General features: G+C 67.4%; 52 protein-coding genes (1 of these 52 running past the window's edge). 40 read left to right on the top strand and 12 right to left on the bottom strand.

Translation table 11 applies throughout. The features are described 5' to 3' along the window. From ACTIL2_RS00260 to ACTIL2_RS00140, 25 genes are all read left to right on the top strand, one after another. On the top strand, positions 1-609 hold the 3' portion of the coding sequence (locus tag ACTIL2_RS00260; protein ID WP_442335434.1) for an L-threonylcarbamoyladenylate synthase. It extends 84 nt beyond the left edge of the window; the window shows 609 of its 693 coding nt (coding positions 85-693); the start codon falls outside the window, past its left edge; its stop codon occupies positions 607-609. Beyond that, the gene (locus ACTIL2_RS00255; protein ID WP_442335433.1) at positions 606-1,784 is read left to right on the top strand and encodes an MraY family glycosyltransferase; all 1,179 of its coding nucleotides are present in this window, start codon (positions 606-608) and stop codon (positions 1,782-1,784) included. The genes ACTIL2_RS00260 and ACTIL2_RS00255 overlap by 4 nt, the downstream gene beginning before the upstream one ends. Before the next feature lie 34 nt (positions 1,785-1,818). Further along, positions 1,819-2,292, top strand: coding sequence for a hypothetical protein (locus tag ACTIL2_RS00250; RefSeq protein ID WP_442335432.1), 474 nt, complete (start codon positions 1,819-1,821; stop codon positions 2,290-2,292). A gap of 320 nt (positions 2,293-2,612) precedes the next feature. Then, the gene (gene atpB / locus ACTIL2_RS00245) at positions 2,613-3,413 is read left to right on the top strand and encodes a F0F1 ATP synthase subunit A (RefSeq protein ID WP_442335431.1); all 801 of its coding nucleotides are present in this window, start codon (positions 2,613-2,615) and stop codon (positions 3,411-3,413) included. A gap of 67 nt (positions 3,414-3,480) precedes the next feature. Continuing rightward, positions 3,481-3,723: an ATP synthase F0 subunit C gene (locus tag ACTIL2_RS00240; RefSeq protein WP_442335430.1), complete on the top strand. Its 243-nt coding sequence runs from the start codon at positions 3,481-3,483 to the stop codon at positions 3,721-3,723. 85 nt (positions 3,724-3,808) lie between these two features. Beyond that, positions 3,809-4,366, top strand: coding sequence for a F0F1 ATP synthase subunit B (locus tag ACTIL2_RS00235; RefSeq protein WP_442335429.1), 558 nt, complete (start codon positions 3,809-3,811; stop codon positions 4,364-4,366). A 5-nt stretch (positions 4,367-4,371) separates the two neighbouring features. Continuing rightward, entirely contained in the window at positions 4,372-5,190 is an 819-nt protein-coding gene (locus ACTIL2_RS00230) for a F0F1 ATP synthase subunit delta (protein WP_442335428.1), read from the top strand. A gap of 76 nt (positions 5,191-5,266) precedes the next feature. Next, on the top strand, positions 5,267-6,901 hold the full coding sequence (gene atpA, locus ACTIL2_RS00225) for a F0F1 ATP synthase subunit alpha (protein ID WP_442335485.1): 1,635 nt from the start codon (positions 5,267-5,269) through the stop codon (positions 6,899-6,901). 62 nt (positions 6,902-6,963) lie between these two features. Beyond that, positions 6,964-7,944 carry a F0F1 ATP synthase subunit gamma gene (locus tag ACTIL2_RS00220; RefSeq protein WP_442335427.1) on the top strand — a complete coding sequence of 327 codons (981 nt, stop codon included), beginning with the start codon at positions 6,964-6,966 and terminating at the stop codon, positions 7,942-7,944. Between the two features lie 2 nt (positions 7,945-7,946). After that, on the top strand, positions 7,947-9,395 hold the full coding sequence (atpD, locus tag ACTIL2_RS00215) for a F0F1 ATP synthase subunit beta (protein WP_442335426.1): 1,449 nt from the start codon (positions 7,947-7,949) through the stop codon (positions 9,393-9,395). A 12-nt stretch (positions 9,396-9,407) separates the two neighbouring features. Next, positions 9,408-9,782, top strand: a complete 375-nt coding sequence (locus ACTIL2_RS00210) for a F0F1 ATP synthase subunit epsilon (protein ID WP_442335425.1) — start codon at positions 9,408-9,410, stop codon at positions 9,780-9,782. Between the two features lie 179 nt (positions 9,783-9,961). After that, on the top strand, positions 9,962-10,462 hold the full coding sequence (locus ACTIL2_RS00205) for a DUF2550 domain-containing protein (RefSeq protein WP_442335424.1): 501 nt from the start codon (positions 9,962-9,964) through the stop codon (positions 10,460-10,462). Positions 10,463-10,509: 47 nt separating this feature from the next. Then, entirely contained in the window at positions 10,510-11,202 is a 693-nt protein-coding gene (gene nucS / locus ACTIL2_RS00200) for an endonuclease NucS (protein ID WP_442335423.1), read from the top strand. Between the two features lie 10 nt (positions 11,203-11,212). Beyond that, the gene (locus tag ACTIL2_RS00195; protein ID WP_442335422.1) at positions 11,213-11,533 is read left to right on the top strand and encodes a hypothetical protein; all 321 of its coding nucleotides are present in this window, start codon (positions 11,213-11,215) and stop codon (positions 11,531-11,533) included. Positions 11,534-11,544: 11 nt separating this feature from the next. After that, on the top strand, positions 11,545-12,552 hold the full coding sequence (locus ACTIL2_RS00190; protein ID WP_442335421.1) for a tetratricopeptide repeat protein: 1,008 nt from the start codon (positions 11,545-11,547) through the stop codon (positions 12,550-12,552). 150 nt (positions 12,553-12,702) lie between these two features. Then, positions 12,703-13,566, top strand: coding sequence for an ABC transporter ATP-binding protein (locus tag ACTIL2_RS00185; protein ID WP_442335420.1), 864 nt, complete (start codon positions 12,703-12,705; stop codon positions 13,564-13,566). Positions 13,567-13,599: 33 nt separating this feature from the next. Further along, a complete protein-coding gene (locus tag ACTIL2_RS00180; RefSeq protein WP_442335419.1) occupies positions 13,600-14,532 on the top strand; it encodes an NUDIX hydrolase in 933 nt (310 codons plus the stop codon). A 16-nt stretch (positions 14,533-14,548) separates the two neighbouring features. Continuing rightward, positions 14,549-15,766: a THUMP-like domain-containing protein gene (locus ACTIL2_RS00175; protein ID WP_442335418.1), complete on the top strand. Its 1,218-nt coding sequence runs from the start codon at positions 14,549-14,551 to the stop codon at positions 15,764-15,766. A 159-nt stretch (positions 15,767-15,925) separates the two neighbouring features. Next, entirely contained in the window at positions 15,926-16,714 is a 789-nt protein-coding gene (locus ACTIL2_RS00170; RefSeq protein WP_442335417.1) for an electron transfer flavoprotein subunit beta/FixA family protein, read from the top strand. A gap of 47 nt (positions 16,715-16,761) precedes the next feature. Beyond that, the gene (locus ACTIL2_RS00165; RefSeq protein WP_442335416.1) at positions 16,762-17,715 is read left to right on the top strand and encodes an electron transfer flavoprotein subunit alpha/FixB family protein; all 954 of its coding nucleotides are present in this window, start codon (positions 16,762-16,764) and stop codon (positions 17,713-17,715) included. Between the two features lie 347 nt (positions 17,716-18,062). After that, complete coding sequence (locus tag ACTIL2_RS00160; protein WP_442335415.1) at positions 18,063-19,670, top strand: cation:proton antiporter; 1,608 nt, start codon at positions 18,063-18,065, stop codon at positions 19,668-19,670. A gap of 56 nt (positions 19,671-19,726) precedes the next feature. Next, the gene (locus tag ACTIL2_RS00155; protein WP_442335484.1) at positions 19,727-20,839 is read left to right on the top strand and encodes a cysteine desulfurase family protein; all 1,113 of its coding nucleotides are present in this window, start codon (positions 19,727-19,729) and stop codon (positions 20,837-20,839) included. 22 nt (positions 20,840-20,861) lie between these two features. Further along, complete coding sequence (locus tag ACTIL2_RS00150) at positions 20,862-21,761, top strand: ATP-grasp domain-containing protein (RefSeq protein WP_442335414.1); 900 nt, start codon at positions 20,862-20,864, stop codon at positions 21,759-21,761. 48 nt (positions 21,762-21,809) lie between these two features. After that, complete coding sequence (gene mnmA / locus ACTIL2_RS00145) at positions 21,810-22,964, top strand: tRNA 2-thiouridine(34) synthase MnmA (protein WP_442335413.1); 1,155 nt, start codon at positions 21,810-21,812, stop codon at positions 22,962-22,964. After that, complete coding sequence (locus tag ACTIL2_RS00140) at positions 22,961-23,896, top strand: hypothetical protein (RefSeq protein WP_442335412.1); 936 nt, start codon at positions 22,961-22,963, stop codon at positions 23,894-23,896. Before mnmA ends, ACTIL2_RS00140 begins: the two co-directional genes overlap by 4 nt. Before the next feature lie 544 nt (positions 23,897-24,440). Here the strand turns inward: ACTIL2_RS00140 and ACTIL2_RS00135 are convergent. The 3 genes from ACTIL2_RS00135 to ligA form a co-directional block, all read right to left on the bottom strand. Further along, entirely contained in the window at positions 24,441-24,779 is a 339-nt protein-coding gene (locus ACTIL2_RS00135; protein ID WP_442335411.1) for an antibiotic biosynthesis monooxygenase family protein, read from the bottom strand. Positions 24,780-24,825: 46 nt separating this feature from the next. Beyond that, positions 24,826-26,379, bottom strand: a complete 1,554-nt coding sequence (locus ACTIL2_RS00130; RefSeq protein WP_442335410.1) for an ABC-F family ATP-binding cassette domain-containing protein — start codon at positions 26,377-26,379, stop codon at positions 24,826-24,828. Between the two features lie 218 nt (positions 26,380-26,597). Then, positions 26,598-28,655: an NAD-dependent DNA ligase LigA gene (gene ligA / locus ACTIL2_RS00125; protein ID WP_442335409.1), complete on the bottom strand. Its 2,058-nt coding sequence runs from the start codon at positions 28,653-28,655 to the stop codon at positions 26,598-26,600. Between the two features lie 343 nt (positions 28,656-28,998). Between ligA and ACTIL2_RS00120 the strand changes: the two genes are divergently transcribed. The 3 genes from ACTIL2_RS00120 to ilvA all read left to right on the top strand — a co-directional run bounded on the left by ACTIL2_RS00120 (position 28,999) and on the right by ilvA (position 31,516). Then, on the top strand, positions 28,999-29,121 hold the full coding sequence (locus ACTIL2_RS00120) for a hypothetical protein (protein ID WP_442335408.1): 123 nt from the start codon (positions 28,999-29,001) through the stop codon (positions 29,119-29,121). Between the two features lie 132 nt (positions 29,122-29,253). Continuing rightward, entirely contained in the window at positions 29,254-29,940 is a 687-nt protein-coding gene (locus tag ACTIL2_RS00115) for a 3'-5' exonuclease (protein ID WP_442335407.1), read from the top strand. A 22-nt stretch (positions 29,941-29,962) separates the two neighbouring features. Then, positions 29,963-31,516 (top strand): threonine ammonia-lyase, biosynthetic, encoded by a 1,554-nt coding sequence (gene ilvA / locus ACTIL2_RS00110; protein ID WP_442335406.1) that lies wholly within the window; start codon positions 29,963-29,965, stop codon positions 31,514-31,516. A gap of 224 nt (positions 31,517-31,740) precedes the next feature. Here ilvA and ACTIL2_RS00105 read toward each other — a convergent pair whose 3' ends face one another. Further along, positions 31,741-32,400, bottom strand: a complete 660-nt coding sequence (locus tag ACTIL2_RS00105) for an amino acid-binding ACT domain protein (RefSeq protein WP_442335483.1) — start codon at positions 32,398-32,400, stop codon at positions 31,741-31,743. A 180-nt stretch (positions 32,401-32,580) separates the two neighbouring features. Here ACTIL2_RS00105 and gatC point away from each other — a divergent pair, with 180 nt between their 5' ends. Together gatC and gatA are read left to right on the top strand one after the other, a co-directional pair. Further along, a complete protein-coding gene (gatC, locus tag ACTIL2_RS00100; RefSeq protein ID WP_442335405.1) occupies positions 32,581-32,886 on the top strand; it encodes an Asp-tRNA(Asn)/Glu-tRNA(Gln) amidotransferase subunit GatC in 306 nt (101 codons plus the stop codon). 19 nt (positions 32,887-32,905) lie between these two features. Further along, positions 32,906-34,414 carry an Asp-tRNA(Asn)/Glu-tRNA(Gln) amidotransferase subunit GatA gene (gene gatA, locus ACTIL2_RS00095; RefSeq protein WP_442335404.1) on the top strand — a complete coding sequence of 503 codons (1,509 nt, stop codon included), beginning with the start codon at positions 32,906-32,908 and terminating at the stop codon, positions 34,412-34,414. A gap of 26 nt (positions 34,415-34,440) precedes the next feature. Here the strand turns inward: gatA and ACTIL2_RS00090 are convergent, their stop codons facing one another. From ACTIL2_RS00090 to ACTIL2_RS00080, 3 genes are read right to left on the bottom strand one after another with little or no spacing between them, the layout of a single operon-like run. Next, positions 34,441-35,100 (bottom strand): TetR/AcrR family transcriptional regulator, encoded by a 660-nt coding sequence (locus ACTIL2_RS00090; RefSeq protein WP_442335403.1) that lies wholly within the window; start codon positions 35,098-35,100, stop codon positions 34,441-34,443. Positions 35,101-35,144: 44 nt separating this feature from the next. Beyond that, on the bottom strand, positions 35,145-36,899 hold the full coding sequence (locus tag ACTIL2_RS00085) for an ABC transporter ATP-binding protein (protein ID WP_442335402.1): 1,755 nt from the start codon (positions 36,897-36,899) through the stop codon (positions 35,145-35,147). Positions 36,900-36,903: 4 nt separating this feature from the next. Further along, the gene (locus ACTIL2_RS00080) at positions 36,904-38,682 is read right to left on the bottom strand and encodes an ABC transporter ATP-binding protein (RefSeq protein ID WP_442335401.1); all 1,779 of its coding nucleotides are present in this window, start codon (positions 38,680-38,682) and stop codon (positions 36,904-36,906) included. A 127-nt stretch (positions 38,683-38,809) separates the two neighbouring features. Between ACTIL2_RS00080 and ACTIL2_RS00075 the strand changes: the two genes are divergently transcribed. From ACTIL2_RS00075 to ACTIL2_RS00065, 3 genes are all read left to right on the top strand, one after another. Beyond that, complete coding sequence (locus ACTIL2_RS00075) at positions 38,810-39,481, top strand: NUDIX domain-containing protein (RefSeq protein WP_442335400.1); 672 nt, start codon at positions 38,810-38,812, stop codon at positions 39,479-39,481. Positions 39,482-39,561: 80 nt separating this feature from the next. Continuing rightward, on the top strand, positions 39,562-40,959 hold the full coding sequence (locus ACTIL2_RS00070; RefSeq protein ID WP_442335482.1) for a DHA2 family efflux MFS transporter permease subunit: 1,398 nt from the start codon (positions 39,562-39,564) through the stop codon (positions 40,957-40,959). 10 nt (positions 40,960-40,969) lie between these two features. Then, on the top strand, positions 40,970-41,998 hold the full coding sequence (locus tag ACTIL2_RS00065) for an ATP-dependent 6-phosphofructokinase (protein WP_442335399.1): 1,029 nt from the start codon (positions 40,970-40,972) through the stop codon (positions 41,996-41,998). A gap of 10 nt (positions 41,999-42,008) precedes the next feature. On the opposite strand, the gene ACTIL2_RS00060 is transcribed toward ACTIL2_RS00065, so the two are convergent. Next, positions 42,009-42,458 (bottom strand): SRPBCC family protein, encoded by a 450-nt coding sequence (locus ACTIL2_RS00060; protein ID WP_442335398.1) that lies wholly within the window; start codon positions 42,456-42,458, stop codon positions 42,009-42,011. Continuing rightward, entirely contained in the window at positions 42,400-42,804 is a 405-nt protein-coding gene (locus ACTIL2_RS00055; RefSeq protein WP_442335397.1) for an ArsR/SmtB family transcription factor, read from the bottom strand. The genes ACTIL2_RS00060 and ACTIL2_RS00055 overlap by 59 nt, the downstream gene beginning before the upstream one ends. A gap of 201 nt (positions 42,805-43,005) precedes the next feature. Here ACTIL2_RS00055 and ACTIL2_RS00050 point away from each other — a divergent pair, with 201 nt between their 5' ends. The 4 genes from ACTIL2_RS00050 to pntB all read left to right on the top strand — a co-directional run bounded on the left by ACTIL2_RS00050 (position 43,006) and on the right by pntB (position 48,946). Continuing rightward, positions 43,006-44,040, top strand: coding sequence for a bile acid:sodium symporter family protein (locus ACTIL2_RS00050; protein WP_442335396.1), 1,035 nt, complete (start codon positions 43,006-43,008; stop codon positions 44,038-44,040). Between the two features lie 11 nt (positions 44,041-44,051). Then, positions 44,052-45,569 (top strand): Asp-tRNA(Asn)/Glu-tRNA(Gln) amidotransferase subunit GatB, encoded by a 1,518-nt coding sequence (gatB, locus tag ACTIL2_RS00045; protein ID WP_442335395.1) that lies wholly within the window; start codon positions 44,052-44,054, stop codon positions 45,567-45,569. A 352-nt stretch (positions 45,570-45,921) separates the two neighbouring features. Next, positions 45,922-47,469, top strand: a complete 1,548-nt coding sequence (locus ACTIL2_RS00040) for a Re/Si-specific NAD(P)(+) transhydrogenase subunit alpha (protein ID WP_442335394.1) — start codon at positions 45,922-45,924, stop codon at positions 47,467-47,469. Between the two features lies 1 nt (position 47,470). Beyond that, entirely contained in the window at positions 47,471-48,946 is a 1,476-nt protein-coding gene (gene pntB / locus ACTIL2_RS00035; protein WP_442335393.1) for a Re/Si-specific NAD(P)(+) transhydrogenase subunit beta, read from the top strand. Positions 48,947-48,958: 12 nt separating this feature from the next. Here pntB and ACTIL2_RS00030 read toward each other — a convergent pair whose 3' ends face one another. Further along, positions 48,959-49,996, bottom strand: coding sequence for a glutathione S-transferase family protein (locus tag ACTIL2_RS00030; RefSeq protein ID WP_442335392.1), 1,038 nt, complete (start codon positions 49,994-49,996; stop codon positions 48,959-48,961). Positions 49,997-50,215: 219 nt separating this feature from the next. On the opposite strand from ACTIL2_RS00030, the gene ACTIL2_RS00025 reads away from it, so the two are divergent. Beyond that, on the top strand, positions 50,216-51,565 hold the full coding sequence (locus tag ACTIL2_RS00025; protein WP_442335391.1) for a DoxX family protein: 1,350 nt from the start codon (positions 50,216-50,218) through the stop codon (positions 51,563-51,565). Positions 51,566-51,580: 15 nt separating this feature from the next. On the opposite strand, the gene ACTIL2_RS00020 is transcribed toward ACTIL2_RS00025, so the two are convergent. Further along, a complete protein-coding gene (locus ACTIL2_RS00020) occupies positions 51,581-52,342 on the bottom strand; it encodes a LysE/ArgO family amino acid transporter (RefSeq protein ID WP_442335390.1) in 762 nt (253 codons plus the stop codon). Positions 52,343-52,412: 70 nt separating this feature from the next. On the opposite strand from ACTIL2_RS00020, the gene ACTIL2_RS00015 reads away from it, so the two are divergent. After that, entirely contained in the window at positions 52,413-53,273 is an 861-nt protein-coding gene (locus ACTIL2_RS00015) for an ArgP/LysG family DNA-binding transcriptional regulator (protein ID WP_442335389.1), read from the top strand. Here ACTIL2_RS00015 and ACTIL2_RS00010 read toward each other — a convergent pair. Further along, positions 53,270-55,642: an ATP-binding cassette domain-containing protein gene (locus ACTIL2_RS00010; protein ID WP_442335388.1), complete on the bottom strand. Its 2,373-nt coding sequence runs from the start codon at positions 55,640-55,642 to the stop codon at positions 53,270-53,272. The two genes, ACTIL2_RS00015 and ACTIL2_RS00010, sit on opposite strands and share 4 nt — an antisense overlap. A gap of 32 nt (positions 55,643-55,674) precedes the next feature. On the opposite strand from ACTIL2_RS00010, the gene ACTIL2_RS00005 reads away from it, so the two are divergent. Continuing rightward, positions 55,675-56,421: an SDR family oxidoreductase gene (locus ACTIL2_RS00005; RefSeq protein ID WP_442335387.1), complete on the top strand. Its 747-nt coding sequence runs from the start codon at positions 55,675-55,677 to the stop codon at positions 56,419-56,421. The last annotated feature ends 101 nt before the right edge of the window (positions 56,422-56,522 follow it).

Genomic DNA, 56,522 nt, shown 5'->3' with positions numbered 1-56,522 from the left:
CTCGTGGTGCTGCCCACCGACACGGTCTACGGGATCGGTGCGGACGCCTTCGACAACGCTGCGGTGAGTGCCCTTCTGCGTGCCAAGCACCGGGGATCGGACATGCCGGTTCCGGTGCTGATCGGATCCTGGTCGACGGTCGCCGGACTGGTGCGGGACGACAACGAGACCCTGCGTCTGCTCACCGAGGCGTTCTGGCCGGGTGGGCTGACGATCGTCACCCACCAGGCACCCAGTCTGCCGTGGAACCTGGGGGACACGCGGGGGACCGTGGCCCTGCGCATGCCCCTGCAGCCGTTGGCCATCGACCTGCTCCAGCAGACCGGCCCCATGGCCGTGTCGAGTGCGAACATCTCCGGGAACCCGGCCGCGCTCTCGGCGGCCCAGGCCGCCGAGCAGCTGGGCGACTCGGTGTCGGTGTACCTGGACTCCGGTCCTGCGGAGATCGGGACGGCGTCGACGATCGTGGACCTGTCGGGGATGCGTCCCCGGATCCTGCGCGAGGGCGCGATCCCGGCCGGACGCGTCGCGGAGGTGCTCGGTGTCTCCGCCGCGGCCCTGCTGGACGACGGGTCCGGTGCGTCGGATAGCGGGGTGGCCAGGGGATGACCGTTCTTGCGGCGACCTCGTCCGGGGTGGGAGTCCCGTTCCGTGAACTGGCGCTGGTTGTGCTCGTCGGGCTGGTCACCACGTACCTCACCACCGGTATCATCCGGATGCTGATGCTGCGGTTCGGCCGGCTCGCCGCGCCACGTGCGCGCGACGTCCACACCGTTCCCACGCCCCGGTTGGGCGGCGTGGCCATGTTCACCGGCTTCGTGGTCGCCGTCCTGCTGGCCAGTCAGCTCCCGGCGCTGAACCGCGGGTTCCCCCCGATCACGCCGGACATGATGGCCGTGCTGTCCGCGGCCTTCGTCATCGTCATTGTCGGAGTGGTCGACGACCTCTTCGACATTTCGTGGGTGCTGAAACTCGGCGGCCAGATCGCCGGTTCCGTGGTGATGAGCATGGCGGGATTGTCCTGGTACCTGATCTACGCGCCCTTCGGCGGGGGAACCACGGTAATCCTCGATCAGGTCCAGTCAACCGTCTTGACTGCGCTGTTGACCGTGGCGATTATCAACGCGATGAACTTCGTTGACGGGTTGGACGGACTGGCGGCCGGCCTGGGCGCGATCGCTGCCGGGACGCTGCTGATCTACTCGCTGACGATCCTCCACGACCAGGGCGGCACCGTGAGTGCCTACCCGCCCGCGATGATCTCCGCCGGACTGCTGGGCGTGTGCCTGGGGTTCCTCCCGCACAACTTCTCGCCCGCGCGGATCTTCATGGGGGACTCCGGATCGATGCTGATCGGCCTCCTGTTGGCCGCTGCCAGTGTGTCCGCGTCCGGACGGATCAACATGGCGCTGTACGGTCCGGTGGACATCCTGGCCCTGCTGACCCCGATGCTGGTGGTCATCGCCGCCCTGTTCATCCCGATGCTCGACCTGCTGATGGCGGTTTTCCGCCGGCTGCGGGCGGGGAAGAGCCCCTTCGCCCCCGACAAGCAGCACCTGCACCACCGGCTGCTGCGACTGGGGCACTCCCAGAAGCAGGTGGTGCTGGTGCTCTACAGCTGGGTCGGCGTGGTCGCGTTGGGTGCCGTGGGATCGACCGTGCTGCCACTGGGGATCGCGGCGATCGTCTTCGGTGTGGCGATCCTGGTGGCGGTGGCGTTCACCGCCGTCCCACTGTGGCGGAGCCGGGGGAGCGGGCAGGCAACCACACAGGTGACCGGATAGGTGTCCGCCGACCCCGACCGCTAGGCTGTAGCCCGTGACTGACCAGAGCAACGCATCCGACCCGTCCTCCCCGGCCGACCTTCCCGACGTCAACGAGTCCGCGGACGGTGACATCGCCGACCACCGCCGGCCGCTGCTGCGCGCCGCGAAATGGGGCGCGATCGCTATCGCGGTGATCACCGTGGTCTCCCTGGCACTGTGGGGCAACGCCAGGGATGTCGAGGGCATCTGGGGTGTGCTCATCGGTGCTGCGATCGGCGGGGGCTTTGTCCTCGCCACGGTCGCCGTGGTCCTGCTCACCTCGAACACAAGTCCGCAGACCACGATGATCGTGATGCTCGGATCCTGGCTGCTCAAGGTTGTCGTGGTGCTGGGGATCCTGCTTGTCCTGCAGAACATGGACTTCTTCGATCACACCGCCATGGCGGTCACCGTGCTGCTGGCACTGGTCGTGGGGCTCGTCTCCGAGACCGTCGGGCTGATCACGACACGGGTCACCAACGTCTGATCACCCGGGGTTAACCGCATTCAGTGGGGGTGCCAGCGGTCAACTCAGCGGGGGAAACCGTCCGCTTCGGGGGAGCGGGGGTCCCTGGTTCGCGCACCTGCGCGTATGACTGCTATTGTCTAGTGCGGGTAATCAGGTGAGTGGCCCGCGCACGAACGTGCGCCAAACGTGACGAGCCTGGTCTATCACCCCCGGTATCGTGCGGATGCGCGACGGAGTCCACGGTTCCGGGTAAATCCTGACATCCTCCATCGCACCGCCTGAGTTACATCATGCGGCCCTAACCACGGGAGAGAACGCTGAGCGTTACAACCTTGGCCATGAAGGGTGAGTTCCACGCGCCCGAAATGGAGCCTGAATTCTTCCCGGGGGAAGTGTATCCCGACCAGCTCTGGTTCAGTGACTTCGCGAATGGCATTTTCGCAGTTGACCGCCTGATGATCATCCGCTTGCTGATGATTCTCATCCTGGCGGCTTTTTTTCTGTATGCCTTCCGTAAGCCGCAGCTGATCCCGAGGGGTGCGCAGAACGTTGCAGAGTACGCGGTCGACTTCGTCCGCATACACGTCGCCGAGGAGATCCTGGGGAAGAAGGAGGGTCGGCGGTTCCTGCCGATCATCGGCACCATCTTCTTCGTGGTCCTCATCGGTAACCTGCCGGCGATCATTCCGGCTCTGAACATCTCGGCCAACGCCAGGATCGGCATGCCGATCATCCTGGCCGCGGTGGCGTACATCGCCATGATCTACGCCGGTGCCAAGCGCTACGGCTTCGGCAAGTTCGTGAAGTCCTCCGTGGTCATCCCGAACCTGCCGCCCGCACTGCACCTGCTGGTGGTCCCGATCGAGTTCTTCTCGACCTTCGTCCTGCGACCGGTCACGCTGACCATCCGTCTGATGGCCAATATGCTGGCCGGCCACATTGTTCTCGTGCTGCTGTTCGGTGCCACGAACTTCTTCTTCTGGCAGCTGAACGGCTGGACGCTGCTGGCGGGCGGCACGATCGTCGCCGCCATCGCGTTCACCCTGTTCGAGATGCTGATCATCTTCCTGCAGGCCTACATCTTCAGCCTGCTGACGGCGGTCTACATCGAGCAGTCGCTGCACGCTGACGAGCACTGACCCCCGACAACCACTCACTACATTCTCGCCCTGAACGCAGGGCATCACGAAAGGGAACGGAAACCAAATGAACGATCTGCTGATCCTCGCCCAGGACTCCACCACGAACTTTGAAGGACTGGGCACCGTCGGCTACGGTCTCGCCGCCATCGGCCCCGGTATCGGTATCGGTATCCTCGTCGGTAAGACCGCCGAGGCCATGGCCCGCCAGCCCGAGATGGCCGGCCAGCTCCGTACGACCATGTTCCTGGGTATCGCCTTCACCGAGGCCCTCGCCCTGATCGGCCTGGTCGCCGGCTTCCTGTTCTAGGGTGCTCACGTTCCCGTCGGCACCACGAACGGCGCCCCGGGCACACTGACGAGACCTTCACACTCAAGAGCGAAAGCTGGAGACTATGACGAACTACCTCATTCTGGCAGCCGATGAGCTGCCGCTGGAGGACAGCATCAACCCGCTGTTCCCCAAGTCGTATGACATCGTCTGGTCCCTGGTCAGCTTCATCATCATCTTCCTGGTCTTCTGGAAGTTCGTGCTTCCCAAGGTCAAGCAGGTCATGGCTGACCGCACCGACCAGATCGAGGGTGGCATCGCCCGTGCCGAAGAGGCGCAGGCGGAGGCCAAGGCCGCGCTGGAGAAGTACAACACCCAGCTGGCCGAGGCCCGCACCGAGGCTGCGCAGATCCGCGACGACGCCCGGTCACAGGGCCAGAAGATCATCGCTGACATGAAGACCCAGGCGACCGACGAGTCCAACCGCATCGTCGAGTCCGGCAACAAGCAGTTGCAGGCGCAGCGCGAAGCCGTCGTCTCCGACCTGCGCAAGGACATGGGGGAGAACTCCATCAACCTCGCGGAGCGGCTGCTGGGCTCCCAGCTGTCGGACGATGTCAAGCGTTCCGGAACGATCGACTCCTTCCTCGCTGATCTCGACAGCGTCGGATCGGGGAAGTGAGGCCCGTGCACGCAGCGAGCAGAGCAACCCTGGACCAGCTGAACGAGTCGCTGGAGGGCGTCCTGACGGGCGCCACGGACACCGCGGCACAGGCCGCGGCCACCGGCTCCGAGCTGTTCGAGATCGCTGATCTCCTGGACAGTGACCGGTCCCTGCGCACCGCGCTGGCGGACCAGGCGGTTCCGGCCGACCGTCGTGCCGACCTGGCCGACGGACTGCTGGCGGGCAAGGTTTCCGACACCACGAAGGGCCTTGCGTCCGACGTGGTGAAGGGATCCTGGTCGAACACCAGAGACCTGCGCCACGGGCTGGTCGAGCTGGGCCGTCGTGCCCTGCTGCGTGCAGCCCACGAGCAGGGCCAGCTCGAGACGGTGAGTAACGAGCTCTTCGAGCTCGCCCGTCTCATCGACCGGGAACCCGAGCTGGAAATGGCACTCGCCGACCGGCTCACCCCCGGTGAGAAGCGCCGTGATCTGCTGGCGAAGGTCCTCTACGGACACGTCAGCGCAATCACCGAGGCGCTGGCGCTGCAGGTTGTCGGGCGGCTTGTTGCCCGCCCGGTCGAGGACCTGGACGCACTGTGTGACTTCGCTGCAGGACTGGACGGCCGCAGGGTCGCCCGCGTCCGTGCCGCGGCACAGATGTCAGAGGCGCAGGAGCAGGCGCTGGGCCAGAAGTTGGAGAAGATCTACGGTTCCGCGATGTCCGTCCATTCCGAGGTTGACACCAGCCTCCTCGGTGGCGCGGTCATCCGGGTCGGCGACGAAGTGATCGACGGCAGCACAGCTGGAAAGCTGGAGCGCATGCGTCGGGCCTTCGCCTAGTCCGCACCCGGATCGAACCTCGATCGACAAGATAATTCACGTAATGCTGGAAGACGATACCGAGAGCAGGAAGAACATGGCGGAGCTTACGATCTCCTCCGATGAGATCCGTAGCGCGATTGCGAACTACACCTCAAGCACTTCCGCGGAGGCCTCCCGTGAGGAGGTCGGCGTGGTTACGATGGCAGCGGACGGCATTGCCCAGGTTTCGGGCATGCCCTCCGTGATGACCAACGAACTGCTTGAGTTCCCCGGCGGCGTCATCGGCGTCGCACAGAACCTCGACACCGACTCCGTCGGTGTGGTGGTCTTGGGCAACTACGAGTCGCTGAAGCAAGGCGACGAAGTCAAGCGGACCGGCGAAGTCCTGTCCGTTCCGGTCGGGGAGAACTTCCTCGGCCGTGTGATCAACCCCCTGGGTCAGCCCATCGACGGCCTCGGCGACATCGAGTCGTCCGAGAACCGTGCCCTGGAGCTGCAGGCCCCGTCTGTGCTGATGCGTCAGCCGGTTCACGAGCCCATGCAGACCGGCATCAAGGCCATCGACGCGATGACCCCGATCGGCCGTGGGCAGCGTCAGCTGATCATCGGCGACCGCAAGACGGGCAAGACCTCCGTCTGCATCGACACCATCCTGAACCAGCGTGAGAACTGGGAGTCCGGTGACCCGAGCAAGCAGGTGCGTTGCATCTACGTTGCCATCGGTCAGAAGGGTTCCACGATCGCTTCGCTGCGGCAGACCCTCGAGGACCAGGGCGCCCTGGACTACACGACCATCGTGGCAGCCCCGGCCTCCGACTCCGCCGGCTTCAAGTGGCTGGCGCCGTTCTCCGCCGCCGCCCTGGGTCAGCAGTGGATGTACGAGGGCAAGCACGTCCTCATCATCTTCGATGACCTGACCAAGCAGGCCGAGGCCTACCGCGCCATCTCCCTGCTGCTCCGTCGTCCGCCGGGCCGCGAGGCGTACCCCGGTGACGTCTTCTACCTGCACTCCCGTCTGCTGGAGCGTGCTGCGAAGCTGTCCGACGAGGAGGGCGCAGGTTCGATGACCGCGCTGCCGATCATCGAGACCAAGGCCAATGACGTGGGTGCCTTCATCCCGACCAACGTCATCTCCATCACCGACGGCCAGGTCTTCCTGGAGTCCGACCTGTTCAACCAGGGCGTCCGTCCGGCGATCAACGTCGGTGTCTCGGTCTCCCGTGTCGGTGGTGACGCCCAGACCAAGGGCATGAAGAAGGTCGCGGGTAACCTGCGACTGGATCTCGCCGCCTACCGTGACCTGGAGGCGTTCGCCGCCTTCGCGTCCGACCTGGACGAGTACTCCAAGGCCCAGCTCTCCCGTGGTGAGCGTCTGGTCGAGCTGCTGAAGCAGACTGAGACCCAGCCGCAGGCCGTCGAGGACCAGATGGTCTCCATCTACCTCGCGGGCGAGGGTGAATTCGACTCCGTTCCCGTCGAGGACATCCGCCGCTTCGAGGCTGAGCTGTGGGAGTACATGCACGCCAGCCACTCCGAGATCTACGACCAGATCGCTGGCGGCACCCCGCTGACCGATGAGTCGAAGCAGGCCCTGGTCGACGCGAACAACGAGTTCAAGCGCAGCTTCCAGGCCACGGACGGAACCCCGGTCATCAACGAGCCGGAGCCGCAGGCCCTGGCCGACGAGGACCTGGATCAGTCCCAGATCACCGTCTCCCGCAAGAAGTAGGCGCGGGTACCTGAAACGATGACTGCACAGACCGAGTACACAGAAGAAGGGAGGCAGCAGCGATGGCGACACTTCGCGAACTGAGGGGCCGAATCAAGTCGGTCAACTCGACGAAGAAGATCACCAAGGCTCAGGAGCTCATCGCGACCTCCAAGATCACCAAGGCGCAGGCCCAGGTGACTGCTTCGCAGCCGTACGCCGACGAGATCAACCGCGTCGTCCAGCGTCTTGCGTCCGCATCGTCGATCGAGCACCCCATGCTCGACGTGGAAGCTGAGGCCCGCCGTGCAGCGGTCCTGGTCATCACCAGTGACCGCGGCATGTGCGGCGGCTACAACCACAACGTCCTGAAGCGAACCGCGGAACTCCGCAAGAGGCTCGAGGGCGAGGGCAAGGAGGTTGTGCTCTACGTCGCAGGGTCGAAGGGCCTGACGTACTACAACTTCCGTGGCGAGGACATCGCCGGTTCATGGACGGGATTCTCCCAGGACCCGGAGTACGGTCTCACCCACCAGCTGCGCCGCCACCTGATTGACGCCTTCACCGCCGGGGATGACGGTACGGCCGAGTGGCGTGAGGGACTCACGGCCCCGGAAGGACAGGAGGTCGCCGGATTCGGTGAGCTCCACGTGGTCTACACGAGGTTCGTGTCGATGCTCAACCAGGAGCCCCAGGCGTTCCGCATGCTTCCGATCGAGACCCGTGTGGACGACGAGCCGCTGCAGACGGGGGAGGATCTCCTCTCCAATGCCGCGGAGCCCGCCTCCGCCGAGGTCGACTTCGAACCGGACCCCGACTACCTGCTGAGCGAACTGCTGCCGAAGTACGTCTCCCGGAGCATCTTCGCGCTGATGCTGGAGGCCGCAGCCAGTGAGTCCGCAGCCCGACGTGCCGCGATGTCCGCCGCGACGGACAACGCGACGGAACTGGTCAACGACCTGTCCCGCGAGGCCAACCAGCTGCGCCAGGCCAAGATCACCCAGGAAATCTCAGAGATCGTCGGTGGCGTGAACGCGCTCGCCGACAGCGGAGAAAGTGACTAACTATGACTACAGCTACTGAGGTGCAGCGCGACAGCGCCGCATCAACCGCTGCCGGTCGCGTGGTCCGAGTCATCGGACCAGTCGTTGACGTGGAGTTCCCGCGTGGCGCGCTGCCGGCACTGTACAACGCCCTCGAGGTGGAGGTGACACTGGAGGCGGTCGCGAAGACCATCGTCCTCGAGGTCGCCCAGCACCTCGGCGACAACATCGTCCGTGGAGTGTCCATGGCCCCGACCGACGGACTCGTCCGCGGCGCCGAGGTCACCGACACCGGCAACCCGATCTCCGTGCCCGTCGGAGACGTCGTCAAGGGGCACGTGTTCAACGCCCTCGGCGACTGCATCGACGAGCCCGGCCTCGGCCGTGACGGCGAGCAGTGGGGCATCCACCGCCCCGCACCGGCCTTCGACCAGCTCGAGGGTCGCACCGAGCTCATGGAGACCGGCATCAAGGTCATCGACCTGCTGACCCCGTACGTCAAGGGCGGTAAGATCGGCCTGTTCGGTGGCGCCGGTGTGGGCAAGACCGTGCTCATCCAGGAGATGATCACCCGTATCGCCCGCAACTTCTCCGGTACCTCCGTGTTCGCCGGCGTCGGCGAGCGTACCCGTGAGGGCACCGACCTCCACCTGGAGATGGAGGAGATGGGCGTGCTGCAGGACACCGCGCTCGTCTTCGGCCAGATGGATGAGCCCCCGGGAGTCCGTATGCGCGTGGCGCTGTCCGGCCTGACCATGGCGGAGTACTTCCGCGATGTCCAGAACCAGGACGTGCTGCTGTTCATCGACAACATCTTCCGTTTCACCCAGGCCGGTTCCGAGGTCTCCACGCTGCTGGGCCGCATGCCCTCCGCCGTGGGTTACCAGCCGACCCTGGCGGACGAGATGGGTGTGCTCCAGGAGCGGATCACCTCGACCAAGGGCCGTTCGATCACCTCGCTGCAGGCCGTCTACGTGCCCGCGGACGACTACACCGACCCGGCCCCGGCGACGACGTTCGCCCACCTGGATGCGACGACCGAGCTCAACCGTGCCATCGCCTCGAAGGGTATCTACCCGGCTGTGGATCCGCTGACCTCGACCTCCCGCATCCTGGAGCCCGGCATCGTCGGCGAGCACCACTACGCTGTCGCCCAGCGCGTGATCGGCGTCCTGCAGAAGAACAAGGAACTGCAGGACATCATCGCCATCCTGGGTATGGATGAGCTGTCCGAGGAGGACAAGATCACCGTCCAGCGTGCCCGCCGTATCGAGCGCTTCCTGGGCCAGAACTTCTTCGTCGCCCAGAAGTTCACCGATATCCCCGGCTCCTTCGTGCCCCTCGAGGACACGATCGACGCCTTCGAGCGCATCTGCGACGGCGAGTTCGACGCCTACCCGGAGCAGTGCTTCGACGGTCTGGGTGGACTCGACGACGTCGAGGCCGCCTACAAGAAGCTCACCGAGAAGTAAGGGGTCACGCACATGGCTGAGATTGCCGCTGAACTGGTGGCCGTGGAACGGATGCTGTGGTCTGGCAAGGCCACGTCCCTGACCGCACAGACCACCGAGGGCGAGATCGGCGTGCTCCCCGGCCACGAGCCCCTTTTCGGCCAGTTGGTCGAGAACGGTGTCGTGGTCATCCGGACCACCGAGGGTGAGACCCTCGTCGCCGCGGTGCAGGGTGGATTCCTGTCCGTGTCGACGGAGAAGATCACCATCCTGGCCGATTCCGCGCTGTGGGCCCACGAGGTCGACACCGCCGCTGCCGAGGCGCGCCTGCGGGACGCCTCGTCGGAGGAGGAGCGGGAGGACGCCGAGTCCGAGCTTCGCGCCGTGAAGCGCCTGCAGGAGAGCTGACAGCCGGCCACCCTGCGCCCGTGAGAGCACCGGGGCGGTCCCTTCCACAAAGGGACCGCCCCGGTGCTTTCGTCGGTCCCGTGGTGCCCGGCACCTTTTTGGTGCTGTCGTGCGGCCCCGGTAACATCGTCGGAAAGCTGTATTCCTCAAGCTGTAGTGCGCAAGGTTCCCCGGTGGGTGTGACGGCCACCGGGGCCGACGACGAACGAGAAGGGGCGTGGCTGGTGCTCTGGACCATCCTGGTGACCGTGGCCGTGATTGTCCTCGCCTGTGGGGCTGTGATCGCGGGAGGGCGTTTCCTCACCCTCAGGAGCCGGGGACTCCCCGTGGTGATCAGGAGCCTGCCGAATCCGGACGGCAGGCACTGGCGCCACGGGGTTCTTGTTTACGGGTCGTCGAGGGCGCGGGTCTACAAACTGCGTTCGCTGCGTCCCGAGTCGGATGTGGAGCTGTCACGCCAGGATACGGAGATTGACGGCCGGCGCCCGATCAGCGACATGGAGGCGAAGTTCCTTGAGGCGGAGCTGCACGTACTGACCCTGGACGACCACGAACGCCGGTGGGAGGTGGCACTGGACGACGCGGGGGACACCGCCCTGGTCTCCTGGCTGGAGTCGGCCCCGTCGGCGCGTCTCATCCGGTCGGCCTCGCGGGTGACCCGGCGCCGCGGCCGGGCGTGACGGACTGACGTGATGCGGGCTCCTGCCCATCGGGTAGCCTGACTCCCATGCGTTTGGTGATCTGCCGCTGTTCCGTGGACTACGAGGGGCGTCTTGCCGCCCACCTGCCCGAGGCTGACCGTCTGGTCATGGTGAAGGCGGATGGCTCGGTGAGCATCCACGCCGACGACCGCGCCTACAAGCCGTTGAACTGGATGACGCCGCCGTGCACGCTCACGGAGGGGGACCCGTCCGAGGAGCAGGCGGAACAGGGCATCGTCGAGGTGTGGACGGTGGAGAACCCGAAGAAGGAGCGCCTCAGTATCCGTATCAGCGAGGTCCACTCCGACACCGCCCATGAGCTGGGTGAGGATCCAGGCCTGGTCAAGGACGGCGTGGAGGCGCACCTCCAGGAACTCCTCGCGGCCCAGATCGACATCCTCGGAACGGGGTTCACCCTTGTCCGTCGCGAGTACCCCACGGCCATCGGCCCGGTGGACATCCTGTCCCGCGACGCCGACGGCCAGACCGTGGCCGTGGAGATCAAGCGGCGGGGAGGCATCGACGGTGTCGAGCAGTTGTCCCGGTACGTCGACCTGCTCAACCGCGATGAACTCCTGGCCCCCGTGCACGGGGTGTTCGCCGCCCAGGAGATCAAGCCGCAGGCACGGACCCTGGCGGAGGACCGTGGATTCCGGTGCGTCACCCTGGACTACCAGGAGATGCGCGGAGTGGAGTCCGACGAGCTCCGGCTGTTCTGAGGCCCGTCGCATGCCACGCCGTAACAGGCCCCGGGGAACCGGCCACGCCGGCCAGCCGCCGCGTGATCTCCCGCGGGACGGGGCGTCCTACCTGGGGACCCGTCGGGAGGACGGACCGTCGCACCTGCCGGGAGGGGAGTCCGAGCCCTACCTGGTGAGACGGATGGGTGCGTCGGCGGCGCAGAAGTACTACCTGTGCCCGGGCTGCAACCAGAACATTCCGCCGGGGGTGCCCCACATCGTCGCATGGCCGGACACGCTCCGGGGTGCCGACGACAGGCGCCACTGGCATTCCGGGTGCTGGCAGCGGAGGCGCAGAGGGAAGCGATAGGATGGATCCCCATGAGCACTCCGAATAACCCCGGACATTCCCACGGGGCCCCATCGGCCCCCGACAGGTTCTCGGCCAGGGCTGTTGACCTCGGCGCCTTGAAGGAGGCGTCCGACCAACGGCAGCGCGCCGCCGAGCGCACCAGGGAGGAGGCCACCTCCGGTGCCCGCGTCCCGCGCAGCGCGGAGGTCACCGCCGAGAGTTTCGAGCAGGACCTGGTGGTGCGCTCCACCCAGGTCGCGGTGGTTCTGCTGCTGGGCAGTCCGCGGGCCGAGGGATGCGAGCAGATGGCCGCCGAGTTCACCCGCCTCGCCGAGGCGCAGGACGACGGCGACGAGCCGGTCCAGTGGGTGTTCCGGCAGGTCAACGTGGACACCACCCCGGAGATCGCCCAGGCGCTGCAGGTCCAGGCGGTCCCGACCGTGCTGGCGCTGGCCGCCGGGCGTCCGCTGACAAGTTTCGAGGGTGTGCAGCCCGCCGAGCAGGTTGAACAGTTCGTCGAGGCCGTTGTACGCACCGTGCAGGGACGGCTGCCGGGGCTGCCCGAGGCCGGCGGGGACACGGCCGGGGAGTCCGACCAGGACCCGTTGCAGGCCTACGACGGGGACGACGCCGACGCTGAGGCACCCGGCGACCCCCGTTTCGACGCCGCGGCGGAGCTGCTCGAGGAGGAGGACTACGGGGGTGCGGTCGCCGTGTACGACCGGATCATCAGCGAGTCCGCCGCGGACCCCGAAAACCCGGAGGCCGCGGAGGCTGCCGGTGAAGCAGCCGCGGCGAAGGTGACGGCGCTGCTGCTGCAACGCACCGCGGCCGGCACCGCCGACGAGATCGACGCCATGCTGCTGGAGGGCAGGCGTACCGAGGCCTTCGACACCCTCATCGACCGGATCCGGGTGAATGCGGGCGACGAGCGCGACGCCGCGCGCGATAGGCTGCTGGAGGTCTTCTCGATGTACGACTCCGCCGACCCGGAGGTCATCGACGCCCGGACCCGGATGGCCTCGGCACTGTTCTGAGGGCACCCGTGGGTGGCGCGTCCGCATCGCGGCATTCCGGGTTGGTCCGGGGACCTTTGAACGAGCCCTGGATACCGTGATGCCGTCGAAGGGGGTGGGAGGGTGTCAGCGCGGAGTGCCTCCGACGTCACAGGAGGCGGATAGGGCACGATGGGGGGTGTGAACAACACGATCATCTCTTCCCCGGCAACCGCTGACGCCCTCGACGAGGACCTCGTCCTGGACCTGCGGGACGTGACCCTGGTCCGTGGCGGCACAGTGCTCCTCCACCCCGTGGACTGGCAGGTCGAGGTGGATGAACGGTGGATCGTCATCGGGCCCAACGGCGCTGGCAAGACATCGCTGCTGACCATTGCAGGGGCGCGCGAGTACCCGTCCTCGGGAACCGCGCGCATCGTGGGCGAGACCCTGGGCAGGACCGACGTGCGTGAACTGCGGACGGCGGTGGGGATGTCGTCGGCCGCGGTCGCGCACCACATCCCCGGCGAGGAACTCGTCCTGGATCTGGTCATCTCCGCGGGCTACGACGTGATGGGGCGCTGGCGGGAGGTCTACGACGACGCCGATGAGCTGCGTGCGATGGAGATCCTGGAGCAGATGGGTGCGCTGCACCTCGGTGAGCAGACCTGGGGGACGCTCAGTGAGGGTGAGCGCAAGAGGGTGCTGATCGCCCGGGCGCTGATGACGGATCCGGAACTGCTGCTGTTGGACGAGCCCGGGGCGGGCCTGGATCTGGGGGGACGCGAGGACCTGGTGACCCTGCTGGGGGACTTCGCCGCCGATCCGGACGCCCCGGCGATGGTGATGGTCACCCACCATGTCGAGGAGATCCCCCCGGGATTCACCCACGGCATGATCCTGGACGAGGGCCACGTGGTGGCGCAGGGGCTACTGGAGGACGTGATGACGTCGGAGAACCTCACCCGTGCCTACCACCAGCCGATCACGCTCACCGTGGACGGTGACCGCTACTTCGCCCGCCGCACGCGCCGGGGCGGCAGCCACCGTGCGTGAGGATCGGGGCGGGGGAGCGCTATGGTGGAGAGCATGGTGGACAGTACACAGGGCACAGGTGACCAGGGTTCAGGGGACCCGGGAGGCTCGGAGCCGGTGACCCCTCGCCACGCTTCGACGGTGCTCCTCCTGAGGGACACGCTCAGTGGCCCGGAGGTTTACGTCCAGGAGCGTGCGAGCACGATGCGCTTCTGCGCGGAGATGACGGTTTTCCCCGGTGGGGGCGTCGACGCCCGTGACCTTCCGGGGGATGCGGACGGCGACGGCCACGAGTCCCCGGACATCGGCTGGCAGGGGCCGTCGACCGACTGGTGGGCCGAGAGACTGGCGACCACCCCGGAACTGGCACGGGCGCTGGTGTGTGCGGCGGTCCGGGAGACCTTCGAGGAGACCGGCACGCTGCTGGCCGGCCACGCGGGATCGGAGTCGGACACGGTGCATGACACCACGTCCTACCTGCCGTACCGCGCGGAGCTTGAGCATCACCGCCTGGCCTTCTCCGACTTCCTGAGCATGCACGACCTGGAGCTGCGCGGGGACCTGCTGCGTCCCTGGGCGAACTGGGTGACCCCGGAGTCCCAGCCCATCCGGTACGACACGGCCTTCTTCGTGGCCCAGATGCCGGAGGGCCAGGAGGCCTACGGGGACACCCGTGAGGCGACGTCGACCGGGTGGTTCCGTCCCGGCACGCTGCTGGACGGATGGCGCAACCGCAAGATCAACCTGATGCCCCCGACCTGGGCGCAGCTGAAGATGATCGACACCTTCCACAGTGTGGACGAGGTAATGGACTTCGCCGGGGCGCTGCGCGTCGATCCGGTGCGCGAGGAGCCGATCGACGTGCCCTACATGGCGGAGTACTACCTGCTGGAGACCCGCATGTACGGGTACCCGGAGCGCGTCTTCGCACCCGGGATGAAGTTCAACGTCGATCCGGAGGACCTGCCTCCGTCGCGGTTCACGTGACCCCGGGCCGGCTCGCGTGAGTTTCACCGTTGACGAGGTCGCCTGGCTGGCGGCACACCCGGAAGTCGTCGCGGAGGCCGGGGCGATGGACCTCTCGGCGTCCAGTAGCGTGCGGGACGTCACGTCGCTGCGCGGGAGCTACGGGGACCATGCCCGTGCCGTGGCGGAACTGGTCACCGCCCGGCGCTCGGCGGTCGCCGGAGGGAAGATGCCGGGGGACTGGCTGGTGTGCTCGGAGTCGGCGCAGCAGGCCACCCCGGCGGTGGTGGCGGCGGAACGGGCGTCCCATCTTGCCGGTGTGCTCGGTGACCTCTCCACCCGCACCGTCGCCGACGTGACCTGTTCGGTGGGTACCGAGCTCCCGCATCTCGCGGCACGTTCCGGGCTGGTCGTCGGCGGTGACCTGGATCCGTCCAGGCTGGCGATGGCGGGGTACAACATGGCGGTGTCCGGCACGGAGGCCGCATCTGTGCCGCTCGTCCGTGCGGACGCGGTGCGCCCGGTGTTCGCCTCCGGGGCGGTGGACGTGGTTGTCGCCGACCCCGCCCGCCGGACCGCCCGGGGACGGATCCGGGACCCGAGGGACCTGGTCCCACCATTGCCGGACCTGCTGGAGGCCTACCGCGGCCGGGTGTCCTGCGGGGTCGCGGTGAAGTGCGCGCCGGGCATCGACTACAGCGGCTGGGACGGCCAGGTCGATGTGGTCAGCGTGGACGGCGGGGTCAAGGAGGCCTGCCTGTACAGCCCCGGGCTGGCGCTGCACGAACGTCGTGCGGTGGTGCTGCGCGACGGCAGGCGGACGGAGGTGACGTCGTCGGACGGGGAATCGCACGAGGTCGCGGACGTGGGAAGGTACATCCTCGACCCCGACGGTGCCGTGGTGCGCGCCGGACTCGTGCGGCAGTACGCCGCGGCCCTGGGCTGGTGGCGGATTGACCCGCACATCGCGTACCTCAGTGGCGACCGTCTGGACGGGGACGTCGCGGAGAATCTGCTGCCCGGTCAGCGGGTCTTCGAGGTGCTCGACCGGGTTCCACTCAAGAAGCTCCGGGGTGCGCTGGCGGGACTGGACTGCGGGCGGCTGGAGATCCTGGTGCGCGGGGTGGACGTGGATCCGGACGCCCTGCGCCGGAAGCTGAAGCTGCGGGGCAGTGCGTCCCTGACGGTCGTGGTGGCACGACTCGGCGACGCCCCGGTGGCCGTGATCGGGCGGGAGGCTCCCCTGCGGGGGTAGTGATAAAAGAATATTTTTCGCGAACGCCGGAGATAAGCGCAGGTCGACGGCGTGCCCACGTGACTGGTTCTAGGAAAATAGGGGATTGTGGGCAACGTCACCGTCCTTTGCAGGTAGACTTCGGTCCGAGAAAAGCACCCCAAGCAGGAAGGCCTACGAATGTCGAACATCGTGGTTCTGGTCAAGCAGGTGCCGGACACCTACTCCGAGCGCAAGCTGACCGATGACGACTTCACCCTCGACCGCGAAAACGCGGACGCGGTCCTCGACGAGATCAATGAGAACGCCGTCGAGGCCGCACTCCAGCTGAAGGAGGCGGGCGGCGACTACAACATCGTCGTTCTCTCCGTCGGCCCGGCAAGCGCCAAGGACGCACTGCGCAAGGCGCTGTCCCTCGGAGCGGACGAGGCGATTCTCGTCACCGACGATGCCCTCGCGGGTTCCGATGCCCTGGGCACCGCCTGGACCCTGTCCAACGCGCTGAACCTCGTCGATGACATCGAGCTCATCATCGCCGGCAACGCCTCCACCGACGGCGTCGCAGGTGCCGTCCCGGGCCTGCTGAGCGAGTACCGCCAGATCCCGGCCCTGACCCACCTGCGCAGCCTCGAGGTCTCCGGTGACAAGGTCTCCGGCGAGCGCGTGACCGAGGACGGCGTGTACAGCGTCGAGGCCCCGAAGCCGGCCATCGTGTCGGTCACGGAGAAGGCCAACACCCCCCGGTTCGCCGTGTTCAAGGGCATCATGGCCGCCAAGAAGAAGAAGATCCAGGAAGTCTCCCTGGCGGACATCGGCGTCGACCCGGGCAACGTCGGCCTCGCCGCCGCGGCGACCCAGGTCACCAATGCCGCCCCGAAGCCGGAGAAGACCGCCGGTGAAATCGTCACCGACGAAGGTGACGGCGGCTCCAAGCTGGTCGAGTACCTGGTCTCCAAGAAGCTCGTCTAGTTCACCCGAAACACACTCGCACCTTTCACGAAAGGACATCCACAACCATGACCAACGTCCTGGTACTCGTCGAGCACACGCAGGGTGAACTGAAGAACGCCACCCGCGAGCTCATCACCGCCGCCCGCGTCTTCGGTGCCGTCGGCGCCGTCGTCGTCGGCGCCCCCGGCACCACCGAGAAGCTGCAGGCCAGCCTGGCCGAGGCCGGCGCCGAGAACATCTACGCCGCGGAGTCGGACGCCGCCGACGGTCTCGTCGTCACCCCGTCCGTCGACGCCGTCTCCGGCCTGGCCGCCCAGTTCCAGGTGCCGGTCCTCGTCGCCGCCGGTGCCGCGGGCAACGAGATCGCCGGCCGCGTCGGCGCCCGCGTGGCCTCCGGTGTGCTGTACGACCAGATCGAGATCAACGCCGACCGCTCCGCCAAGGGCTCCGTCTTCGGTGGCGACTTCACCGTGGACTCCACCGCCGGTGGCGCGTCGCCGGTCTACACACTGCGCGCTGGCGCCGTCGATCCGGAGCCGCAGGCGGCCGCGGGTAACGTCCACGCCGTCGAGCTCCCCGCCGCGGGCCCGACCGCCGTGAGCGTCACCTCCTTCTCCCCGGCGGAGAAGGCGGACCGTCCCGAGCTCACCGAGGCGAAGATCGTCGTCTCCGGTGGCCGTGGTGTCGCCGGCACCGAGGGATTCACCAACGTCGTCGAGCCGCTGGCCGACGTCCTCGGTGCCGCTGTCGGTGCGTCCCGCGCCGCGGTGGACGCCGACTACTACCCGGGCAAGTTCCAGGTCGGGCAGACCGGTAAGACCGTGTCCCCGAACCTGTACGTGGCCCTGGGCATCTCCGGCGCCATCCAGCACAAGGCCGGCATGCAGACCTCCAAGACCATCGTCGCCGTCAACAAGGACGAGGAGGCCGGCATCTTCGAGATCGCCGACTTCGGCGTCGTCGGCGACCTGTTCAAGGTTGCCCCGCAGGCCACCGAGGAGCTGAAGAACCGCTCCTAGTGCTTCCCGGTCCCGGTACCGGGACCCGCGGGGGTGTCAGCACCCACCGCGGATGCTGCAGGTGAATCGGTCCCCGGTCATGGTGTTCTCCGCGAGAACCATGACCGGGGACCGATCTGTGCGCACCGCCCGATGAAACTCCGGGGTTCATGGAAGGGGCCGGGGTTGGATGGGGAACGGCCACGAAACTTTCGCACCCGGTAAAGTTTCGCACCTCTCGGGATGTTCGTCATCGGAAAACCCCAGGTCACCGTTCCGCTGTCCACGCTCACAGTGCGAAAGTTCAGCAGTCCGGGGTCAGCCCCGGGTCCATCATGCCGTCCACCACCGGGGTAGGCTGTCCTGACATGACCACCCTCCTTGTCCTCGTCGGTCTGATGGCTGCGACAGTGTTGACGGTGGGGGTCGGGGACCGTATCGGCCTGCCGTGGCCGGTGCTGCTCCTGCTCGTCACCACCGCGGTCATGTTCATTCCCGGGACACCGACCGTGGAAATCGACCCCGAACTGATCCTCCCACTGTTCCTGCCGCCATTGCTGTGGGCGCTGGCCCGCCGCACATCCTGGGGGATGTTCCGCGACCAATGGCGCACCATCCTCAGCCTGTCGGTCGGCCTGGTCTTCATCACCGTCGCCGTGGTCACCGGGGTGCTGCTGTGGTTGATCCCCGGCGTGGGACTGGTCGGTGCCATGGCGCTGGCCGCAGCCGTGGCACCCCCTGACCCGGTCGCGGTGGAGGCCGTGGCCGAGCCCGCCGGTATTCCCCGCAGGATCATCGGCTCGCTGCAGTCCGAGGGCCTGTTCAACGACGCGGCGTCCCTGGTCATCTTCTCGGCCGCGATCACCGCGGCGCAGTTCCACGACGATATCCACTGGGTCGAAGCCGGAGGGACGTTCGTCTACAGCGCCATCGGAGCGGTGATCCTCGGATGGATCGTGGGCCGGATCTCCGCACTGGCACTGGGATGGCTGGACTCGCCGGTGGCCGGCAACGCGCTGACCTGGGTGCTGCCGTTCCTGGTGTACCTCGCCGCCGAGGAGATTCACGTCTCCGGGGTGATCGCCGTTGTCGTCGCCGTGGTGGAACTCACGTCACGGGTGGACGCCACCGCCGCGGACTCCCGGTTGACCGGCTCGGCGTTCTGGGAGGTCATCGAACTGCTCGTGACCGGCCTGGCTTTCGGTCTGATGGGCATGAATGTCCGCGACGCCATCTTCGATGAGGAGACCAACCACCTCGACCCCGTCTGGTGGGGCCTGGTGATCTCCGCGGTGCTGATCCTCGTCCGTCTGGTGTGGATGACAGGCCTGCTCCGGCGTAACCGTACGAGGAAGGGCCGGTACCGGGCCCCCGTCCGCTTCAGCGACGTCATCCTGCTGACCTGGTCGGGGATGCGTGGCCTGGTGACCTTCGCCCTGGTGCTGTCACTGAACCCGGTGGATTTCCCGATGCGCGCCGAGTTCACCATCGTCGCTTTCACGGTGTTGCTGTGCACCATGGTCATCCCGGGACTGACGCTGCCGACGCTGACGAACTACCTGCGCAACCACCACGATCTCCACGACCTGGACGACAAGGTCACCGAGCAGGCGCTCGACGACGCCTACCAGTCCGCTGTCGCCGTGGTGCGGCGTGGCGTGGAGGAGGGGCTCTCCCCGGACCAGGCAGCCAGGATCACCGAACGCCTCGGTGTGGTGCGTTCGGTGTCGGCCCTCGACGACAGTTCCGACGATGAGGTCGATGAGGAGCACCCGGATGCCGAGGCCCTGCGCAAGCGGCGCAGGCGCAATGCGGAGATCGCCCGACGTGTGGTGAAGGTCCGGCGGGAGTCCCTGTTCGCCGCGCAGCGCAGTCTCGCAGCCTCGCGCTACCGCAAGGGCGTTGACCCGGAGGCCGTCGCCGAGAAGATGCACGAGATCGACCGACGTCTGCTGTCACTGCCGGAGGAGAAGTGAGGATCTACGCCGACCACGCGGCAACCGCACCGCTGCGTCCTGAAGCAGTCGCGGCGATGGAGGAGACCGCACCCCTGCTGAACCCGGCGGGGCAGTACGCGTCCGGACGCGAGGCACAGCGCGTGCTGGAGGACGCGCGGGAACAGATCGCCTCGCTGCTGGGGTCCGACCGGGCGGAGGTGATCTTCACCGCGTCCGGTACCGAGGCAGACAATCTCGCGGTCCAGGGGCTGGCCTTCGGGGCGCGGAAGTCACGGGGGACGGGGGCGCGGCGTATCCATTCGGCGGTGACCGAGCACCCGGCGGTCGTGGAGACCGTGGATTGGCTGTGCGGTGGGGCCCTCGGCGACCTCTTCGAGCACGTCCCGTTGCCGGTGGACGGCAGGGGCCGTGTCGGTTCGGTGCCAACCCTGGATCCGGCGGCGGATGCGCTGGTGACGTGCATGTGGGCCAACAACGAGACCGGGAATCTGCAGCCGGTGCACGAACTCGCGTCCGCGGGGGCGGCGGCCGGCGTGCCCTTCCACGTGGATGCGGTGCAGGCCGTGGGTCATCTCCCGGTGGACTTCCACGGCCTGGGGGCGACCACGTTGGCGGCGAGCGCGCACAAGTTCGGCGGGCCGAAGTCGGTGGGGTTCCTGCTGGCGCGCCGGGACGCCGACCTCGTCAGTCCGTTGCGTGGTGGGGGACAGGAACGTGGTGTGCGCTCCGGGACGGCCAACCCGCAGGGCGCGGCCGGTGCCGCCGCTGCACTGGCTGCCGCGGTCGCCGAGATGGATACCGAGCACGCCCGGTTGGCGGGGTTCCAGGCACAGATCGTGGACGCGGTCCGCCGGATCCCGGAGGCCCAGCTGTACACCGATCCTGGCCCGGACGGCTCCGGGGCACTGCCCGGCCACGTCCACATGGCATTCCCCGGGGCGGAGGGCGACAGCCTGATCATGCTCCTGGATGTCGCCGGGGTGGATGCCTCGACCGGATCGGCGTGCTCTGCCGGGGTGAACCGCGCGAGCCACGTCCTGACCGGGATGGGTGTGGCGGTGGACGTCGCCCGGGGCGCCCTTCGCCTGACCCTGGGGAGCGCGACGACCCCACAGGACGTGGACCGGCTGTGCTCGCTGTTACCCGGCGTGGTCGACCAGGCACGTGCCGCCGGAATGGCATTCTGAGCTCCTGATAGGCTCGGTCGTCGTGAACACCATCGGCATCGTTGTGACGGACCCGGGATTCTTCACTCCGGAGGACCCCGACAATGACACCGCGCCCCTTGTCGCCGCGCTCGCCGCACGTGGGGTGGAAGCGGACCCGGTGCAGTGGAGGGACAGTTCGGTGGACTGGGGGTCCTACGACCTACTGGTCATCCGCAGCCCCTGGGACTACGTGCACCGGGTCGCGGAGTTCGCCGGATGGCTCGCGATGATCGAGGAGTCCGACACGCGGCTGCTCAACGACCCACGGCTGATCCTCTGGAACATGGACAAACAGTATCTGCGCGGACTCGCCGATGCCGGTGTCCCGGTCATCCCCACCACCTACCACGACACGCAGGAGTCCGTGGCCGAGGCACTCGCGGGGATGGGTGGGGCCCCGGTCGTCATCAAGCCGACAGTGGGTGCGGGGGCGGCGCACACCGGGCTGTTCGCCGCGTCCGACCCTGCGGCACGGAACCTGGCACGGGAGACACTCGGGGTCGGCGGCACCGTGATGCTCCAGCCGGAGGTCCCCGAACTCTCGGACGGTAGGGAGAAGGCCGTGTACCTCGTCGACGGCCACGTCACCCACGCGATCGCCAAGGGTCCGCTACTGGAACGCGGCGGCGGCTACCTCGGCGGCGTCTACCAGGGACACCCCGAAGTGGTGGGGTTCACCGCCGAGGAACAGGCGTTCGCCGAGCACGTCATCGCCCTGGTCGGGGACGTCTCCGGAACTCCCATGCCGTTGTACGGGCGGATCGACATGGTGGACTCCGCCGAGCACGGCCGCGTCCTGCTGGAGGCCGAACTCTTTGAGCCGGCCTTCCACTTCCACATCGTCCCGGAGGTCGCGGAGGTGCTGGCGGACGCGATTTTATCCCGTCTGGCCAGGGTGTAGGGTGAAGGGCTGACCACGTTGGGCCGAGAGGACAAGAAGGGAAGAACCATGCGGGTTGTCGCGGCAATGAGCGGTGGAGTGGATTCCTCCGTGGCTGCAGCGCGGGCACTGGAGGAGGGCCACGAGGTCATCGGCGTGCACCTGGCGCTCTCGCAGTCCCCGGAGGCCGTGCGCGCCGGGTCGCGTGGCTGCTGCTCGCTGGAGGACTCCGCCGATGCGCGCCGTGTCTGCGATTCGCTGGGTATCCCGTTCTACGTGTGGGACTTCTCCGACCGCTTCAAGGCGGACGTCATCGACAACTTCGTGGAGTCCTACGAAATCGGGGAGACCCCGAACCCCTGCCTGCGGTGCAACGAGAAGATCAAGTTCGAGGCCCTGCTGGACCGCTCCATCGCCCTGGGCTTCGATGCGGTGGTCACCGGGCACTACGCGCGCCTGCACGACGGCGTGATGCGCCGTGGCATCGACGACAACAAGGACCAGTCCTACGTACTGGGCGTGCTCACTGACGAGCAGCTGGAGCACTGCATGTTCCCCGTCGGAGACACCGTCAAGCCGGATATCCGCGCCGAGGCCAAGGACCTGGGCATGGGTGTGGCGTCCAAGCCGGACAGCCACGACATCTGCTTCATCCCCGACGGCAAGACCCAGGCGTTCCTGGGCACGAAGATCGGGATGCGCCCCGGCATGGTGCAGTCCGTCGAGGGCGAGGAACTCGCTGAGCACGACGGCGTGTACGGCTTCACCATCGGCCAGCGTAAGGGACTGGGCCTGGCTGGTCCCGCCTCCGACGGGCAGCCGAGGTACGTCACGGACATCAACGCGTCCACTGGCACAGTGACGGTGGGACGCCGCGAGGACCTACGCATCGGCCACATCACCGCGGACCGGCTCAAGCGTCTGGATCCGGCCGTGCACGGGACGCGGTTCGAGTGCGAGGTGCAGGTCCGTGCCCACGGCGGAGTTGTTCCCGCGACTGCCGAGCTGACCGGTGCTGCGTCCGACGGACCGGAGGCCGCCGTGGAGCTGGAGCTGCACGAGCCGCTCAGTGGTGTCGCGCGTGGTCAGGCCGCGGTGGTCTACCTGCCGGATGCCGACGGTGACATCCTGCTGGGCTCCGGGACGATTCTGGCGACCCAGCCGTGGTCGGACGCTGCGGACGTCGACCCTGTTGCCGACACCGCCGCGGAGCGCTCTGCGTGAGCGGTGGGGAACGCTTCGCCTGGTGGGAGGATGTCCGTACCAACCACACTGACCTGCGGGCGTCGCTGTCCGCGGCCACCCGACGCACCCGGGATGTCGACGAGGACGTGGGGGTCGTACCGCCGCTGAGCCTGCCGCAGGATGATCCCCTGGCGACGACGGCGGCGATGGGCGTGCTCGTCGGCGGGCCCTACCTCCGCTCCCACGCCCGCGGTTGGGAGATCGCACCGGGCAGGACACTGGACGCACGGTACTTCCTGGGACGCCAGCATGAACTGGCCGACATCGTTGCCGAGACGATGCCGAACGCGGACACCGCGCGGCTGATGCTGCATGTGACCGGTCCGTGGACCTTCGGGGCCTCGGTCGAGTACCACGGGCATCCGTTGTGCTTCGACCGTCCGGCGTTCCGCGATGTGGCGCTGGCGCTGGGGGAGGGCATCCGCGAGTTCGCTGATTCGGTGGGTGCCTCGGTGGTGCACGTCCATGAGCAGCGCCTGCCCGAGGTGCTCTCTGAACTGCAGGGTGCCACCGAGTTCGAGACGATGAGCGTGGACCGGGAGATTGCCGTCAATGTCGAGCGGCGCTTTGTGGAGCAGATCGGCCGGGACGTGGCACTGGACGCCGGCTGCATCCTGCCGGAGTTGATGCAGACCGGCGCGTCCTGCGTTGTGGTGGACGAGTTGACGGACGATGTTGCGCGGCTCATCGATGCGGGGGCTTCGGTGGCCTGGCGGGTCGACGGTTCACGGTCCAGCGAGGAGCTTGCCCGGTCCGTGATGCGCACCTGGCGTCAGTGGTCCTTCGACGTCGCCAGCCCGGAGCCGCAGATTGACCTGGTGGCTTGTGCGGACGGCGTCCTGACACCGAATGCCGCGGCCGAGTTGGCGCGGACCGTGCGCGGTGCTGCGGAGCTGCTGCACCGGAACTGACGTCTGGGAACCCGCAGTGGCGAGGACCCCTTGGGGAGGTGTAAGGGCGGGGGCCGATTCGGGCCTCTCGATTCAACGCCATCGACAGAATCGGCTCCGGTTCTTACGTGTTCACCGCTTCAGGGAAGTGAGTGCAGCATCGTTAGTGCGAATCGTGGTAGCTCCACCTGCGGCCATACAGATGATGAACGCGACCCAGGGATCCCATGTCACCACAAACGGGACCAGCAATGACCAGGTGACATCGTTAACACTGGTGGGCGGCGCAGCAATCCAGGACAGAAGCACGGCGGTGCCGGCGTATGAGAGAGCGGCAGCGGTTGCCGCCCCGGTTATCCGGGCAATATGACGCGGACGGTGCCAAGTAAACCAAGCAAGGACAGCGGTTATCACTAATGCTGCCACGAGGTAGGGTCAGATCCTGCCAGGCGGCACATGAAGTAGCCGTATTGCCACGGCCACGCTGTACACAGCCTGCACCACGCACGCTGCGCCATAGGCGAGTGAAGCCATGCTCGGTTACCTAGGCTTTGAATCCGGTCGACTACTCTGACGAACCCGGCTGCGCGGCGATGGCCTCCAGATCCACGACCTCGAACTCGAGCAGTGACGCACCGGACGCGACGGGCTTCTTGCCCTCCCCGCCGTGGGGTCCACTGTGCGCGGCCTTCGCCGGACCAGCCGCCCAGGCCTGGAAGTCCTCCTCGGTGGCCCACGTGGTGACCACGAAGTAGCGGTCGTCGCCGGAGGTGGGGCGGAGCAACTGGAAGCCCTCGAAACCGGGGGAGTCGTCGACGGTGTGGGCGCGGGCGGCGAAGCGCTTCTCCAGCTCCGGGCCGGCGCCCTCGGGGACCTCGATGGCGTTGATCTTCACGACGGACATGGTGCTCCTTGGTGATGGGGGATTGGATCGACCGCGAGCCTACCGATCATCGCTTCAGCGGGATTTCCACCGTCCCCAACCGTTCGAGAAGCACCTCATCGTGGCTGACCACGATCAGCGCCCCGCGGTAGGACGCGAGTGCATCCACCAGGGCGTCAATTGTCGCGAGATCGAGGTTGTTCGTCGGCTCGTCAAGGATCAGCAGCTGGTTGGGTGGGCTCGCCAGCAGCAGCCGCGCCAGGGCAACACGGAAGCGCTCGCCGCCGGACAGGTCACCCACCCGGCGGTTCACCGTGTCGCCGGTGAACAGGAACCGGGCGAGATCCGCTCTGACCTGCTGTGGATCGGCCTCGGGTGTGGCGTCCCGGACGTGGTCGATGATGGCCGCGTCCTCGTCAAGGTGATCACTGCGTTGGGGGAGGTAACCGACCCGGTCGGTGTGCAGCACGCCTCGGCGTCCCGTGAGGAGATCCTCCAGCAGGAGGGTCTTACCGGACCCGTTCGGGCCGGTGATCGCGATTCGCTCCGGGCCCTGCAGCACATGTGTGCGCCCAGCCAGGGGAAGCTCGGCGATGACGCGTCCGGCGGGAACATCCGGATCGGGAAGTGTGATGCGGACCTGGTCGTCGTCGCGGACCTGTGTTGCCCGCTCATTGACCTGGGCCTGGGCGGTATCGACCTTGCCGTCCAGTTCGGTCCGTAGCTTTCCGGCGCTGACCTGTGCCTCCTGCTTTCGGTTGTTCATGATCATCTTCGGACGGCGCTTGTTCGCGAAGTCCTTCCTCGCGTAACTCTGCCGTCGGGCGAGCTTGGTCTGTGCCTCCACCCGCTGGCGCTTCTCAGTGCGTAGATCCTGCTCGGCGGTACGTAGGGCCTGCTCGGCGCCCTGTTGCTCCCGCTCCAGGTGCTCGCGGTAGGAACTGTAATTGCCACCGAACACCGTGAGTGACGAGCCGTGCAGTTCGGCGGTCATGTCCATCAGGTCGAGCAGCTCAACATCATGGCTGACCACAATGAGTGTTCCCGGCCAGTCGGCGACCATACGGTACAGGCGCCCGCGGGTGGGCCGGTCGAGGTTGTTCGTCGGTTCGTCCAGCAGGACGACCTCGTGCCCGGCACTGCGCAACCCCTCCAGGGCGGCGAGGACGGTTTCGCCACCGGAGAGTGTTCCCACACTCCGTTCGAGGTCTATATCGGTCAGACCTGCACCGTCGAGATCCGCCCGGGCATGCTCGGCGACATCCCAGTCAGCACCGATGGTCTCGAAATCCTCCGGGTCGGTGGAGCCGGCCTCGATGCTGTGCAGGGCGTCGAGCTTTCCCCCGATTCCGAGGAGGTCGGCGACGGTGCCCGTCGTCTGCAATGTGAGGCGTTGCGGCAGGTATCCGACGCTGGCTGTGCCAGTGACCGAGACATGCCCTGAATCGGGCATGAGGTCACCGGCGATCAGACGCAGCAGGGTGGACTTGCCGGTACCGTTGGCCCCGGTCAGGCCGGTGCGTCCCTCCGTGAAGGACGCGGTGACACCGGTCAGGACGGGGGAGCCGTCCGGCCATGAGAAAGTGAGGTCGTCACAAACGACAGGGGAGTGGGATAACATCGTCGGCCTCCAGGGGGGTCAGCGGGGGACGCTGACGGAGGCTCTCACCGGCACCTCTTTGGGGGCGGCGGGCTCTTCTACGTCAGCAGGACGCGTGGGGGAGGTCGACGATGATCATGAAACATTCCTTGTTGAAAGTGCTTACAGTCATTCACGGTACCACCGAATTTCGGCGTACCAAGAATGGTGGTAACCCTACGTGCCGCCGTCGTCGGAATCTACCGCACCGCGTCCGGCCCCTCTGCCAGCAGTGACTCAAACCCGGCCTCGTCGAGAACGGGGACCCCGAGGTCCTCTGCCTTCGCCAGCTTCGACCCGGCATTCTCGCCGGCGACCACGAAGTCCGTCTTCTTCGACACCGAGCCCGCAGCTTTGCCACCGCGGGATTCCACGGCCTCCTTCGCCTCCGTCCGGTCGAAGTCGGCCAGGGACCCGGTGACCACGATGGTCAGCCCCTCCAGTGTCTGCTCCGGGATGTCGGAGGCCTCGATGATCTGCTCCATCCGTACCCCGGCGTCAGCCCAGGCGTCCACGATCTCCCGGTGCCAGTCGATGGCGAACCAGTCCTTGACCGACTGGGCGATGATCCCGCCCACACCGTCGATCTCCGCCATCTCCTCGACCGACGCCCCGTCGATCGCGGGGATCGACTGCAGCTTGGCTGCCAGGGCCTTCGCGGCTGTCGGACCCACGTGCCGGATCGACAGGGCGGTGATCACCCGCCACAGGTCAACCTGCTTGGCCTCCTCGAGGTTCTCCAGCAGGATCTCGCCCGGTTTGTTCAGTGTCCCGGCCTTGGTGGTGTAGGCACTGGTCGTGGTCAGGTCGTCCGGGGTCAGGGAGAACAGACGTCCCTCATCCGGCAGGACGCCGGAGGCGATGAGGTCGTGTGCCGCGCGCTCACCGAGTGCGTCGATGTCGAACGCGCCGCGTCCCGCCAGGTAGTTCAGCCGGTTCTGCAGTTGGCCGGGGCAGTAGCGCGTGTTGGGGCAGCGCCAGTCGGCATCGCCCTCCTTCGTGGGGGCCAGGGGAGTACCGCATTCCGGGCACAGGGAGGGGTAGATGTACTCGCGCTCCTCGCCGGTGCGCGCCGACTCCACCGGACCGAGGACCTCGGGGATGACCTCGCCGGCCTTGCGCAGCATCGCACGGTCCCCCAGGCGGATGCCCTTGCGGTGCGCCTCGGTCGCATTGTGCAGTGTGGCCATCGTGACCGTCGAACCGGCGACGTAGGTCGGTGTCATGACAGCGTACGGGGTCGCACGGCCGGTGCGTCCGATGCCGACGCGGATGGACTCCACCGTGGTGACCGCCTCCTCCGGTGGGTACTTGTAGGCGATCGCCCAGCGCGGAGCGCGGCTGGTGGCGCCGAGATCCTGCTGCTCGGAGACATCGTCGATCTTGACGACCAGGCCGTCCATCTCGTGGGCGGCCTCGTGGCGGTGCTCGCCCCAGTACTCCACCGCGGACAGGACGTCCTCCGGGTCGTGCACTTGCCTGGTGTAGGGGCTGACGGGCAGCCCCCAGGCTTCGATCGCGCGGTAGCCGTCGTGCTGGCTGGCGGGCTCGAAGCCCTGGCGGGCCCCGATGCCGTGGCAGATCAGGCGGAGGGGGCGTTTCGCGGTCTCTTCCGGGTTCTTCTGCCGCATTGCCCCCGCCGCGGCATTGCGCGGATTGGCGAACATTTTCTTGCCCTCGGCCTGCCGGTCCGCGTTCATCGTGGCGAAGTCGTCGACGGTGATGAAGATCTCGCCGCGGATCTCGACGAGTCCGGGCACGGGGAACTCGTCGGTGCCGGTGAGCTGGTCGGGGATGTCGTCGAGGGTACGGGCGTTGTGGGTGACGTCCTCGCCGGTGACTCCGTCACCGCGGGTGAGGGCGAGGTCGAGACGGCCGTCGACGTAGAGCAGGTTGATCGAGGCGCCGTCGATCTTCAGTTCGGTGAGGTAGGTCGGCGCCGGTGTCCGCGTGAGCCAGTCGCGCATCTCGTCGAGGCTGAAGACGTTGTCGAGGCTGAGCATCTGCTCGCGGTGGTCGACGTTGCGGAACGGCGAGTTGGTCGGCGACGGTGCGACCTCCTCCGTGGGGCTGGTGCCCTGGACGGCCTCCGGGTGGTCGGCCTCGATCTCCTGGAGCTCGCGCAGGAGGGTGTCGAAATCGGCGTCGGAGATCTCCGGCGCTTCGTAGTAGTACAGCTCGCGGTGCCGGCGGATCTCGGCGGCCAGTTCGGCCCATCGCTGTTCAGGGGTTGCGTGCTGCTCGGGTGTTTCGCTCACGCGGACCAGTGTAGCGGGGAGGATGGACACGGTCCGGACGTGTTGTGGCACTCCGTAGCCGGGAAAACTGTTCTACACGTAGGTGCGTCCCCCATCACAGGTAGCGGGGTTTCTGTGTGGTGCATCACAGCAGGTGGGGGTGGGTTTCTGTGCGGTTGATATAAGTACGACCGGCGCTGTCGGGCATGTGTCCACCGTGAACGGTGAGGTGATGATGTTGGTATAGGGGTGGATCGTGTCGACAGGGGTAGATCGGTTCGTCGGCGAAACCTAGCTTTGGACCCACGTCAACCGCACACCTCACTCGCAGACCGAATGGCTGCACCACAGAAAGGACGAGAACATGTTCAACCTTCTCAGCCGTGAAGAGATCTCCGAGATGACCTCAGGCGCCAGCTACTACCTCTTCGGTGACGACGAGGCCCTCGCCATCGACACCCCGGACCACGACGACTTCCTGGTCTAGGTCCCTGGAACCACTGCATCTCCCGCACGCCCCGTCCCCTTTCGAGGGGACGGGGCGTGCGTTCGCGGTTGTGCCCGCCGGTTCGAACACTTCCGGGCAACCGTGTCCGGACGCCCCTATAGAGTGGCAGCCATGACGACAGCCGCACACTTCGATCCCTCCCACCTGCTGAGCTTCGATCTCGAGACCACCGGGACGGATCCCCACGCCGCCCGCATCGTGACCAGCGCATTGATCACCATCAACGGGCGCAGCCGGGACGACCTTGAACTCCTGGCAGACCCGGGCATCCCCATTCCGGAGCAGGCCACCAAGGTCCACGGCATCACCACCGAGCACGCCCAGCAGAACGGGCGTCCGCATGACGAGGTACTCGCCGAGACCATCCAGCGTATCCGCGACGGCTGGGCCGCCGGGGCGACGTTGATCGTCTACAACGCCGCCTACGACCTGAGCGTGCTGCGTGCACTGGAGCCCAGCTTCACCGTCGACGGGCTGGTGGTCGACCCGCTGGTGATCGACAAGGCCAAGGACCGGTTCCGCAAGGGGGGCCGCCGGTTGGAACAGGTCTGTGAGCATTACGGGGTGACCCTGGACAACGCGCACGAGGCCACCGCGGACGCCCTGGCCGCCGCGCGCGTCGCCTGGAAGCTGTCGCGGGCCTACCCGGAACTCACCGACGTCAGTGCGGACGAGCTGATGCTGGACCAGGCGACCTGGCACTACGAAGGGCAGTCGGGTCTCAAACAGTACTTCGAGGACAAGGGTCAGGCCGACCGTGCGGCCACAGTGAACACCTCCTGGCCATTGCAGGTGTAGCCGTTGACTACGATGGACCACTATGGCTAACTCGGCGGAATCGGCGAACACGGAACTGAAGACATCTGCGGACTACCTGCGGGACATTGTCGCCGCGCCCGTCTACCGGGCTGCGAAGCACACCCCGCTGGACACCATGGTCGGGCTGTCCGAACGCACCGGCAACCGTGTGCTGGTCAAACGCGAGGACCTGCAGCCCGTGCACAGTTTCAAGCTGCGCGGCGCCTTCAACCGCATGTACCAGCTCCGCGGCTGCAACGGGGTGATCACCGCCTCGGCGGGAAACCACGCACAGGGTGTGGCGCTCTCCGGTACCGAGCTGGGGATCCGCTCGGTGATCGTCATGCCGGTGACAACCCCGACCATCAAGGTCGAGGCAGTGCGGGGCTTCGGCGGGGAAGTTGTCCTGCACGGCGAGAACTTCGACGCCGCGCAGTCCAAGGCCAAGGAACTGGCTGAGCTTGAGGGCCTGGTCTACGTCCCGCCCTTCGACAACGAGGCCGTGATCGCCGGGCAGGGGACCATCGGCCTGGAGATCTTCCAGTCCGGGCACGTCGACCGGGTCTTCGTACCTGTCGGAGGCGGGGGATTGGCCGCGGGTGTCGCCGTGCTGCTCAAGGAACTCAAACCCGAGATCCAGGTGATCGGCGTCGAACCCGAGAAATCGGCCTGCCTCACCGCCGCACTCTGGGCGGGGGAGCCGGTGGAACTCGACCACGTGAGCCTGTTCGCCGAGGGTGTGGCAGTGCGCAGGATCGGCGAGGAGACCTTCCGGCTCTGCCGCGACTACCTCGACGAGGTCATCACCGTGAGTTCCGACGAGATCAGTGCGGCGATCAAGGACCTCTTCGACGACACCCGTGCCATCGCCGAGCCCGCCGGCGCCGTGTCCCTGGCCGGGCTGAAGAAGTACGCCACGGCCAACGACATCCAGGACGAAACCCTGGTCAACGTCCTGTCCGGTGCGAACCTGAACTTCCACACCCTGCGCTACATCTCCGAACGCGCCGAGCTCGGTGAAGGGGGCGAGGCGATCTTCGCCGTCACCATCCCCGAGGAGCAGGGTGCGTTCCTGCGCTTCTGCGAGGTACTCAACGGTCGGATGGTCACCGAGTTCAACTACCGGGTGGGTGAGCGCGGCGACGACCGTCGGGCCCGTATCTTCGTCGGTGTGCAGCTCAAGGAAGGCGCGGTCGAGCGCGACGCCATCGCCGAGGCGCTGGCAGGGGCCGGGTACGACGTGGTCGATCTCTCCGATGATGAGATCGCCAAGGAGCACATCCGTTACATGATCGGCGGCATCCCGCCGTCCTTCGTCGACGAGCGGATGTTCTCCTTCGAGTTCCCCGAGCACCCCGGCGCCCTCATCCACTTCCTCGAGGTCCTCGGCACCACCTGGAACATCACGGCGTTCCACTACCGCAGCCAGGGCATGGACTACGGGCGCGTGCTCGCCGCCTTCGAGGACGCGCACTCAGCCGACTTCGAGGATCACCTCAGCGAGCTCGGCTACCCCTTCACCGAGGTCACCGATAACCCGTCCTACCAGCTCTTCCTCGCACCCGCGGGGGAGTAGCGGACCGTTCACGGTGAGCGGGGCCGCGGAGGATCAGCGGTGGACTACCGGGCACCGGGGAAGTAGGGGGTCGGTGGGCGCATTGCGTGGCTCTGTGGCCCCATCGTCCCACCGCTCCATCCGTCCATGGCAGCGACGGCATCGCGGCATCCAGGGTTGGTTCTGACCCCTCCAGACCGACCTAGGATGCCGCGATGCGGTCGCCTGACCCGCCAGAATCCGGCTCAGCTCAGGAGCGCCCCGAGGATCTGGCCCACCTCACCGAGGTGCTCGATCTCTGAGAGCAGGAAGTCAGGCCCACCCGGACGGCCGACGATCAGGATGTACGGCGTGCCGCGCAGCGGGGTCGCCGCCAGCGCTGAATCCATCACCGTCCAACTGTCCGGCACCCAGGCGTCCCGGTCCGTCAACGCGCGCGGCGAGGTGACCGGGCTCTCCGTCAGCTCACGGCCGTCGTCCTCCGGGGCGGAGTAGGACGCCGCGATCCGGCGGGTCGTCTCCGAGGACTCCAGGATCACCGCCCACTGCACCGACATCGTCTTCGGCAGCGTGTCCATCAGCTTCTGCACCGACTCGATCGGACGGCGCCGGTGCCGGGCCACCTCCGCCAGCAGACTGATCTGCCCGCGACGGTCCACCGATCCCGAGAACGGGCGGATCGAATCGACGAAGACCCCGTCCACTTCCTGGGCGGCACTGATCAGGGCATCAGCCAGGCGTCCCGCCGGAAGGTCGACGACGATGTCGTCCACCACCGAGCCGTCGGGATCATGCTCGACGACGTCCACGCTGCGGATGTCCGCGTCAATCGTGCCCATCGTGGCGGCGATGAGACCGAGGGTTCCGGGGACGTCAGGCAGGCGGACGCGCATCAGGTAGGACAAGGTTGACCTCATAGCTGTGAGGGGACGGTTACTAGCCACCCGATTGTAGCGAACAGGCGTCCCCGCACGTGCGGGGACGCGGCGGGGGCTGCCGCAACAACACCCGGCCACCCACGCACGGGGTGTGTCCTACTAGAGTGGTCCGGGTAAACAACGCGAACACGAAAAGGGGACCCACCTGTGTCCGAGATCTCCCGTGACGAGGTCGCGCACCTCGCCAGGCTCGCCCGCCTCGACCTCGCCGAGGACGAAATCGCCCACTACGCCGAGCAGATCGACGGCATCGTGGAAACCGTCGCCGCCGTCCGCGAGGTCGACACCGAGGGCGTCGACCCGCTCAGCCACCCGACCCAGAACGTCGACGGGGCCGTGTCCGTGATGCGTGAGGACGTCCCCCGGACCTCCCTCACCGCCGACCAGGCGCTGGACCAGGCACCGAAGCAGGACCAGCAGCGCTTCCAGGTTCCGCGGATCCTGGGCGAGTAGAGGCGAGACGAGAAGCGAAATGAGTGAAGTGAATACCACGACCCACACCGTCAGCCCCCGGGACGACTCCGACCTGACCACCTGGACCGCCGCGGATCTCGCGGAGAAGATCCACGCCGGCGACGTCAGCTCCGTGGACGCCACCCGCGCCCACCTGGACCGCATCGGTGCGGTCGACGGCGACGTCCACGCCTTCCTCCACATCGGTGAGGGTGAGGCCCTGGCTGCCGCGGAGGCCGCGGACAAGGACATCGCCGCAGGCACCGTGACCTCCCCGTTGGCGGGTGTGCCGCTCGCGCTCAAGGACGTCTTCGTCACCACGGACGCTCCCACGACCTGCGGTTCGAGGATGCTCGAGGGGTACATGAGCCCCTACGACGCCACGGTGACCCGACGGATCCGTGAGGCCGGGATCCCGATCCTCGGCAAGACCAACATGGACGAGTTCGCCATGGGTTCCTCCACCGAGAACTCCGCCTACGGGCCGACCCACAACCCGTGGGACCTGACCCGGACCGCGGGCGGTTCCGGTGGTGGCTCGTCGGCGGCGCTGGCCTCCGGGATGGCACCACTGGCGATCGGCACCGACACCGGCGGATCGATCCGCCAGCCCGCCGCACTGACCAACACCGTCGGTGTGAAGCCGACCTACGGCACGGTCTCCCGTTTCGGCCTGGTGGCCTGTGCATCCTCCCTGGACCAGGGTGGGCCCACCGGACGTACCGTGCTGGACACCGCACTGCTGCACGAGGTCATTGCCGGGCACGACGACCAGGACTCCACGTCCTCCACCCGTGCGGTGGCCCCGGTCGTCGAGGCTGCCAGGCAGGGCGCCAACGGTGACCTGACCGGTGTGAGGATCGGCGTGGTCAAGCAGTTGGAGAGCGTGCAGGGCCTGCAGTCCGGCGTGGCCGAGAGCTACCGGGCGTCCCTGGAGCAGCTCAGGGGCCAGGGCGCGGAGATCGTCGAGGTCGACTGCCCCAGCTTCGAGTACGCGCTGAACGCCTACTACCTGATCCTGCCGTGCGAGGTCAGCTCCAACCTGGCCCGTTTCGACGGCATGCGCTACGGCCAGCGCCGCGGCGACGACGGCACCCACTCCGCCGACCAGGTCATGTCCATGACCCGTGCCGAGGGCTTCGGCCCGGAGGTCAAGCGCCGCATCATCCTGGGCACCTATGCCCTGTCCGTCGGCTACTACGACGCCTACTACCTGCAGGCCCAGCGGGTGCGTAACCTCATTGCCCAGGATTTCGCGAAGGCCTACGAGCAGGTGGACGTTCTGGTGTCCCCGGTTACCCCGAGCACGGCCTTCGAGCTGGGGGAGAAGGCGGACGATCCGCTGGCGATGTACCTCTTCGACCTGTGCACCCTGCCGCTGAACCTGGCCGGGGTGTGCGGAATGTCCGTGCCCGGCCCGCTGTCCACGGACACCGGGCTGCCCGTCGGCCTGCAGATCATGGGTCCGGCGCACGGCGATGACCGCCTCTACCGCGTGGGCGCGGCGTACGAGGCGGGACGCCGGTAGGTCCCCGGATCCCGGGTCCGCCGACCTCAGATCTCGGGCCAGTTGCGTTCCAGTCCGTCGATGATGAAGTTCACCTTCACATCGGTGAACCCGCGGTCCGCCCAGGACTCGTCCGGCTGGAACAGGTGCTCCTCGCCCATCCGGTCGAGTACCTGGTCCAGGCCGGTGGTCCCCGAGTCATCCGTGGACTGCATGCTCTCCTTGCCCAGACCGAAGGCCATGACCGTGTCGCCGATGAAATCCAGCGCGAAGGCGGCCTGGGACCGGGACTTCCCGTGGCGTTCGAGGGCATGCGCGTACACCTCCAGTGTTCCCTCGATGTGTGAGGCCGCCGCCGGGAAGGTGAAGAGGGTCCTGGACAGTCCCGGGAACTGCTCGCACAGCCGCCAGCACTCGGACGCCCACAGGTGCAGCGCGTCCTGCCACGGTGCCTCCGGATCCGGTGTCCTGATGGTGGCCGCGGCACGTGCCAGGCACGCGTCCAGGACCGCGTCGCGGGAGGGGAACACCCGGTAGAGCGCCGCGGTCACCACACCCAGTTTCCGTGCCACCGCAGAGAGGGTGAAGTCGGAGATGCCGAGTTCCAGTGCAGCGTCGATCACATCCTCACGGGAGAAGGACGGCTTCGGTCCGGTCTTCTTCCCGGGTCCGGCCTGGCTGCCTGTTGCGCGCGGTCTGCTGGCCATGGTTCCAGGCTAGTCCCAGGGCCGCTGCCGGCATGCCGCCGCCCTCACTCGACCAGTTTCCAGCCCTGGGCGTCATGCAGGTGGCGCCAGTAGCGGGCGTAGGTGGCGTCCAGTGCCATCAGCTCCGCATGGGTCCCGGACGCCTCGACCCGTCCGGAACCGTCGAGCTGCACGATCACGTCGGCGGCGGCGATGGTGTCCAGCCGGTGCGCGATGGTGATCACCGTGGCGTGGGTGCGCAGCTCGTCGACGGCGGCGAGGATGTTCGCCTCGTTCTCCACGTCCAGGGCGCTCGTCGCCTCGTCGAGCAGCACGATCGGCGCCCGTTTCAGTAGGGCGCGGGCGATGGCCACGCGTTGGCGCTCCCCACCGGACAGGGCACGTCCGCCCTCGCCGACCGGGGCGTCCCACCCGTCGGTCAGCCGGGAGGCGATGTCGCTGACCCCGGCGAGTGTCGCCGCGTCGATGACCTCCTCATCCGTGGCGTCCTCCCGGCCCACCCGGATGTTCTCCAGCAGGGTGTCGTCGAAGAGGTACACGTCCTGGAACACCATCGAGAGCTGCGACATCAGTTGTGTGGTGGTCTGCGCTGTCACCGGAACGCCGCCGACCCGGACCACGCCGGCGTCCACGTCGTAGAACCGGCTGACCAGCCGGGCGACCGTCGTCTTCCCGGAGCCGGACGGCCCGACCAGGGCGACCATCGTTGAAGCGGGCACGTCGATACTCACGTCCTGCAGGACAGGCGATTCCGGGGAGTAGCCGAAGGTCACGTTCTGCAGCGACACGGCACCGGGATCGGTCAGGGTGGCGGGGGAGGACGGCTCCGCCAGCGGCTCGGCGGTGAGGACGCCGTCGATCCCGTCGAGCACGGGACGCCGCCCCTCGATCCCCATGGCACTCTCGGTGATCGCGGACAGTGTGCTGGTGAAACGCATGGCCAGACCAATGAAGGCCAGGGCGGGGACCGGGTCCAGGGTCCCGGAGACCGCGAGTGACCCGGTCACGCTGATCAGGATCACCACCACGCCCTGGGTCGCCGCCCCGCTGAGCAGCAGTCCACCGGTCTCGGTGCCCAGCGACCTCATCTTCGCCGAGCGGGCGTCCTCCATCGCGGAGGTCAGCGGGGTGAAGTCACGGGACCGGCCGCAGGAGCGCAGGGCGCCCTGGCACTGGGCGAACTCCACGATGCGGTCGGCGAGCCGTTCCTGCACCGGTTCGGTGCGGTTGGTCGACCGCCGCATCAGAGCGGTGGAGGCCATGGTCAGACACGCGAACACGGGGACGGCAACGGTCAGGACCAGTCCCAGCAGCGGATCCCAGAACCAGGACGCGACGATGATCACCCCGGCCGCGGCGATGCGGCTGATCAGGGGGACGATCATGTGCGCGATGATCTCCCCGGTGGTCATCAGTTCCGAGGAGACGATGCGCGAGAGCTTCCCGGACAGGGGGCGGGCGAACCAGCCGAGCGGCTGACGGGCGACCCGGTCGCCGACCAGCCGGTGGATGTTCCTCAGGAAGTCCAGGGCGATCCCGTAACCCCAGCGGTTCGAGAAGTAGTTGGCGGCGAAACTTGCCAGGGACAGCCCGGCAAGGGTCCACAGCCACCCCGCGAGGCCGAGGCCCCACACCGCGCCGTCGGTGGCCAGCGCGGTGACAGTCGGCAGCACGGCGGACAGGGCAGCGCCCTCGATCAGTCCGACGATGACGGCGATGGTGACCACACCGCGCATCGCCCCGGGCTCGGCGAGCATCCGGCGGCAGCGGGGGATGATGTCCGTCAGGGGGAGGTTCATGGCTTCAGACTCCTTCGGTGTCTGTCCGGGGGTTGCCCCAGAGCCGCGCGTAGCCGGGCTCGGCGAGCATGGCGTCGTGGTCGCCGGTGGCGGTCACCCGGCCGTTGTCCGTCAGCACGATCTGGTCGACCCCGGTGATGACCTCGGGCCGGTGGGCGATCAGCAGCACCGTCCGGTCCTTGACCAGGGTGGACAGGGCCTGCTGGATCTCGTGCTGGGATTCCGGGTCGGTCAGCGCGGTCGCCTCGTCCAGGATCAGGACGGGGGCGTCGACGAGCAGTGCCCGTGCGATCGCGATGCGTTGGGCCTGCCCGCCGGACAGGCCGGTGCCCACTCCGTGGACGGTGTCCAGCCCGTCCGGCAGGGCATCGATCTCGTCGAGGATGTGGGCGGCGCGGGCGGCGTCCCGGATGTCGTCGTCGGTGGCTCCGGGACGTCCCAGGGCGATGTTGTCGCGCAGGCTGATCCCCAGCAGCTGCGGATCCTGCAGCACGAACCCAACGTGTGAGTACAGGTCGGGGATCTCCTGGACGGCGACCCCTCCGACACTGACGGTGCCGGAGTCCGGGTCGGCGAAGCGCGCCAGCAGGGTGGCGATGGTGGATTTGCCGGATCCGGACGGTCCGACCAGGGCGGTGACTGTGCCCTGGTGCAGGGTGAAGCTGACGTCGTCGACGGCCGGGGCCCCGGAGCCTTCGTAGGTGAAGGTGACGTGGTCGAAGGTGACGTCGTGGTTCTCCGGGACGTCCTGCCCGCCCCTCCCACCTTGTGCCGCCCCCAGCACCGGCGTCGACAGCAGCGCCGACAGCCGCAGTGCCGCCTGCCCGGCGAGCTGGCGTGACCAGGTGGAGTTCATCCCCACCTCGATGGCGAAGGGGACCAGCAGGGCGATCAGTGCGGTGGCCAGGACGTCCGCTGCGGACACGTGGCCCTGGTGGGTCAGCCAGGCCCCGCCCCCGAGGTTCACGAGCAGCACCAGGGGGACCGCGAGGGTCGACTGGCCCAGGGCGGACATCCGGATCAGCGGCTTGCACCAGGCGAAGTAGAAGTCGAAGAAGGCGTCCGCTGCCGCCTGGTAGCGCCCGTGGGCGCGTCCCACCCTGCCGAAGGCCTTCACCACGGTGATGCCGGTGACGAACTCCACCATGCGGGCGGAGACATCGCCGAGCTTCCTGTCCATCTCCACGGTCTTCTCGCCCATGCCCTTGAGCATCACCAGGTTGGAGAGCAGGTACAGCGGGATTGTGGCGATGGACAGCAGTCCCAGCCGCCAGTCGATGATGAAGGCGTAGACCATCAGGGCGAGCGGCATGACGATGGCGTTGACGCCCTCGACCGGCTGGTGGGCGATGAGCTGGTGGACGGTGGTGATGTCGTCCTGCAGCGCTTTGCGCACGCGTCCGGAGTTCGTTGAGGTGAACCAGGACAGCGGGACACTCGCGAGGCGTGCGACCAGGTCACCGCGGATGGTGTGGCCGAGGCGGACGTCGGCGATGTGGGTGACGGTCAAGGCGATGAAGTAGATCACCAGCCGTGCGGTGAAGGTGGTGATGAGGATGACCAGCCAGTGGTTCACCTCGTCCGGGTCGACCGCGGTGCCGGCGTTGTGTGAGCTGATCAGGATCCCGCCGATCGTGACCAGGGCGACGTAGGGGATCACGGAGAGGACGGCGGAAACGGCGGCGAGGACGCGTCCCAGCGCCAGCAGGGAGTACGCGGGGGAGAGGAGTTGTTTCAGTGCTGCGGACCCGGCCTTCTGTTCATCCCGCTCGGTGGATGCCATGGTTCTCCCTCTGTTCGCCCGTGCTCGCAAATAGGTTTGCTATAGGTAACAATGAATGGATTTCATGGTAGATCCGTGTGCCCCGGGGCACAAGGGTGGGCCGATGAAAAGGCGTACCCTTGTCGGCATGACCCAACAGGCACTGCACGGCGACGGATGGGCGGTCGGCACCGACGGCACCCGACGGTGGGGCACCCTGGGGGCGGCAGGGCTGTTCCTCTCCACGCAGGAGAACGGCACCACCCTGCTGCTTGTCCAGCACCGTGCCGCGTGGACGAACTTCGGCGGGACGTGGGGGATTCCCGGCGGTGCCGTCGAGGTCGGCGAGGACGCGGTGTCCGCCGCCCTGCGCGAGACCGAGGAGGAGACCGGGGTGAACGCGCGGGACGTGAACGTCAGCGATTCCCTTGTCACCGCCCGGGCCGACCTGACCCATGTCCTGGTCCGTGTTCCGCTCGCCCCGGAAGAAACACCGCTGGCCGCCCCCGTGACCGAGGCGGTCGAGAAGGGGAGCTCTCTGCTGGACGCGGTCCGCCGGAACCGGGTCACCCACCCGGAGACCGGCTACCCCCTGGTCGTCACCCTGCAGGGGCAGTTGTGCTGGGAGACCCCGGACAACACGGTCAAGGAATGGACCTACACCACCGTGCTCGGGACCAGTGACTTCCCACTGGAGCTCTACCCCACCGCGGAGAGCGCGGACCTCGCCTGGTGCCCCATCGACGAGGTCGCCGAACTGCCCCTGATCCCGCCGTTCAGGGAGGCGTTGCCCGGGCTCCGTGAGCGACTCGGCGTGTAGTGGCCGGAGGGGACGCGAACCGTGGGGACGTGGCACACTGGTCCGACGTGACTGAAAAAGAGGATGGCGGCTACCCGTCGATGCCGTTGCCGCCGAAGGAAGCGTGGCCTGCGCTGATCGCGCTGTGCACCGGCTTCTTCATGATCCTGCTCGACCAGACGATCGTGGCGGTGGCCACCCCGGAATTCCAGCGTCAGCTGCACGCCGACTACAACGAGATCATCTGGGTGACCTCGGCGTACCTGCTGACGTTCGCCGTCCCGTTGCTGGTCACCGGCCGTCTCGGGGACCGTTTCGGCCCACGCAACGTGTACGTGGCCGGCATGGTCGTCTTCACGCTCTCGTCCCTGTGGTGCGGCCTGTCCTCGTCCGTCGGCGAACTGATCGCCGCCCGCGCCGTCCAGGGCCTCGGTGCGGCACTGCTGACCCCGCAGACCATGGCGGTGATCAACCGCATCTTCCCCCGTGAGCGCCGCGGGGTGGCGTTGGGGGTGTGGGGTGCCACCGCCAGCCTGTCCACCCTGTCCGGGCCGATCCTCGGTGGCCTGATCACCGGCACCGTCGGCTGGGAGTGGGTCTTCTTCATCAACGTCCCGATCGGTGTGGTCTCGATCATCGCGGTGATGATCTGGGTGCCGCGGTTCAGGCCGTCGGCGCGGCGGATCGACCCGCTGTCGATCCTGCTGTCGGTCACCGCGGTCTTCCTGCTCGTCTTCGCACTCCAGGAGGGTGAGACGATGGACTGGGCGTGGTGGATCTGGGCGTTGATGCTCCTCTCGCTGGTCCTGTTCGCCTGGTTCGTCCGCCAGCAGATCGTCGCCGAGAACCGGGGACGCGACCCGCTGATGCCGTTGAGCCTGTTCACGGTGCGCAACTTCTCGCTGGGCAACATCGGAATCGTGGGAATGGGCTTCGCCGTCGCCAGCGTCCCGCTGCCGTTCACCCTGTACTACCAGCAGGTCCACGGACTGTCGCCGCTGCAGGCGGGGTTGATGCTGGTTCCTCAGGCGGCGACGTCGCTGATCCTGTCGCCGATCGTCGGCCGGATGACGGACAGGTACAGCTCGCGGGGGCTGGGTACCTTCGGATTCACCGCGATGGGGGTGTCGACCATCGGTATGACGGTGGTGATGGCCACCGGCGTCAACCCCTTCTGGACATTCCTCCCGCTGGTCGGCCTGGGCGTGGGGAACGCCTTCGTGTGGGCGCCGAACTCGGCCTCCACAATGCGTGACCTGAACTTCCACCAGATGGGTGCGGGTTCCGGCGTCTACAACCAGACACGGCAGCTCGGGTCTGTGGTCGGAGTCGCCCTGGTCGGGGCGATCATGCAGTGGCGTCTCACCGTGGACGATCCGGGCACCGCCTTCGGCCTGGCCGTGCTGGCACCGGCGGCGATGATGATCGTGGGGGTGGTGGCGTCCCTGATGTCCACGAACAACCTCCACCGGTCGCCGGACGCCGCGGAGGGCAGCTAGGATCGTGGCCATGCGTATCGCAACCTTGACCAGTGGCGGGGACTGCCCCGGACTCAACGCCGTGATCCGTGGGGTGGTGCGGACCGCCACGGGACGCGGGGCGACAGTCATCGGCTACGAGGACGGTTGGCAGGGTCTGGTCGAGGACCGGCGGGTCCAGCTCTACGACGACGAGGACATCGACCGCATCCTGATCCGCGGTGGCACGATTCTGGGGACCGGACGCCTGAAGACCGAGAAGTTCCGGCAGTCGATCGACCGCATCAAGGAGAACCTCGCGGACGCCGGGATCGACGTCCTGATCCCCATCGGTGGCGAGGGCACGCTGAAGGGTGCCCAGTGGCTGCACGACAACGGCATCCCCGTGGTCGGGGTGCCGAAGACCATCGACAACGACGTCAACGCCACGGACTACACGTTCGGCTTCGACACCGCCGTGGCCGTGGCGACGGACGCGATCGACCGGCTGCACACCACGGCGGAGTCGCACAACCGTGTGATGATCGTGCAGGTGATGGGCCGGCACGTTGGCTGGATCGCCCTGCACGCGGGCATGGCCGGCGGCGCCCACGACATCCTGATCCCCGAGGTGCCCTTCGACATCGAGGAGGTGTGCAAGCGGATGGCGCGCCGGTTCCAGCTGGGGGAGAAGTACGGCATCATCGTGGTGGCCGAGGGCGCGTTGCCGAAGGAGGGGACGATGGAGATCGGGGACCGGGCCGTTGACCAGTTCGGCCACCAGAAGTTCGACGACATCGGCGCACAGATCGCCCACGAGATCGAGGACCGGCTGGACACCGACGTGCGCTCGTCGGTGCTGGGGCACACGCAGCGTGGCGGCACACCGACCGCCTTCGACCGGGTGCTGGCCACCCGCTACGCGGTCCACGCGACCAAGGCCGCGCTGCGTGGGGACACGGGCAAGGTCGTGGCCCTGCACGGCGAGAGGATCGAGCTCGTGTCCTTCGAGGACGCGGTGGGGCACCTGAAGCACGTCCCGCAGCACCGCTACGAGTCCGCCGCGGCGCTGATCGGGTAGCCCGCTTCCCCTACCGGGATCCCTCCAGGTGGGTCGCGAGATTGGTGAGCGCCTCGTCCCACCCGTCGTAGACATTGGCGTCGCCGGGGCGCCTGTCGAAGCCACGCAGGTGGAAGAGCATGTCGGTCACGTCCCCACGCTCGGTGAAGGTCAGGGTGATCACGGCAGCGTCCCCGACGGCGGCCTCCGGTTCGCCCCAGCTCATCACGAGACGTTCGACCGGGACGATCTCCAGGTACTCGCCACCGGTGGGGTGCTGCTCGCCGGTCTCGTCATTGACCATGGTGTAGCGGTAGCGTCCGCCCACCCGCAGGTCCACGGAGACTGACTCGGTTGTCACACCCATCGGACGGAACCACTGTGCCAGTTCCTTCTCCTCGGTCCAGGCGCGCCAGACCAGTTCACGGGGCGCGTCGAATGTTCGGTTGATCGTGAACTCGGGGGTCTTCCCAGTGGTCATCGGTCTGCTCCTTCATCGTGTCGTCCTTCATGGATTCGAGGTGGGCATCCAGGGCATCGAAGCGCTGGTTCCACTCGCGTCGTTGGGTGTCGATCCAGGCGGCTACATCGTCGAGGGCCTCGGTCTGCAGTGTGATGGTCCGCCACTGGGCCCTGGTGGTGCGGCTGATCAGGCCCGCGTGCTCCAGAACCTTCAGGTGCCGGGAGACCGCCGGGGCGCTCATCCGGAACGGCTCGGCAAGGTCGCCGACGCTGGACGGTCCCTGTGCGAGGCGGGAGAGGATCCCGCGCCGGGTCGGGTCCGACAGCGCCGAGAACACCAGGTTCAGCTGCTCGTCGGTCTTCATGTAACCACCTCATTAATTAACTGGGACGTTAAATATAAGGCACGGAAGATCTGACGTCAAGGGGGTGGGCACAGCGGTGTCCGGCGTGGGAGTAAGGTGTCGCTCACCGCAACGAGAACCCCCGCGACACCCCGGCCCACGCATCCACTACCACGGTCATCGCCGGGCACGGTTCGCCCACGTCCTTCCCCGGAAAGTGCCATGTCAGAATCAACAGAGACCCCCGCCCAGGACCGCAACGCCTACATCGCCTCCCTGGGCTTCCCCCTCCTCGTCATCATCGGCGGGGTCATCGGCGGGGTCATCGGCTTCTTCGGCGGGGACGACCTCGCCGCAGCCACCTCCGGATGGACCAACTGGCTCCTCGGCATCATCATGTTCGGAATGGGGCTCACGCTGCAGCCCCGTGACTTCATCATGGTCATCAAGCGTCCGCTCCCGGTGCTCATCGGGGTGGTCGCCCAGTTCGTGATCATGCCCCTGACCGCCCTGCTCGTGGTGTGGGTCCTGGGGCTGCCGTCCGCCATCGCCGCCGGTGTCATCCTGGTCGGTTGCGCCCCGGGCGGCACCGCGTCCAACGTGGTGTCCTACCTCGCCCGCGGCGACCTCGCCCTGTCGGTCGCGATGACATCCTGCTCCACGCTGCTCGCACCGCTGCTGACCCCGCTGCTCACGCTGTGGCTGGCCGGGGAGTACATGCCACTCGACGGTGGTTCGATGGCGCTCGACATCGTCAAGATCGTCCTGGTGCCGGTCGTCGCCGGCCTGGTGATCCGGTTCTTCCTGCCGAAGGCCGTGGACAAGCTGCTGCCGTCTCTGCCGTGGATCTCCGTCGTCGCCATCGCCATGGTCGTGGCCATCGTGGTCTCCGGCAACCGCGACAACCTGCTGGAGGCCGGCCTGCTCGTGCTCGTCGCCGTGGTCCTGCACAACACCCTCGGACTGGCGCTGGGCTACGGTGCCGGCATCATCACCCGCCAACCGCTCCGGACGCGCCGCACCATGGCCATCGAGGTCGGCATGCAGAACTCCGGCCTGGCCGCCGGGCTCGCCGCGCAGCACATGGAGCCGATGTCCGCCCTGCCCGGGGCGATCTTCTCGGTCTGGCACAACCTGTCCGGGGCGGTGTTCGCCGCCCTGTGCCGCGCCTACGACAAGCGCGCCGGAACCGCAGGGGCACGAACCGCTGAACCCACGGCCGACCACCCGACGGACAGCGGTTCGCACGTCCACTAGACTGGTCCACCATGACTGCCGTGGTGAACGATTACTCCGATGATGTGATGGACTACAGCGACGTGCTGGAGCGCTTCGACCCCGTGATGGGTATGGAGGTCCACGTTGAGCTGGCGACACGGACCAAGATGTTCTCCGCGTCCTCCGCGGAGTTCGGGGACGCGCCGAACACCAACGTCGACCCCTGCAGCCTGGGCCTTCCCGGTGCGCTGCCGGTGGTCAACAAGCAGGGTGTGGAATGGGCCATCAAGATCGGCCTCGCGCTGAACTGCGAGATCGCCCCGTACTCCCGCTTCGCCCGGAAGAACTACTTCTACCCGGACCAGCCGAAGAACTACCAGATCTCCCAGTACGACGAGCCCATCGCCCACGACGGCTACCTCGACATCGTGCTCGACGACGGCACACCGTGGCGCATCGAGATCGAGCGTGCCCACATGGAGGAGGACACCGGCAAGCTCACCCACCTCGGTGGGACGACCGGACGCATCCACGGCGCGACCGCGTCGCTGGTGGACTGCAACCGCGCCGGCATCCCGCTGATCGAGATCGTCACCAAGCCGATCGAGGGGGCGGGGGAGCGCGCCCCCGAGATCGCGCGGGCCTACGTGACAGCCCTGCGTGAGCTGGTCAAGGCCCTCGGCGTCTCTGACGTGCGCATGGACCAGGGGTCGATGCGCGTGGACTCCAACCTCTCGCTGCGCCCGGTCGGTACCACGGAGTTCGGCACCCGTACCGAGTCGAAGAACATCAACTCCCTGAAGTCGGTGGAGCAGGCCGTGCGTTTCGAGATGCAGCGCCAGGCCGCCTGCCTGGTCAACGGGGTGGAGATCATCCAGGAGACCCGCCACTACCAGGAGGCGGACGGAACGACCTCCCGCGGGCGCGTCAAGGAGACCATGGCGGACTACCGCTACTTCAACGACCCGGACCTGCCCCCGGTGCTCGCGCCGGCGGAGTGGGTCGAGGAGATCCGCGGGACACTGCCCGAGATGCCGTGGATCCGCCGCGCGCGCATCCAGGAGGAATGGGATCTGAAGGACGAGGAGATGCGTGACCTCGTCAACGCCGGTGCCCTCGATCTGATCATCGCGACGGTCGAGGCCGGCACCACCCCCGCGGAGGCCCGCAGCTGGTGGGTCGCCTACCTGTCGCAGAAGGCCAACGAGGCGGCCACGGACCTGGAGGGCCTGCCGATCACCCCGGAGCAGGTCGCCGAGGTCGTCGGAATGGTCAAGGAGGGCACGCTGACCAACAAGCTCGCCCGCCAGGCCGTTGACGGCGTCCTCGCCGGTGAGGGCACCATCTCCGAGGTTGTCGCCGCCCGTGGCCTGGAGGTTGTGCGCGACGACGGCGCGATCGAGAAGGCCGTGGACGAGGCGATCGAGGCCAACCCGGACATCGTGGAGAAGTACCGCGGTGGCAACAAGAAGGTCACCGGTGCCATCGTCGGTGCCGTCATGAAGGCCACCCGCGGCAAGGCGGACCCGGCGCAGGTGAACAAGCTCATCGCCGAGAAGCTGGGCTAAAGGGTCGGCCAGGGCTGCCCGGGGGACACGGGGGCACGGGCGGAGAGCGGGGTCTGGAGGGGTGGGTCCGTGAACCAGACCCCCTCCAGACTCGTTTTCCGCCCCTCACATGTGTGGCAGGGAAGGTGTCGCACGTGTGGGGGTGCGGGGAGGGCCTTCGCGGAAAAGTTCAACGATTTTTCCCGAACCCCTGTCCGAATCCGGTCGGTTTGTGCATAATTAACCGGACGTTCACAGACGTGACCCCACTGTTTTGGGTCGACGTCCGGTAACGCACGCTCTCCGAACACCGACCGGGGGCCAGTGCGCTTCGGCCGGGCGGTTCGACCATGCACCAGAGGAGCCGAAGAAGTTGCTCATAGGTATCCCCCGGGAACCGCAAACCCTGGTCTCTGCGACGCCCGACACGGTCGGAAAGCTCATCAAACTCGGCTACGACGTAGCCGTCGAGTCCGGCGCAGGTGACCAGGCCAACTTCCCCGACAGTCAGTACGAGGCAGCCGGGGCCACGATCGTCGGGGAGGACGTGTGGTCCTCCGACATCGTGACCACCCTCGACACCCCGTCCCCCGAACAGCGGGCCGCGCTGAAGTCGGGGTCCACGCTCATTTCCCGGCTGGCACCCGCACGCAACGACGAGCTGATCCAGGAACTCGCGTCGAAGAACGTGACCGCCCTGGCCATGGACACCGTGCCGCGCATCAGCCGTGCACAGTCCATGGACGTGCTCAGCTCCCAGGCGAACGTCGGCGGCTACCGTGCGGTCATCGAGGCCGCCAACGCCTTCGGCCGCCTGTTCACCGGCCAGGTCACCGCCGCGGGCAAGGTCCCGCCGGCGACCGTCTACGTGATCGGGACCGGTGTCGCGGGCCTCGCGGCGATCGGTACGGCCAACTCCATGGGTGCCGTGGTCAAGGCCACGGACCTGCGTCCGGAGACCGCCGAGCAGGTGGAGTCGATGGGCGCCGAGTTCGTCGCCATCCCCACCGCCTCGGAGAAGTCCGACGACGGCTACGCCAAGGAGATGACCCAGGACCAGGCCGCGGCCGCCGCGAAGCTCTACGCCGAGCAGTCCGCCCTGGCCGACATCGTCATCACCACCGCGAACATCCCGGGCAGGACGTCACCGGTCCTGCTCACCGCCGCGGACGTGGCGGAGATGAAGCCGGGCTCGGTCATCGTGGACATGGCCGCCGCCAACGGCGGCAACTGCGAGCTCACCGTGCCCGGTGAGGTCACCACCACCGACAACGGTGTGAGGATCATCGGTTACACCGATCTCGCAGGGCGCCTTCCCGCGCAGTCCTCCCAGCTCTACGGCCAGAACGTGGTCAACCTGTTCAAGCTCGTCACCCCCGGCAAGGACGGCGTGACCGTTCTCGACATGGAGGACGAGATCGTCCGCGGCATCACCGTGACCAAGGCAGGGGAAAGCGATGGGTCCCCGGCGGACGTCCTGTGGCCACCGCCCCCGGTGAAAGTGTCCGCCGCCCCTGCACCCGCTGCAGCGCCCGCTGGCGGGGACGCGGCGGCGGAGGAACAGGACGACGCCCCGAAGAAGTCCGGCCTGTGGTGGAAGATCCTCGCCGGTCTGCTCGGAGTGGCCCTCGTCCTGGTCAGCCCCCTCGAGGTCGCCGACGAGTACATGGTGCTCCTGCTCGCCGTGGTGGTCGGTTTCTACGTGATCACCGCGGTGACCCACAAACTGCACACCCCGCTGATGAGCGAGACCAACGCCATTTCCGGAATCATCCTGGTAGGCGCGATCCTGCAGGTCGGTTCGTCCAATATCGCGGTCGCCGTCCTGGCCTTCATCGCGATCGTGGTCGCCTCGATCAACATCTTCGGTGGCTTCTTCGTCACCCGACGCATGCTCACCATGTTCGAGGGAGGCAACTGACATGAACCAGCTCCATCTCGCCGCCGGCGAAGTGAACCCGGACGTCCTGGAGTGGACGGACAAGATCACCAACCTGGCGTACATCATCGCCGCCCTGCTGTTCATCCTGGCGCTCGCCGGTCTCGCGAAGCAGCAGACCGCCTACCGCGGCAACAAGTTCGGCATCGCCGGTATGGCGATCGCCCTGGTCGCCACCATCTTCAAGGCCGTCGTCGCCTCCGCCGACGACACCGACAAGTACAACGCCCCCTGGGTCACCCTGCTGCTCATCGCCGTGGCGATGCTCATCGGTGCCTCGATCGGCATCCCCCGGGCACGCAAGGTCGAGATGACCGGCATGCCCGAGCTCATCGCCATGCTCCACAGCTTCGTGGGGCTGGCCGCTGTCCTGATCGGCGTGAACTCCTTCATCGAGAAGATGGACGGCGACGCCGACGTCACCGGCTTCAGCCTCGGTGAGATCTTCCTCGGCATCTTCATCGGTGCGGTGACCCTCACCGGTTCCATCGTGGCCTTCCTGAAGCTGTCCGGCAGGATCAGCGGCTCCCCGCTGACCCTGCCGGGACGCAACCTGCTCAACCTGGGGATCATCGTGCTCTCCCTGGTGGGCATGGGCGTGTTCATCGCCGCGGGTTCCGACAACGCCGCTCTGTCCTGGACAGTGCTCGGCATCATGCTCGTGCTGTCGCTGCTGCTGGGTATCCACCTGGTCGCCGCGATCGGCGGCGGCGACATGCCGGTCGTGGTGTCCATGCTGAACTCCTACTCCGGCTGGGCCGCTGCGGCGGCGGGCTTCATGCTCGCCAACCCGCTGCTGATCATCACCGGTGCGCTGGTCGGTTCCTCCGGTGCCTACCTGTCCTACGTCATGTGCAAGGCGATGAACCGCTCGTTCATCTCCGTGATCCTCGGTGGCTTCGGTTCGGACAGTGCCGCGTCGGACGACCGTGACTACGGCGAGCACACCGAGATCAACGCCGAGGACACCGCCGAGCTGCTCAAGGGCGCCAAGTCCGTGATGATCACCCCGGGTTACGGCATGGCTGTCGCCCAGGCGCAGTACCCGGTGGCCTCGATGGTCGCCAAGCTGCGTGAGCAGGGTGTGGACGTGTCCTTCGGAATCCACCCGGTGGCGGGGCGTCTGCCCGGCCACATGAACGTGCTGCTGGCCGAGGCGAAGGTGCCCTACGACATCGTCCTGGAACTCGACGAGGTCAACGACGACTTCGACGAGGTGGACGTGGTCCTGGTCATCGGTGCGAACGACACCGTCAACCCGATCGCCGAGGAGCCCGGTTCCCCGATCGCCGGCATGCCGGTGCTCAAGGTCTGGGAGGCGAACAAGGTCGTCGTCTTCAAGCGCTCGATGGGCTCCGGTTACGCCGGGGTGCAGAACCCGCTGTTCTTCAACGAGAACACCGATATGCTGCTCGGCGATGCCAAGCAGTCGGTCGAGGCGATCACCTCGGCGCTCTAGGTGCTCTGAGATCTAGAGCGCTTCGTCGCCGGGCAGGATCTCGTCCTCCCGCGGCGGCCACGGTGGCGTCCCCGTCCCGAACGGGGAGCCTCCGAGCTTCTCCCGCTCATGCGGTGTATGGAACCCCGCCGGGTCTGGCCCCACGGCCACGACCCCGGTGGGGTTCACGTCCGCGTGGACGATGTAGTAGTGGTCCTTGATCTGCTGGAAGTTCGTGGTGTCCCCGAAGCCGGGGGTCTGGAAGAGGTCACGCAGGTAGCCCCACAGATTCGGCTTCTCGGCGATCTTGTAGCGGTTGCACTTGAAATGGCCGTGGTAGACCATGTCGAAGCGCACCAGGGTCACATACAGGTAGATGTCGGCCAGGGTGATGTGGTCGCCAACCAGGTAGCGCTGTGTTCCGAGCCGCTCCTCGAGCATGTCGAGCGTCCCGAAGAGCTGGTGGAAGGCGTCCTCGTAGGCGTCCTGCGTCCCGGAGAAGCCGCACCGGTAGACGCCGTTGTTCACCGTGCGGAACACCAGGTCGGCGATCTCGTCGATCTCGGCACGCAGGTTGTCGGGGTACAGGTCGGGTGCACCGTCGCGGTGCAGGGGCGTCCACTCGGTGGCGAAGTCGGTGACCATGGTGCGGAAGTCGTTGGTGACCACCGCCTTGGTCTCGATGTCGACGAGGGCCGGCACGGTGACTCCCTTGGGGTAGTCGGCGTACCTGTGCAGGTAACAGTCCCGCAGCCGTCCGACGCCGAGGACGGGGTCCACGGAGTCCTCGTCGAGGTCGAAGGTCCAGGACTTCCAGTCGTGGGTCGGGCCGGCGATACCGACGCTGAGCGACGCGTCCAACCCGAGCAGTCGCCTGGTGATGATCGCCCGGTGCGCCCACGGACATGCCCTGGCGCCCACCAGCCGGTAGCGGCCCGGGGCCACCGGCCAGGCGATCCCCTGCCCGGATGCGGTGGAGGACGGGTCGAAGGACGGGGGGTCGGCGACCACCCGGTCATCGATGTAGCTCATGTCGCGGTCGTAGGTTCCGCCGGTGGAGACGTAGCTCATGAGAGGTTCCTGCCTTCGCTGGATGATGCGGTAGTTGTCCGGGGTCGGTGCTCGGGTGGGGCGGTGCCCCCGCCGAGGCTAGTCGTTGCGACATACCATGTGCGGCTTACCCGGTGACGGCTGTTTTCTAGCCTAGGCTGGTCTGCAAGTAAGCGGAGCCGGACAATCGACGCCTCAGGGGCACCATCACCCCGTGAGTGCGCAAGAAGGTGGGAGAGTATGGGACTGTTCGAGAAGGACCCGAACAAGGATCCGGGCAAGGACGCGGTCGACGGGGCCGTGGACCGTTCGGCCGACGGTGCCCGGGACGCCACCGGCATCGACGCCGACCTCTTCGACGAGATCGATGTCCCCGACGCACCGGGGGAGCCCGGTGCTCCCTCCAGGACGGTGTCGCAGGACGCGGATGACACGCAGGACGTGCCGGTCGTCCCCGAGACCACCGAAGCCTCCGGGGACGGTGACGCTGGCAGCGGTTCTGACGGCGGTGCTGGCGCTGACAGTGCCGACTCCGGGGACACTGCAGCCGACCCGGAATCCGCAGCGTCCCCGGAGACGGAGACGGAGACAGATCCGGAACCCGAGCGGCCCAAACGCGACATCTACGAGATGGCTGGCAGGGCGAAGCCGCAGCGTATCGAACCGCGGCGCGCGGAACCCGAGCCCGAACCGGAGCCCGCTCCGACCCCGCAGGATCCCACCGCTGACGCCGAGGCAGATGACTCCCGGACCGAGGTGTTCGCGGCGTCCGACCGTGAGGACCGGGCCTACCGTGAGCCGATCCCGGCGTCCACGGCCGGTGCCGCTGACTCCGCGCCGGACGATGATGCCGACCAGACCACGGCACTGCTGGGTGCCGCGGGCGTTGGCGCTGCGGGGGCGGGTGCTGCCGGGGTAGGTGCAGCCGGCGCCGCAGGTGATGCCGGGGCCCCGGAAACCACGACCTTCCCCGCGGGCGATGCCACCTCCCGCTACGACGAAGCCGCGACGCCGGCTGATCCGGATCCGGCGGATGCCGCGGTGGCAGACGAGGGAGCTGGGGTTGTCGGTGAACCACGCCGCGGAACCCTCGACTTCGGTCTGCTCATCCTGCGTCTGGTCGCGGGTGCGCTGCTGATCGTCCGCGGCCTGCAGACCCTCTTCGCCTTCGGCGGCGACCCGGGTATCAGTGCGCTGGAGCAGACCCTGGCGGCCTACAACTTCGCCGACATCCTGGCGGTGGCCATCCCGGTGGCGCAGATCGTCGCCGGTGGACTGCTCGTATTCGGCCTGCTGACGCCGCTGGGTGGGGCCGTGGCGATCGTAGTCGCCGGGTTCCTCACGCTGCACAACCTGTCGCTCTGGGATTCGGGCTACTGGCCGTACGCCCTGAGCCCGGCCGTCCAGTTCTGGGCTGCGGTCGCACTGATCGGTCTCGTGCTGACCTTCACGGGTCCGGGGCGCTACTCCGCGGACATCTCCCGTGGTTGGGCAACCCGCCCGCTGGCGTCGGCGTGGATTTTCGCCCTCGTCGGGGCGGGTGCCGCGGCTGCCCTGTGGATCGCGGTCGGCGGAGGAAACCCCTTCTGACCTCAGCGGGCGTTGCTAGCCCATGCCGAAGGCGAGCCGCCCGGCCATGCCGATCATCATCAACCCGATACCCAGGTTGATCCATCGCCAGACCTTCACACTGGCCAGCGGCTTACTCAGCAGGCGGGCACCGTAGCCGGCCGCAACGAAGAAGAGCACGGATCCGACCAGCGCACCGGTGGCGAACATCCACTTCCCGTCGCCGTACTGGTTCGCCATTGACCCGAAGACGACCACTCCATCCACCCAGGCGGCCGGGTTGAGGAAAGTCACCGCCAGGGCGGTCGGCAGGGCGGCGAGTGCAGGCATCCGGGTGATGGCCCTGGTGCGGACGGTGGCACGTGGCGGGCGGGTCATGGTCGCGACCTGGCTGCCGCCGTCAACGGGTCCGGTGGACGTGAGGGTGGGGGTATCCGCGATGACGGTGTCCATGTCGACCGACGGTTGATCAGAGGACGTGTCGATCGCGGACGGGTTGCGCATGTCCCGCAGGCAGGTGGACGCGAACCACAGCAGGTAGGCCACGCCCGCCCAGCGCAGGATGTCCAGCAGCCACGGTGCCTGGTCCACGACGACACCGACGCCGGCGGTTCCCAGCGGCAGCAGGATCAGGTCGCCGATGATGAAAACCGAGACAACCAGCCCCACGCCCCAGCGCCGCACGCCCTGTTTCAGCAGGACGACATTCTGCGGGCCCATGCCGACAATGACCGTCAGATTGAACAGCAGTCCGGCGGCGGCAATGGACAGGGCGGGGAGGAGGTACTCGGCGAGCATGACCGAAAGCCTAGGAACCGCCCGTTATGAAGACAAACAAGCAGTACTGAACATGAGTAAGCTGGGCTTCATGATTGCACGTCACATGGATACACTCCTGCTTGTCGTCGATGAAGGCAGTTTCGAGGGGGCTGCGTCCCGTCTGGGAGTCAGCCCCTCGGCGGTGAGCCAGCGCATCAAGGCCCTTGAATCGGATGTCGGACGCGTCGTTGTGCGGCGCACCACCCCGGTGGGGGTCACCGACGCGGGCGAGGTCCTGATCCAGGCCGCCCGCCGCATGAAACTGCTGGAAACCGAGACCGACGACCAGCTGCGGGGCCGGGTGACCGACCGCCCCGTGGCCGTCGGGGTGAACGCCGATTCGTTGGGCACCTGGTTCCGTCCCGTCCTGCGCAGCGTCGCTGAACAGGACGGCATCGCCCTGGAACTCACCGTCGAGGACGAGCAGCACTCCCTGGAGATGCTGCGCCGTGGCGACTGCATGGGTGTGGTCACGGCGTCCGCCGACCCGGTCCCGGGGTGCGTGGTCGAGGAACTGGGCGTGCTGCACTACTGGCCGGTCGGATCACCCGGACTGGCTGGTCTGCTGGAGGACGTGGGGTGGGAGGGCCTGCCGCTGGTGGTCATCAGCGACCTCGACCGGATGACGGACGAGGTCCTGGAGCTGCGTGACCTGGCGCCGTCGCGGAACCGGCGGGTGTCACGGATCCCCACCTTCGAGGGACTCAACGATGCGGTCGTCGCCGGGCTGGGATGGACGGTGGTACCGATCTCCTCGGCCGCTCCTTTCGTGGAGCAGGGTGCCATGGTCCGCCTGTCGCAGGACATCATTGAGGTGCCGTTGTACTGGCAGCACTGGCGTCTGGAGTCCGACACGCTCGGTGCACTGACGGATGCGATCCACGCCGCAGCGGCGGTCGGCCTGGATTAGCCGTTTTCGCCGGGAGCGCCGGAAACTGCAGCCAGGGCGCGTCCTGTCGCGGTCCCGGACGCTGCGATCTCGGTGGGAGTCCCGTCGGCGACTATCCGGCCACCGTCCACACCGGCATCGGGACCGAGGTCGACAACACGGTCAGCCTGGGCGATGACCCGCAGGTCATGCTCGACAACGACCACGGTGTCGCCGGCATCCACCAGACGGTTGAGCTCGGTCACCAGCAGATCGACGTCTGCCGGGTGCAGGCCCGTTGTCGGCTCGTCCAACAGGTGCACGGTGGGCGACCGGCGCCGGGTGCGGGAACTGCGCTGCAGCTCCGTGGCCAGCTTGATGCGCTGCGCCTCGCCGCCGGAGAGCTCCGGGGCGCCCTGGCCCAGCCGCAGGTAGTCCAGGCCGACAGCGTGCAGCGCATCCAGGGCCGCGGCGATCGCGGGTTCTCCGGTGAACACCTCCCGGGCCTCGGCCACGGTCAGGTCCAGGATGCCCGCCACGGTGTAGCCGTTCCAGGTGACCTGCAGGGTCTCGTCGTTGTAGCGCGCGCCATGGCAGTCCGGGCAGGTGGTGTAGCTGCCGGGCAGGAAGACCAGCTCAACCTCGATCTTTCCCTCGCCGTTGCAGGTGGGGCAGCGGCCCTGGGTGACGTTGTAGGAGAACCGGGACACCGTCCATTCCCGCTTCCGCGCTTCCGGCGTCGCAGCGAAAATCTTGCGGACGTGGTCGAACAGTCCGGTGTACGTCGCCAGGCAGGAACGCGGGGTACGCCCGATGGGCTGCTGCGTGATGTGGACGGTGCGGATCCCCCCGGTCGCCAGTACGCCGGGGAGGACCTGGGAAACCAGTGTTGACTTGCCGGAGCCGGACACACCGGATACCGCCGTGAACTGGCCGAGCCCCAGTCCAGTGTCCAGGTCGAGGGTGCGTTCGGTGGTGCTGACCTGCACGGTGCCCGACGCCGGACGCGGGGTGTCCTTCAGAACCGGCGAGCGTGCGGCGAGCGCGCGTCCCGTCGGGGTGTCCTGTGCGGAAACGCCCTCGACCTCGCCGGACCAGAGCACCTCGCCGCCGAGTTCACCGGCACCGGGGCCCACGTCAATAACCCAGTCCGCCCCGGCAACCAGGGACATGTCGTGTTCGACCAGGATCACGCTGTTGCCCGCGTCAATGAAACGCTCCATCAGTGCCCGCACCGCCGCACGTTCGGTCGGATGCAGGCCGGCGGACGGCTCGTCCAGCACATAGACCACGCCGAACAGCCCGGAGTGCAGTTGCGAAGCCAGCCGCAGGCGCTGCAGCTCACCCGCGGACAGGGTGGTGGCCGGACGGTCCAGGCTCAGGTGTCCCAGGCCGAGGTCGATCGCAGCGGTCACGGTGGGGATGGTCTGTTCCAGCAGCAGGCGTTCGGACTCCTGACCCACCTCGTCCTGCGCGGTGGACGGCTGGCGCAGCACCTCCAGGAGGGCATCCAACGACAGGGCGTTGAGCCCGTCGACGGTGAACCCGCGCCAGGTGACCTGCAGGGCATCCTTGATCAGGCGACGTCCACCGCATTCCGGGCAGATGGAGTGGTCCATGAAGGACAGCACGCGCTTACGAGTCGCGTCCGATCCGGTGGAGGCGAGGGTCTCCCGCAGGTACACCGACACCGAGCGCCACGTTCCGTCGTAGGTACGTTGGATCTGGTGTGCGCCGCGGACCGGGTGCACGGTGACCACCGGTGTGTCCTCGGTGAACAGGATCCAGTCCCGGTCGTCGCGGGACAGCTCGGACCACGGGACATCGGTCCGGTAACCGAGCGTGACCAGGATGTCGTGGAAGTTCTTGCCCAGCCAGGCACCGGGCCAGGCGGCGATTGCACCGTCGTCGATGGACAGTGACGGGTCCGGGACCATCGACTCCTCGGTCGGCGCATGGACGGTTCCCGTGCCCTGGCAGGTCGGGCACATGCCCGCGGCGGTGTTGGGGGAGAAGCAGTCCGAATCCAGCCGACCGACACGTTCGCGCAGTTCATCCGGGTAGTCGCCGACGCGGGAGAACAGCAGTCGCACCGAGTTCGACACCGTGGAGAACGTACCCACCGTGGACCTCGCGCCGCCACCGGTGCGGTTCTGCTCCAGGGCGACCGTCGGCGGCAGGCCATCGATGTTTCCCACCCGCGGATCGACCGCTCCGGCGATCAGGCGGCGGGCGAACGGTGCGACGGACTCCAGGTAGCGGCGCTGGGCCTCACCATGGATCGTGCCGAACGCCAGGGAGGACTTGCCCGAGCCGGAGACACCGGTGACGGCGACGATCTTCCCGCGTGGCATCTCCACGTCCACGTGGCGGAGATTCCGCAGGTGCGCGTCCTGAACAGTGATACCCATGGTCGGCCAGTCTAGGCGGTAGCGTGGACACCATGGATCTCGGGATAGCAGGACGCTGGGCGCTGGTCTGCGCCTCAAGCAAGGGACTGGGCTTCGGGTGCGCGGAGGCCTTGGCCGCCGAGGGCGTGAACCTGGTGGTCAACGCCCGTGGACAGGACGCGCTGGCGGATGCCGCTGAGACCTTCCGGGCGCACGGGGTCGAGGTGTTGGAGGTGCCGGGCGATGTCACTGACCCGTCGGTCCGCTCTGAACTGCTGGGCGCCGCGCCCCGGGTCGACATCCTGGTCAACAACGCCGGTGGACCGCCTCCCGGTGACTTCCGTGACTGGGATGACTCGGACTGGTCCAGTGCTCTGCAGGCGAACATGCTGACGGCGGTGTCGCTGATCCAGGCGACGGTGGACGGCATGGCAGCACGCGGTTTCGGACGGGTCGTGAACATCACCTCGGCGGCGGTGAAGGCTCCGATCGCCAAACTGGGCCTGTCCAACGGCGCCCGGGCCGGGCTGACCGGATTCGTGGCCGGTGTGGCGCGGCAACCCCAGCTGGCCTCGGCGAACGTGACACTGAACAATATGCTGCCCGGGCGTTTCGCCACGGACCGTTTGAAGCAGACCGGCGATGGTTCCGATCCGACCCCCGACGGCATCCCCGCCGGACGCTTCGGCACCCCGGCGGAGTTCGGGGCGGCATGCGCATTTCTGTGCTCGGAGAAGGCGTCCTACATCACCGGCCAGAACCTGCTGCTGGATGGCGGCGCCTACCCGGGCACGTTCTAGCGGCCTAACCAGGGGAAATTCTCATGCCCCCAGGCGCGCCTCCGGGGAGTGTGATGTCTCGGGACATCGGTGACAAAACTGGATCAGGACATCGGTAACAG

Source organism: Corynebacterium sp. (genome assembly GCF_052107835.1).
Lineage (GTDB): Bacteria > Actinomycetota > Actinomycetes > Mycobacteriales > Mycobacteriaceae > Corynebacterium.
Note: the sequence above shows the minus strand (reverse complement) of the source record. Positions and strands in the feature narration are given on the sequence as shown.

What these genes read in the sequence shown, in the direction of transcription:
- ACTIL2_RS00135 (WP_442335411.1), bottom strand. Translation starts at nt 24,779, where the DNA reads ATGTCCGTCGTGAAGATCAACGCCATCGAGGTCCCCGAGGGCGCCGGC.
- ACTIL2_RS00025 (WP_442335391.1), top strand. Translation starts at nt 50,216, where the DNA reads ATGGGACTGTTCGAGAAGGACCCGAACAAGGATCCGGGCAAGGACGCG.
- atpD (WP_442335426.1), top strand. Translation starts at nt 7,947, where the DNA reads ATGACTACAGCTACTGAGGTGCAGCGCGACAGCGCCGCATCAACCGCT.
- ACTIL2_RS00115 (WP_442335407.1), top strand. Translation starts at nt 29,254, where the DNA reads ATGACGACAGCCGCACACTTCGATCCCTCCCACCTGCTGAGCTTCGAT.
- ACTIL2_RS00195 (WP_442335422.1), top strand. Translation starts at nt 11,213, where the DNA reads ATGCCACGCCGTAACAGGCCCCGGGGAACCGGCCACGCCGGCCAGCCG.
- ACTIL2_RS00050 (WP_442335396.1), top strand. Translation starts at nt 43,006, where the DNA reads ATGTCAGAATCAACAGAGACCCCCGCCCAGGACCGCAACGCCTACATC.
- ACTIL2_RS00120 (WP_442335408.1), top strand. Translation starts at nt 28,999, where the DNA reads ATGTTCAACCTTCTCAGCCGTGAAGAGATCTCCGAGATGACCTCAGGC.
- ACTIL2_RS00155 (WP_442335484.1), top strand. Translation starts at nt 19,727, where the DNA reads ATGGAGGAGACCGCACCCCTGCTGAACCCGGCGGGGCAGTACGCGTCC.
- ACTIL2_RS00210 (WP_442335425.1), top strand. Translation starts at nt 9,408, where the DNA reads ATGGCTGAGATTGCCGCTGAACTGGTGGCCGTGGAACGGATGCTGTGG.
- atpB (WP_442335431.1), top strand. Translation starts at nt 2,613, where the DNA reads ATGAAGGGTGAGTTCCACGCGCCCGAAATGGAGCCTGAATTCTTCCCG.
- ACTIL2_RS00235 (WP_442335429.1), top strand. Translation starts at nt 3,809, where the DNA reads ATGACGAACTACCTCATTCTGGCAGCCGATGAGCTGCCGCTGGAGGAC.
- ACTIL2_RS00165 (WP_442335416.1), top strand. Translation starts at nt 16,762, where the DNA reads ATGACCAACGTCCTGGTACTCGTCGAGCACACGCAGGGTGAACTGAAG.
- gatA (WP_442335404.1), top strand. Translation starts at nt 32,906, where the DNA reads ATGAGTGAAGTGAATACCACGACCCACACCGTCAGCCCCCGGGACGAC.
- ACTIL2_RS00240 (WP_442335430.1), top strand. Translation starts at nt 3,481, where the DNA reads ATGAACGATCTGCTGATCCTCGCCCAGGACTCCACCACGAACTTTGAA.
- ACTIL2_RS00130 (WP_442335410.1), bottom strand. Translation starts at nt 26,379, where the DNA reads ATGTTATCCCACTCCCCTGTCGTTTGTGACGACCTCACTTTCTCATGG.
- ACTIL2_RS00075 (WP_442335400.1), top strand. Translation starts at nt 38,810, where the DNA reads ATGACCCAACAGGCACTGCACGGCGACGGATGGGCGGTCGGCACCGAC.
- ACTIL2_RS00030 (WP_442335392.1), bottom strand. Translation starts at nt 49,996, where the DNA reads ATGAGCTACGTCTCCACCGGCGGAACCTACGACCGCGACATGAGCTAC.
- ACTIL2_RS00160 (WP_442335415.1), top strand. Translation starts at nt 18,063, where the DNA reads ATGACCACCCTCCTTGTCCTCGTCGGTCTGATGGCTGCGACAGTGTTG.
- pntB (WP_442335393.1), top strand. Translation starts at nt 47,471, where the DNA reads ATGAACCAGCTCCATCTCGCCGCCGGCGAAGTGAACCCGGACGTCCTG.
- ACTIL2_RS00055 (WP_442335397.1), bottom strand. Translation starts at nt 42,804, where the DNA reads ATGAAGACCGACGAGCAGCTGAACCTGGTGTTCTCGGCGCTGTCGGAC.
- ACTIL2_RS00220 (WP_442335427.1), top strand. Translation starts at nt 6,964, where the DNA reads ATGGCGACACTTCGCGAACTGAGGGGCCGAATCAAGTCGGTCAACTCG.
- gatB (WP_442335395.1), top strand. Translation starts at nt 44,052, where the DNA reads ATGACTGCCGTGGTGAACGATTACTCCGATGATGTGATGGACTACAGC.
- ACTIL2_RS00090 (WP_442335403.1), bottom strand. Translation starts at nt 35,100, where the DNA reads ATGGCCAGCAGACCGCGCGCAACAGGCAGCCAGGCCGGACCCGGGAAG.
- ACTIL2_RS00020 (WP_442335390.1), bottom strand. Translation starts at nt 52,342, where the DNA reads ATGCTCGCCGAGTACCTCCTCCCCGCCCTGTCCATTGCCGCCGCCGGA.
- ACTIL2_RS00180 (WP_442335419.1), top strand. Translation starts at nt 13,600, where the DNA reads ATGGTGGACAGTACACAGGGCACAGGTGACCAGGGTTCAGGGGACCCG.
- mnmA (WP_442335413.1), top strand. Translation starts at nt 21,810, where the DNA reads ATGCGGGTTGTCGCGGCAATGAGCGGTGGAGTGGATTCCTCCGTGGCT.
- nucS (WP_442335423.1), top strand. Translation starts at nt 10,510, where the DNA reads ATGCGTTTGGTGATCTGCCGCTGTTCCGTGGACTACGAGGGGCGTCTT.
- ACTIL2_RS00080 (WP_442335401.1), bottom strand. Translation starts at nt 38,682, where the DNA reads ATGGCATCCACCGAGCGGGATGAACAGAAGGCCGGGTCCGCAGCACTG.
- ACTIL2_RS00010 (WP_442335388.1), bottom strand. Translation starts at nt 55,642, where the DNA reads ATGGGTATCACTGTTCAGGACGCGCACCTGCGGAATCTCCGCCACGTG.
- atpA (WP_442335485.1), top strand. Translation starts at nt 5,267, where the DNA reads ATGGCGGAGCTTACGATCTCCTCCGATGAGATCCGTAGCGCGATTGCG.
- ACTIL2_RS00015 (WP_442335389.1), top strand. Translation starts at nt 52,413, where the DNA reads ATGATTGCACGTCACATGGATACACTCCTGCTTGTCGTCGATGAAGGC.
- ACTIL2_RS00190 (WP_442335421.1), top strand. Translation starts at nt 11,545, where the DNA reads ATGAGCACTCCGAATAACCCCGGACATTCCCACGGGGCCCCATCGGCC.
- ACTIL2_RS00060 (WP_442335398.1), bottom strand. Translation starts at nt 42,458, where the DNA reads ATGACCACTGGGAAGACCCCCGAGTTCACGATCAACCGAACATTCGAC.
- ACTIL2_RS00255 (WP_442335433.1), top strand. Translation starts at nt 606, where the DNA reads ATGACCGTTCTTGCGGCGACCTCGTCCGGGGTGGGAGTCCCGTTCCGT.
- ACTIL2_RS00085 (WP_442335402.1), bottom strand. Translation starts at nt 36,899, where the DNA reads ATGAACCTCCCCCTGACGGACATCATCCCCCGCTGCCGCCGGATGCTC.
- ACTIL2_RS00185 (WP_442335420.1), top strand. Translation starts at nt 12,703, where the DNA reads ATGGGGGGTGTGAACAACACGATCATCTCTTCCCCGGCAACCGCTGAC.
- ACTIL2_RS00170 (WP_442335417.1), top strand. Translation starts at nt 15,926, where the DNA reads ATGTCGAACATCGTGGTTCTGGTCAAGCAGGTGCCGGACACCTACTCC.
- ilvA (WP_442335406.1), top strand. Translation starts at nt 29,963, where the DNA reads ATGGCTAACTCGGCGGAATCGGCGAACACGGAACTGAAGACATCTGCG.
- ACTIL2_RS00005 (WP_442335387.1), top strand. Translation starts at nt 55,675, where the DNA reads ATGGATCTCGGGATAGCAGGACGCTGGGCGCTGGTCTGCGCCTCAAGC.
- ACTIL2_RS00065 (WP_442335399.1), top strand. Translation starts at nt 40,970, where the DNA reads ATGCGTATCGCAACCTTGACCAGTGGCGGGGACTGCCCCGGACTCAAC.
- ACTIL2_RS00070 (WP_442335482.1), top strand. Translation starts at nt 39,562, where the DNA reads ATGCCGTTGCCGCCGAAGGAAGCGTGGCCTGCGCTGATCGCGCTGTGC.